The organism is Microbacterium sp. SMR1 (genome assembly GCF_003289625.1).
Lineage (GTDB): Bacteria > Actinomycetota > Actinomycetes > Actinomycetales > Microbacteriaceae > Microbacterium > Microbacterium plantarum.
Genome location: NZ_QMBN01000001.1, coordinates 849,456 through 907,126 on the forward strand (window position 1 = coordinate 849,456; position 57,671 = coordinate 907,126).

The following is a 57,671-nucleotide window of genomic DNA, read 5'->3' on the forward strand; positions in this document are numbered from 1 at the left end:
GGATGCTGTATCCGGCCGCCTCGATGCCCTTTGCGAGCCCGAGCGGCGTCTGACCGCCGAGCTGGCAGATGACGCCGAGGATCGTGCCGGACTGCGACTCGGCGTGCAGCACCTCGAGGACGTCCTCGAGCGTCAGCGGCTCGAAGTAGAGCCGGTCGCTCGTGTCGTAGTCGGTCGATACCGTTTCGGGGTTGCAGTTGACCATGATCGTCTCGTAGCCGGCGTCCGCCAGCGCGAAGCTGGCGTGGACGCACGAGTAGTCGAACTCGACGCCCTGCCCGATGCGGTTGGGGCCCGAGCCGATGATGACGACCTTCGTGCGCTCGGAGGGCGTGACCTCGGTCTCGGTGTCGTACGACGAGTAGTGGTACGGCGTGAGCGCGGGGAACTCACCGGCGCAGGTGTCGACCGTCTTGAAGACCGGCCGCAGGCCGAGGCCGTGGCGGACGCCACGCACCTCTTCTTCGGTGATGCCGCGCAGCTGCGCGATCTGCGCGTCGCTGAACCCGTGGTCCTTCGCCGTCCGAATGACGTGCTCGTCGAGCTCGCCCGCGTCGGCCACGAACGCCGCGACCTCGTTGATCAGCTCGATCTGGTCGAGGAACCACGGGTCGATCGCGGTGGCCTCGAAAGCCTGCTCGACCGTCGCGCCCTTGCGCATCGCCTGCTGCAGGACCACGATCCGGCCGTCGGTCGGGGTCTTCGCGATCTCGAGCAGCTCGTCCACCGAGCGCTCCTCGTCGCCCCAGTGGAAGCTCGATCCGCGCTTCTCGAGCGAGCGCAGCGCCTTCTGGAGAGCCGTGGCGTAGTTGCGCCCGATCGCCATCGCCTCGCCCACCGACTTCATGGTCGTCGTGAGGGTGGTGTCGGCGGCCGGGAACTTCTCGAAGTTGAAGCGCGGCACCTTGACCACGACGTAGTCGAGCGTCGGCTCGAAGCTCGCCGGGGTGACCTTCGTGATGTCGTTCGGGATCTCGTCGAGGCGGTAGCCGATCGCGAGCTTCGCGGCGATCTTCGCGATCGGGAACCCGGTCGCCTTCGACGCCAGCGCGGACGAACGCGACACGCGCGGGTTCATCTCGATGACGATGATGCGCCCCGTCTGCGGATCGACCGCGAACTGGATGTTGCAGCCACCGGTGTCGACGCCGACGGCGCGGATGATGTCGATGCCGATGTCGCGCATCTTCTGGTACTCGCGGTCGGTGAGCGTCAGTGCCGGCGCGACCGTGATGGAGTCGCCGGTGTGGACGCCGACCGGGTCGACGTTCTCGATCGAGCAGACGACCACGGTGTTGTCGGCCGAGTCGCGCATGAGCTCGAGCTCGTATTCCTTCCACCCGAGGATCGACTCCTCCAGCAGGACCTCGGTCGTGGGCGAGTCGCGCAGGCCCGCTCCGGCGATACGGCGCAGGTCCTCCTCGTTGTACGCGAAGCCCGAGCCGAGCCCGCCCATCGTGAAGGAGGGGCGCACGACGAGCGGGTAGCCGAGCTCGGCGGCGCCCGCGAGCACCTCGTCCATCGTGTGGCAGATGCGGCTGTCGGCCACATCCGCTCCCGAGTCGATGACGAGCTGCTTGAAGATCTGCCGATCCTCGCCCTTGTTGATCGCCTCGAAGTTCGCGCCGATCAGCTCGATGTCGTACTTCTCGAGGATGCCGTGCTTGTGCAGGTCGATCGCCGCGTTGAGAGCGGTCTGACCGCCCAGGGTCGGCAGGATCGCGTCGGGGCGCTCCTTGGCGATGATCGTCTCGATGACCTGCCACGTGATGGGCTCGATGTACGTGGCGTCGGCGAAGTCGGGATCGGTCATGATCGTCGCCGGGTTGGAGTTGACGAGGATGACGCGGACGCCCTCCTCGCGGAGCACGCGGCACGCCTGGGTGCCGGAGTAGTCGAATTCACAGGCCTGGCCGATGACGATCGGCCCCGACCCGATGACGAGGACGCTCTGGATATCGTCGCGCTTGGGCATCAGTTCTTGTTCTCCTGGGTCGCGACCACGAGGTCGCGGAAGCGGTCGAAGAGGTAGTTGGCGTCGTGCGGGCCGGCGGCGGCCTCGGGGTGGTACTGCACCGAGAATGCCGGCAGGTCGAGGGCCCGCAGGCCCTCCACCACGTTGTCGTTGAGGCCGACGTGGCTCACCTCGACGCGGCCGAAGCCGGCCGGGCTGTCGACGACGCCCTCGATCGGCGCGTCGACGGCGAAGCCGTGGTTGTGCGCGGTGATCTCCACGCGCCCGGTCTGCTTGTCGAGCACGGGCTGGTTGATGCCGCGGTGGCCGAAGGGCAGCTTGTAGGTGCCGAAGCCGAGGGCGCGGCCGAGGAGCTGGTTGCCGAAGCAGATCCCGAAGAACGGCAGCTTCTCGGCGAGGACGCCCCGCAGAAGCTCGACGTGGTGGTCGCTCGCGGCCGGGTCGCCCGGGCCGTTGGAGTAGAACACCGCGATCGGGTCGATCGCACGGAGCTGCTCGAACGTGACGTCCTGCGGGAGGACGTGGACGTCGAATCCGCGGGCGGCGAGGTTGTTCACCGTGGCCTGCTTCACGCCGAGGTCGAGCACCGCGAGGTTTCCGAGCCGCTCCCCCGTCGCCGGGGTCACCTCGGCGGCGGGCACCGACACCTCGGCGGACAGGTTGCGACCGGTCATCTCCGGCGCCTCGCGGACGATGCGCAGCTGCTCCTCGGGATCGATGTCGGCGGCGTCGCCGCTGAAGACGCCGCCGCGCATCGAGCCCGCCGAGCGCAGGACGCGCGTGACGGCGCGCGTGTCGATGCCGCTGATGCCGACGATGCCGTCGCGCTCGAGCGACTCGTCGAGCGAGTTCTCCGAGCGCCAGTTCGACACGACGCGCGAGGGGTCGCGCACGATGTAGCCGGCGACCCAGATGCGGCGCGACTCGACGTCCTCGCCGTTCATGCCGGTGTTTCCGATGTGGGGTGCGGTCTGCAGCACGATCTGGCCCGCGTAGGACGGGTCGGTGAGGGTCTCCTGGTAGCCGGTCATGCCGGTCGCGAAGACGACTTCTCCGAGGGTGGTGCCGCGCGCGCCGTAGGCGCGGCCGATGTGGCGGGATCCGTCCTCGAGCACGAGCACGGCGGGGTCACGGGTGAACAGTGTCACGCGTCGCCTCCTGGGGTCTGGGTGGGGGTCACGATGGTCTGGATGGCATCGGCCAGCGCACGGGCCGACGCGGTCTGGGGCCGGAAGTAGCTGTCGACGATCGTCTCGTCATCGATCAGCCAGCTCAGGCGTGTCAGGCCCTGCTTCTCGACGACACGGTCGATGGCGACGGTGGCCTGATCGACGGAGACGATGCGCTCGGCGGGGATGTACAGGCGCGGCTGACCGGTCAGGTCGATGGCCACGCCGTCACCCGCGCCTCCCGCGCCGACGATGACGTCGACGCGGGAGCGGAATCCGAGCCCGCGGATGGCGAGGCGCTCGAGCGGCTCGTCGTGGCGGGTCGTCGCGACGTAGAGTCCCGAGATCGCCGCCGTCTGCACGGCGCCCGCGGGCAACTCGCCCACCGGTGCCGTGAGGCCGCTGTCGCGCCTCGTTCGTCGTCGCCAGGCCCAGACCCCGAGTGCGAGCAGCACCAGGGCGACCGCGACCATGACGAGCAGAGCTCCTTCGCGGGTCACGCGCGGGCTCCCGGGCGTTCGAGCAGGTCGCCGTCGGCGACCGTCGGCGTGCCGCGGAAGAACGTCCAGCGCACCTCGCCCGGAAGTTCGCGATCGAGGTAGGGCGAGTTCACGCTGCGACCCCTCAGGTCGGCATCCGTGAAGGTGCGGACCGGGCGCGGGTCGTACAGCATGAACGAGGCGGGGCGGCCCGCCTCGAGCGGCGTGCCGGCATCGGCCAGGCGGCCGATCCGAGCGGGAGCCGTCGAGAGCACGCGGGCGACGTCGTCCCAATCGAGCAGTCCGGTGTCGACGACCGCTTGCTGCACGACCCGCAGCGCGGACTCGAGACCGACCATGCCGTTCGCCGCGGCGGCCCATTCGCACGTCTTCGCCTCGGCGGGGTGCGGGGCGTGGTCGGTCGCGACGATGTCGATCGTGCCGTCGGCGAGGCCCTCGCGGACTGCCCGCACGTCCTCGTCACGGCGAAGCGGCGGGTTGACCTTGAAACGCGCGTCGTAGCCGCGGACGAGTTCCTCCGACAGCAGCAGGTGGTGCGGGGTCACCTCGGCGGTCACGTTCACGCCGCGCTTCTTCGCCCACCGGATGATGTCGACCGAGCCCGCCGTCGAGAGGTGGCAGACGTGCAGTCGAGAGCCGACGTGCTCGGCGAGTAGGACGTCGCGCGCGATGATCGACTCCTCGGCGACCGCCGGCCAGCCGGTCAGTCCCAGCTCTGCCGACACGGTGCCCTCGTTCATCTGGGCGCCCTCGGTCAGCCGCGGATCCTGAGCATGCTGGGCGACGACGCCGTCGAACGACTTCACGTATTCGAGGGCGCGGCGCATGATGAGCGGATCGAAGACGCAGAAGCCGTCGTCGCTGAACACGCGGACGCGCGCCCGCGAGGCGGCCATCGCGCCCAGCTCGGCCAGGCGCTCGCCCTTCTGCCCGATCGTGACGGCGCCGATCGGCTGGACGTGCACGTACCCGGCGGCCTCGCCCAGGGCGAGCTCCTGCTCGACGACACCCGCGGTGTCGGCGACGGGCGAGGTGTTGGGCATCGCGAAAACGGTGGTGAACCCGCCCGCCGCTGCAGCGCGCGACCCGGTGAGGATCGTCTCGGACGCCTCGAACCCCGGCTCGCGCAAGTGGGTGTGCAGGTCGACGAGCCCCGGCAGGGCGATGAGCCCGTCGGCGTCGACGACGGTGGTACCTCTGGCGCTCAGGCCGGTGCCGACCTCGGCGATCGTCCCGTCGATGACCAGCATGTCCGTCGCGTCGCCGCCGGCCAGGCGCGCTCCGCGGATGAGGAAGCTCTCGCTCATCGTCCGTCCTCCTCAGCTTCGGTGCGCTCGCCCGCGAGCAGCAGGTAGAGCACGGCCATCCGCACCGAGACACCGTTCGCCACCTGCTCGAGCACGGTCGAGCGCGGCGAATCGGCGGCGGCGGCGGAGATCTCCATCCCCCGGTTCATCGGGCCGGGGTGCAGGACAATGCTATCGGCCGGGAGCGCGCCGAGCCGCGCGGCATCCAGGCCCCACGTCCGCGAATACTCCCGTTCAGTCGGGAAATAGGCGGCGTTCATGCGCTCGAGCTGGATGCGGAGCATCATGAGCGCATCCGGACCCGCGGCGATGGCCTCATCGAGGTCGTAGATCACGCGGACCGGCCAGGCCGACACATCCTGCGGCACGAGGGTCGGCGGTGCGACGAGGGTCACCTCGGCACCCAGGGTCGTCAGCAGCCAGACGTTCGACCGCGCGACGCGCGAGTGCAGGATGTCGCCGACGATCGTCACCCGGAGACCGGCGAGGTCGCGGCCCCGGCTGGCCTCGCCGAAGAATCGCTTGCGGATGGTGAATGCGTCGAGCAGGGCCTGCGTCGGATGCGCGTGCGTGCCGTCACCGGCGTTGACCACACCGGCGCTGATCCATCCGCTGCCGGCCAGGGTCTGCGGTGCGCCCGAGGCGCCATGGCGGATCACGACGGCGTCGGCCCCCATCGCCTGCAGCGTCTGTGCCGTGTCCTGGAGCGACTCGCCCTTGGAGACCGACGACCCCTTGGCCGAGAAGTTGATGACGTCGGCCGAGAGGCGCTTGGCTGCGGCCTCGAACGAGATCCGGGTGCGCGTGGAATCCTCGAAGAAGAGGTTCACGACGGTCTTGCCTCGGAGCGTGGGGAGCTTGCGGACCTCGCGCTGCTGCGTAGCCGCCATGTCCTCCGCGACGTCGAGGATGCGCAGGGCGTCGCGCCGATCCAGGTCCTTGGTGTCGAGCAGGTGCCTCATGCTCCGATCGTCACCTCCTCGACGCCGTCGACCTCGCGCAGGCGCACATTGACCCGCTCGTCGCGGGCGCTGGGCAGGTTCTTGCCGACGAAGTCGGGTCGGATGGGCAGTTCACGGTGGCCGCGGTCGACGAGAGTCGCGAGTCTGACGGCCGCGGGGCGACCGATGTCCTGCAGCGCGTCGAGGGCCGCGCGGATCGATCGTCCGGAGAACAACACGTCGTCGACGAGGACGACGACCTTGCCGTCGATGCCGCCCTCCGGAATCTCGGTCGGCTGCGGTGCCCTCGTCGGGTTGCGGTGCAGATCGTCGCGGTACATCGTCACATCGAGTGCTCCGACCGGGACGACCGTCCCGGAGATCTCCGCGAGGAGAGAGCCGATGCGTGCAGCGAGGGGAACGCCCCGCCGCGGGATGCCGAGGATGACGAGGTCGGCGGGTCCCCTGTTCGACTCGAGGATCTCGTGGGAGATCCTCGTCAGGGCCCGCGCGATGTCGGCTTCATGCAGCACGGTGCGCGTGCTCATCCGCCGCTCCCTTCTCCGCCTCACAGGACGGGGTTAAAGGTTGCTGGGTGCGGCGCCCATGATAGCGCTCGGAGGCCTCCGGAGCACATCCATGGCCACTGAGGCCTCGCCCGGGGGCGGACTGTTACGCTCGACGAAATTCCATGACTGCACCGACCGACGTCCCCATCGCACCGGACGCCCGTCTGCACGTGGCAACGCACGGCTCGGCCGCGGAGCCCGGAGCGACGGGCCGCGCCGGTGCGAAGGCTATCCTCCTCGGGGAGCACGCCGTCGTATACGGCCGCCCCGCGATCGCGATCCCCGTTCGCGCTCTCGGCGTCGAGGCGCACGCGCAGCCGACCGAAGGCCGCGGTCACCTCGCCAGCACGCTCTACCACGGCCCCATCGCCCAGGCACCGGAGCGACTGCACGTCACGCTGACGGCCATGCGCGCCGCACTCGCGGCGGCGGGCAGGCCGGGCGCCGCGCTCGACATCTCGATCGACAGCAGCATCCCCGCCGAGCGCGGGCTCGGCTCGAGCGCCGCCGTGTCCGCCGCGGTGATCGAAGCAGTGCTGGGCGCCTGCGGCTTCGCGGCCGACGACGAGACGATGCACGAGCTCATCCAGACGGCCGAGCGCGCCGCCCACGGCGCACCGAGCGGACTGGACGCGCGCACCGTGCGCGCTCGGGCGGCCGTGTGGTTCGACCAGGGCCGCATCGAGCCCGTCTCCGTCGGGGGCGATCTCGTGTTCGTCATCGCGGACACCGGAGTCCGGGGGCGCACCCGTGAAGCCGTCGCCGCCGTCGCGCAGCGGCGGGAGAGCGATCCGCGCGCGGTCGAAGCCGCCTTGGACGAGCTGGGCGCGCTGGCGACCGCCCTCCGCAGCGACGTCTCGACGGGTGACCGCGAGGCGATCGGAAGCGCGATGAGCCGCGCCCACGTCCTCTTGACGCGCCTGGGCGTCGGCGATCCGGCGCTGGACCACCTCGTGCAGGCCGCGACCGCCGGCGGCGCCCTGGGCGCCAAGCTGACCGGCGGCGGCCGGGGCGGCTGCGTCCTCGCGCTCGCTCGAGACGCGGCATCCGCCGCCGAGCTCGGCGACCGACTCACCCGCGCCGGCGCCGCCGCGGTCTGGACCACCACCGTCGAAGGAGCGGCATGAGCACCGCGACAGCCATCGCGCACCCGAACATCGCGCTCGTGAAGTACTGGGGCAAGCGCGACAGCGCACTGAACCTCCCCGCAACGGGCAGCCTGTCGATGACGCTGGACATCTTCCCCACCACGACGACCGTCAGCCTCGACGAGGGAGCGTCCGGCGACGTCCTCGTCTTCAACGGCGAGCAGCGCGTCGATGGACCCGCCGAGCGGGTCACCCGATTCCTCGACATCGTTCGCGAGATGGCGGGCAGCACGCTCTCCGCTCGCGTCGAGACGGTCAACACCGTGCCGTCGGCCGCCGGTCTCGCGTCGTCCGCTTCGGGCTTCGCCGCGCTGGCCGTCGCCGCTTCCGCGGCTTACGGGCTGGACCTCGATACCCGCTCCCTGAGCCGACTCGCCCGCCGCGGCTCGGGATCGGCGTCGCGCTCGGTCATCCCGGGATTCGCCATCTGGCACGCCGGCGACAGCGATGAGACCTCTTTCGCCGAGCCCGTGGCAGCGCCGGATCTCGCGATGGTCGTGGCGATGGTGGAGAAGCGCGAGAAGCCGGTGTCCAGCCGTGAGGCGATGCGCCGCACGGTGCTCACCTCGCCCTTCTACCCCGCATGGGTCTCATCGACGGCCGAGAGCCTCGAAGCAGCCGCGGAAGCATGCCGAGACGGCGATGTCGAGCGCCTCGGCCGCATCACGGAGGTCAACGCCCTGCGGATGCACGCCCTGATCCAGTCGTGCGACCCGCCCATCCGCTATCTGAGCCCCGTGAGCGTCGAGATCTTCGACCGCATCTCGGCCCTGCGCGAGTCCGGCGTCGAAGCCTGGGCGACCGCCGATGCCGGACCGAACGTCGTGATCCTGACGCGGCCCGCGTCCGTCGATGCGGTCACTGCCGCGCTCGACGGTCTCGCCGAGCTCGCTGTCGCCCACCCCGGACCCGCCGCAGCTCTCGTCTCGCGAGCGGGCGAATGACCACCGTCGACTCGACCCGCCCGATCGTCGCGCGTGCGCCCGGCAAGCTGTTCGTGGCCGGTGAGTATGCGGTGGTCTCACCGGGTGAGCCATCCGTGCTCATCGCCGTCGACCGCTACCTGACGGTGTCGCTGTCCGAGAGCGTCGACGCCGGCAGCATCCACTCGCCGGAGTACAGCCGGATGCCGGTGCGCTGGACCCGGGGGCAGGACGGGCTGACGCTCGATCGCGAGCACCACCCCTACGACTACGTCATCGCCGCGATCGAGGTCTCCGAGCGTCTGCGCGCCGAGCGGGGCTTGCGTCCCCGCTTCTTCGACCTCTTCATCGAGAGCGGGCTCGACGACCCCAGCGGACGCAAGTTCGGCCTCGGTTCGTCGGCTGCCGTCACCGTCGCGACGATCGCCGCGATCGACCGGTTCTACGGATTCGACCTGGGCACACGCGGCCGGTACGAGCTCGCCATGCTCGCCACGATCGCCGTCGCCCCCCATGCTTCCGGCGGTGACGTCGCCGCGAGCACCTACGGCGGTTGGATCGGTTACCGCTCCCCCGACCGCGACCGCCTGCGCGCGGCACGCGCGGAGCACGGCGTCGCCCCTGTCCTGGGTTCGGACGCGTGGCGAGGAACGGAGATCACACGTCTGGCGCCTCCCGCGGGACTCGACCTGCTCGTCGGCTGGACGGGGCACCCCGCGTCGACCGAGCGCCTGGTCAGCGGTGTCTCGCGCGGCACCGACGTCGCGGACGGCGCGCATACGGGCTTCCTGGATGCCTCTCGCGCCTGCGTGGAGGATCTGTGGCGCGCGCTCGCGGCTTCGCCGCCCGGAACGACACCGCCACGCGCTGCCTCCGACGACGCGCTCGCGCTCGACGCGATCCGGCGCAACCGTCGCCTGCTGCAGGCGCTCGGAGCACGGACGGGTGTGACGATCGAGACCGACCGCTTGAGGATCCTCTGCGACGCGGCCGAGGCGATCGGCGCGGCAGCCAAGCCGTCCGGGGCGGGCGGTGGCGACTGCGGCATCGTGCTCGCGCCCGCGGGGGCTGACGTCGCCGGCATGCTCCGGGTCTGGGAGACCAACGACATCCGACACCTCACGATCGGCGTGCACCCGCCGGAAGGAGAGCATCATGCCGGCTGAACTGGCTTCCGAGCGCAAGGACGACCACGTCCGTCTCGCCGCCGCACAGCAGAAGGAGCCGCCGCGGCCGAACGGCTGGGACGACGTCCGCTTCGTCCACCATGCCCTCGCCGGTGTCGACGCCGAGCGCGTCGATCTCGGCGTCGAGGTCGCCGGTGCCCGCTGGGCGCTGCCGTTCTACGTCAACGCCATGACCGGCGGCAGCGCTTCGACCGGTGCGATCAACCGCGACCTCGCCATCGCCGCGCGTGAGACCGGCGTCGCGATCGCATCGGGCTCGTTGAGCATCGCGCTGGACAACCCCGACCTCATGGGGACGTTCCGCGTGATCCGCGACGAGAACCCCGATGGCTTCGTCATGGCCAATGTCGGGATCGAACGGTCTCCCGAAGACGCCCGGCGCGCCGTCGACGCCCTCGAGGCGAACGCTCTCCAGGTGCACGTGAACGCCATGCAGGAGACCGTGATGCCCGAGGGCAGCCGCTCGTTCTCGAGCTGGCCGGCCTCGCTCGAGGCCATCGTCGCCGCCGTCGAGGTGCCCGTCGTGGTGAAGGAGGTGGGGTTCGGTCTGAGCGCCGCCACGCTGTCCCGTCTGGGGAACCTGGGCGTGCGCTTCGCCGATGTGTCCGGCGTCGGCGGCACCGACTTCATGCGCATCGAGAACGACCGGCGATCGGGCCGCGACTACGCGTACCTGGCCGGGTGGGGACAGTCCGCGGTGGAGTGCTTGCTCGAGGCCCCGGCCGACGCACCCGTGCTGTTGGCGTCCGGCGGCGTCCGCACGCCCCTCGACGTCGCGCGCGGCCTCGCGCTCGGCGCGCGTGCGGTCGGCGCCTCCGGATCGTTCCTCTCGGTCGTGCTCGACGGCGGCGCGGAGGCGCTGATCTCCCGTATCCGGGAATGGTCTGACCACCTCACGGCGTTGCACTCCCTGGTGGGGGCGACCCGTCCGGACGATCTCCGCCGTACCGACCTGATCATCCACGGACGCGCGGCGGAGTTCGCGCGAGCCCGCGGTATCGATATCGACAGCCTGGCGCGTCGCGCCGGCGGGAAGGACGCGCGATGAGCGCCGAGTTCACCCCGATCCCCCTGCGGTGGGTGGGACCGCTTCGGCTCACCGGAGACGTCGAGACCGAGCAGGAAGTCCCGCTCGCGACCTACGAGTCGCCGCTGTGGCCCTCGGTCGGCCGCGGCGCGCGCATCTCGCGGCTCGTCGAGGACGGCATCCGCGTGACGGTCGTCGACGAACGGATGACGCGCTCGTCACTGTTCGTCGCCCAGTCGGCGGCGGCCGCCGTCGCTGCGTCGCGCGCCATCGTCGCCCGTTTCGACGAGCTCGCTGCCGCCGTCTCGGAGCGCAGCCGCCACGCCCAGCTCATCGACCTCGACACCGAGGTCGTCGGCAACCTGCTCTACCTCCGCTTCGCGCTGACGACCGGCGACGCCTCGGGCCACAACATGGTGACCTTCGCCGCGGAGACGCTCATGGAACGCGTGCTCTCGTGGCACCCCGAGCTCTCGTACGGCTCGATCTCCGGCAACTACTGCACCGACAAGAAGGCCACCGCCGTCAACGGCATCCTCGGCCGCGGGCGCAACGTCATCGCCGAGATCGTGATCCCCGCAGACCTCGTCGAGAAGCAGCTGCGGTCGACCGCGCAGCGGATCGTCGATCTGAACGTCCAGAAGAACCTGGTCGGATCGACGATCGCCGGAGCGCTGCGCTCCGCCAACGCGCACTACGCCAACATGCTGTTGGCCTTCTACCTGGCTACGGGTCAGGACGCCGCGAACATCGTCGAGGGCTCGCAGGGCTTCACCTGGGCCGAGGTCCGCGGCGACGGCGACCTGTACTTCTCGTGCACGCTGCCTCACCTCATCGTCGGCACCGTCGGCAACGGCAAGGACCTGCCGGCCGTCGACGACGCCCTCGCGCGCCTGGGTTGCCGTGAGGAGCGTCCCTCCGGCGAGAACGCCCGACGCCTCGCCGGGCTGATCGCCGCCACCGTCCTCTGCGGCGAGCTCTCGCTGCTCGCCGCCCAGACCAATCCCGGGGAGCTCATGCAGTCGCACCTGCTCCTCGAGCGCCGGAAGGATTCCACGAAGTGACCACCATCGGCATCCACGACCTCGCTGTCGCCACGGCCTCGCACGTGGTCGAGCTCGACGACCTCGCCGCACGCGCGGACATCGACCCCGCGAAGTTCCGCATCGGGCTCGGCCAGGAGCAGATGAGCATCCCCGGCCTCGACGAGGACATCGTCACGATGGGCGCCGCGGCCGCGCAGCGCATCATCGACCGGCACGGTGTCGACGGCATCCGGACCCTGTTCTTCGCCACCGAGACCGGCATCGACCAGTCGCGCGCCGCCGGGGTGCACGTCCACGAGCTGCTCGGCCTCCCGCGCTCGGTCCGCGTCGTCGAGCTGAAGCAGGCCTGCTACTCCGCGACGGCCGCCCTTCAGGCTGCGGCCGGTCTCATCGCGCGCAACCCCGACGAGCGCGTCCTGGTCATCGCCAGTGATGTCGCCCGGTACGAGCTCGACACCGCGGCTGAGCCGACGCAGGGTGCAGGGGCGGTCGCCTTCCTCGTGTCGGCTGAGCCGGCGCTCGCCGTCCTCGAGACCGCCGCCGGCGTCTACACTGCGGAGGTCGACGACTTCTGGCGTCCCAACGACAGCGTCACCGCGGTCGTCGACGGCAAGCTCTCCGTCAGCGCTTACCTCGACGGTGTCGCAGGCGCTTGGGACGACTACCGGTCGCGCGGCGGCGTCGACATCGATCAGATCGACTGGTTCTGCCACCACCAGCCGTTCACCAAGATGGCCGTGAAGGCGCATCGCGCGCTCGGTCAGCACGTCGGCGTCGAACTCGACCCCGAGCTCGTGACCGCGACCACCGGCTACAACCGCCGGATCGGAAACTCCTACACGGCGTCGCTCTACATCGCTCTCGCAGCGCTCCTGGACGGCGAGAACGACCTCACTGGTTCGCGCATCGGGCTCTTCAGCTACGGCTCGGGGTCGGTCAGCGAGTTCTTCACCCTCGTCGTCCAGCCCGGCTACCGCGAGGCGACCCGCGGCGCGGAGACCGAGGCCATCCTCGCCGCACGGACCGCGGTCGATGTCCCCACCTACCGTGAGCTCCACGACGCGACGCACCGCGACAGCACCGTCGACGTCGAGATCGCGGCCGCGTCCCCCGGCCCGTTCCACTTCGCCGGCCTCGCAGGGCGCGCCCGCCGCTACACCCGCGACTGACGCCCCGCGCTTCGCGAGAGCGCACGAACGCACGGTCCCAGCCCCTTGGCACCGTGCGTTCGTGCATTCTCGGCGGTGAGAGGAAGCAGGAGACGACGAAGAGAGGGCCCCGACCGAGGTCGGGGCCCTCTCTTCGTTGCAGGTGGGGTCAGTTCTGGCCCTGCTCACCGAGCTCGAGCAGACGCGAGATCGCCTCCGTGAGCTTGGCATCTGCGGCACCGTACGCCGCCCAGTCGGCGTTCTGCATCGCCGTGTTGCGCTCGGCGAGAGCATCGCGCGCCTGGTCGAGCGCCGCCTGGTAGTCCGCGGCGGGAGTCGTCGGCGCCGTTCCGCCGTCGCCGGTGCCCGGAGTCGCCTCGTCGCCGGGGCTGGGCTCGGGAACGACATCCGTGTCTCCGGTGCTCGCGCCCGAGTCGCCGCCGAACAGCTTGTCGAGCGCCTCCTGCAGGGTGTCCTCGAAGGCGACCTGGTCGCCGAAGCCGACGAGCACCTTCTGGAGCGTCGGCAGCTTGGTAGCTCCGGACGACTGCACGAAGACGGGCTGGACGTAGAGCAGACCGCCACCCACGGGCAGTGTCAGCAGGTTGCCGTTGATGACCTCCGACTGACCCTGACGCAGGATGTTCGAGAACGACGACACGACGGGATCGGCGTTGAACGTGTTCTGCACCTGGCCGGGACCTGGAACCGGCGTCTCGGCATTGACCTCGAGCATCCGGAGCTTGCCGTACTCACCACTGACGACACCAGCTTCGGAACCGGCGTCGGAGTCGACGGACAGGTAGCCCATCAGGACGTTACGAGTGTCCTGACCGCCGGGGATGAACGATGAGAACATCGAGTACGACGGGGCGTCCTGGCCGGGCATCTTCATCGTCAGGTAGTACGGCGGCTGCAGCTGCGTGTCCTGCTGCGGGTCGTTCGGCGTCTTCCAGGCGTTGTCGCGCGAGTAGAACGACTGCGCTGTGTCGACGTGGTAGGTGCCGAGCATGGCGCGCTGCACCTTGAACAGGTCGGTCGGGTACCGCACGTGGCTCATCAGGTCGCCGCTCATGTCGCTGATCGGCTTGAGCGTGTTGGGGTAGACCTTCTGCCAGGCCTGCAGCAGCGGGTCGGTCTCGTCCCACGCGTACAGCGTCACCTCGCCCGAATACGCGTCGACTGTCGCCTTGACCGAGTTGCGGATGTAGTTGATGTTGTCGAGCGCGACACGGGGCTGCGGGTTCGACGAGTCGGAGATCGCGTCGCTGAGGCTGACGATCGACGAGTACGGGTAGTTCGCACTCAGCGTGTAGCCGTCGACGATCCAGACGATGCGTCCGTCGACGACGGACGGGTACGGGTCGTTGTCGAGCTCGAGGTAGGGCGCCACCTTCTGCACGCGCGTCGCCGGGTCGCGGTCGTAGAGGATCTGCGAGTCCTCGTTGATGGCGTCCGAGAACAGGATGTCGGTGGACTGGAACTTCAGCGAGTAGATCAGGCGGTGGAAGACGTCGCCGATGGACGGACCACCGTCTCCCTCGAACGTCGTCTTCGTCTGGCTCTCGCCCTCCTGCCCGCGCGGATAGTCGAGCTCGATGGGAGACGACCCCTCGGGCGCCCCGACGATCGAGTACGTGGGCGAGAACTCGCCGAAGTACACGCGCGGCTCGTACTCCTGGCCGTTCGTCAGCTCACCGGATGCCGGGATGCCTCGCTCCACGAAGACCGGGTTGCCGTCGGCCGTGCGCTCGTTGCCCTTCGCGGCGACCATGCCGTAACCGTGGGTGTAGACGAGCGTCGTGTTGTACCAGGACGCCGCGTCGCCGAGCTGGTTCACGTTGAGCTCGCGGACCGAGACCACGGTGTCCTGCGACTGCCCGTCGATCTCGTAGCGGTCGACGTCGAGCGGCTCGGCGAACTGGTAGTACGAGCGGTACTGCTCGATCTGCCGCACCGTCGGTCCGATGATCGCGGGGTCCATGATGCGGATCGAAGCGGTCGTGTCGGCATCGGCCCGCAGCTGACCCGGCTCGACGTCGGTCACGGCCTGGAAGTCGGTCTTCTCGAGGCCGGAGATGCCGTAGGCCGCCTTCGTTCCCTCGATGTTGCGCTCGTAGTACTGCGACTCGAGGGTCAGCTGGTTCGGCCGCACCTGCACGTTGTTGACGAACCACGGGTAGGCGACGCCGACGACGAGCGAGGTGACGACCAGGAGGCCGGTTCCGATGAGCGGGAAGCGCCAGCGGCCGATGATCGCAGTGACGAAGAACAGCACCGCCACGATCGCGGCGGCGATCGCGAGGATCGTCTGCCCCGGGATGACGGCGTTGACGTCCACGTACCCGGCCCCGGTGATGCGGTCATTCGGGGTGACCAGCGTGCGATAACGGTCGATCCAGATGCTCACGCCCTGCACCAGAAGGTAGATGCCGGCGATGACGGCGAGCTGGATGCGCGCCGACTTCGAGATCCGCAGCTCGCGCTGGCCGACCCGGACCGAGCCGTAGAGGTACGACACGAGGGCGGTGACCAGGAGGCACACGATGACGATCGCCGAGACGAAGCCCACGGCCGCCGAGAGGAACGGCAGCGTGAAGAGGTAGAAGCCGGTGTCGAGCCCGAACTGCGGATCGGCGGTGCCGGTGGTGCCGCCGTTGAGCCAGAGGGCCACCGTCTCCCACTGCGCCGAAGCGGCGAAGCCGGCGAAGAAGCCGAAGAAGGTCGGGATGCCCCACATGCCCAGACGACGCAGCGGCTCGACGACCTCCTGATAGCGGTCGAGCTGCGAGCTCAGGCGGGCATAGACGGGCCGCAACCGGTAGGCGAGCTGGATCGAGAGCCAGACGGGCACCGCCATCGCGACGAAGCCGACGACGAACATGATCGCGCGGGCGGTCCACTGAGTCACCAGGACACCGTCGAAGCCGAGCTGACGGAACCACAGCCAATCGGCGTAGAGGCTCGCGAAGATGAAGAAGGCCACCACCACGGCCGCGATGACGGCGAGGGTGATGCCGACGGCGCGGCGGGATCTGCTGGGTGTGGCCGGGTTCGGCGCTGAGGTCGTGGTCACCCCTCCATCCTAGGCGCCGCCCGCTGGGGGGACGCCGAGCCTCAGCCCGCGGTGCAGGTCGGAAGAGCGTCGAGATCGCCGCCCGTGCTGACGGTCTCGACCACCGAAAGGGCGTCGTCGAGGTCCGCGACGGAGAACACGCGGAGGCCATCAGGGATGTGACCCACGACCTCGTTGCAGTTGCGCTCCGGGGCGAGGAACCACTCGGCTCCGGCATCCTTGGCGCCGTACAGCTTCTGCCGGATACCGCCGATCGGGCCCACGGTGCCCGTCGCATCGATCGTGCCGGTCCCGGCGAAACGCTCCCCGCCGGTCAGCTCTCCGGGGGTGAGCGTGTCGATGATGCCGAGGGCGAACATCATGCCCGCACTCGGGCCGCCGACGTTGTCGAGCTGAAGCGTCACGTCGATCGGGAAGTCGAAATCCTGCGCGATCGTGACGCCGATGACCCACCGGGTCTCGCCGTCGACCGTCATCTGCTTCGGGGTGACCTCGACCGACAGCCGCTCTCCCGCGCGATCGACCTCGAGCGTGAGGGGGCGTCCGCCCGCGGCGTTCACGGCGTCTCGCAGAGCCGCCGTGGTCGCGACGGACTCCCCGTCGACCGAGCGGATGACGTCGTCGGGCTCGAGGAGACCGGCCGCCGGCGAGTCGTCGGCGAGCTGGAAGACACGGACGAGCGACGTGACGTCGTACCCGAGTTCGGAGAGGGCGGCGGCGGTGGCCTCCTTCTGGGAGTCCACCATCAGCGCGGCGTTCTCGTCGTTGCGCTGCTCGGTCGTCACGCCCGCGGGGAAGATTTCGTCGATGGGCACGACCGCGCGGGCCGGATCGAACCAGGCGGCCGCCAGCTCCAGCCACGACGGCGTACGCTCGCGGTTTCCCAGAACCTCGACCGTGAGCAGGTCGAGCGAGCCCGACGTCGGGAACGTCTCCGCACCCGACACGCTGATGAGAGGGCGCTGCTCGCCGTCGCCGGCGGCCACGGAACCGAGCGTGTCGTAGACCGGCCCGGGGCGCTGGATCACGAAGGACGTCGGCACGACGGTGAGGATGAGCAGCGCGATGAGGGAGAAGGACACCGCCCACAGACCCGCGAGTGAGGCGCGGCTCATGCGGCGGCGCCGGGGCGCGGGGGCGGGTGCGTTCTCGTCGAAAAGTGACACGTGCTGCTTTCTGGTCCCGGTCGTTCGCGACCGGCGAAAGCGAACGAGGTCCGTTCGCGCCGTGCGACGAGGTCGTGCGGCTAGCGTAGAACGCGAGCTGACCGCCCTGCTGAAAGGCGCCTGACATGGCTGATGACGACCGCTCTCCCGAGGACGAGTTCCAGGAGCTGCTCCGCAGCCTGCTGGGCCAGGGCGGCACGCTCGGGCCCGAGCAGCTCGAACGCCTGTCGGCAATGGGCGTCGACCCCGCGATGCTGCAGCAGATGGTGCAGCATCTCCAGGGCGCTTTCGCCGCGGGCGGCGACGGCGGCGTCGACTGGAGCGCGACGCGGACGCAGGCGCTGCACCTGGCCAATAAGGACGGTCACGGCATCAGCGCAGGCGACAAGCAGGACTTCTCCGAGGCGTTCGCGCTGGCCACGCTGTGGCTGAGCGAGGCGACCACGATCTCGGATCTGGCCACGCCGCCGCGAGCCCTCACCCGCGGGGCCTGGGTCGAAGCGACCCTCCCGGTCTGGCAGGAGCTCGCCGAGCCGGTCGCAACCTCGGTCGCCGACGCGCTGACCGCGGCCCTGGAATCGCAGGCTCCGGAAGACATGCAGGGCATGATCGCCGGCGCTGGTCGCCTGATGCGGACGGTCGGCGGCTCCCTGTTCGCCGCGCAGCTGGGCGCGGTGGTCGGAAAGCTGTCACTCGAAGTCGTCTCCGGCGGCGATGTCGGCATCCCCGTCATGCCGGACGGCGAAGCCGCGATCCTGCCCCAGAACTTCGCCGACTTCGGTCGCGACCTGGGCATCGACGACGAGCAGCTCGCTCTCTCCCTCGCCACCCGCGAGCTCGCCCACGCTCGGCTCTTCCGACACGCCCGCTGGCTGCGCCTGCACGTGATCTCGCAGGTGACGGACTTCGCACGCGGCATCCACGTCGACACCGACGCCCTCGAGGAGTTGGCCTCGCGCTTCGATCCTTCTCAGCCCGAGGAACTCCGCCAGGCGCTCGAGAGCGGCGTGCTGCTCCCCCAGCGATCCGAGGCCCAGTCCGCCGCGCTCACGCGCCTCGAGCACCTGCTCGCCACGATCGAGGGCTGGGTCGACGTCGTGTCCGCGGACGCGACGACGCGTCTTCCCGCCGCGGACCGCATCGCTGAGGCTGTGCGTCGTCGCCGTGCCGTCGGCGGGCCCGCCGAACAGGCGATGGCGTCGCTGGTCGGCCTCGAGCTGCGGCCGCGTCGCCTGCGCGAGGCGGCGGCGATGTGGCGCGCGATCACGGATGCCGTCGGGCGCGACGCCCGCGACAGCCTGTGGGACTACCCGGACCTCATGCCGGCACCCGCCGATGTCGACGATCCGTCGGCTCTCATCGCGCGTCTGCAGGCGCGGGCACGCGGCGAGGCACCCGAACGCGACGAGATGGACGACGCGCTGGACGCGCTGCTGGCCTCCGCGGCCGAGGGCGACGATTCGACGCACGAAGCCCCGGAAGAGGATCGGACGCGGCGGGACGACGACGGACCCGGCGGGCCTTCGCCCGTCTGAGCGGCCGCGTCTCCTCCCCACTGCTTCTTCGTCAGTCCGACGCGACGCTTCCTGTGGAGACCGCCCTCCGGGACCAGGGCCCGAGCCGAGAATCGAGGCATGATCCGTCTCGCGCCCTCCGCTGCGCCGCTGTGGCGCTCCCCCACCGCCGTGCAGCTCGGCCACGAGCCGGGAAGCATCGTGCTGGAGCCGGTCGAATCGTGGCACGAGCGCCTGCTGCACGCGCTGGTGGCCGGCATCCCCGACGAGCTCTTCGACACGATCGCTCGAGAAGGCGGCGCGAACCCGGCTCAGATCGAACTCCTGCGCGAGTCGCTGGGTCCCGTGCTGGTTCGGCCCCGGCCCCCCGTGTCCGTCACCGTGTCCTTCGGCGACGAGGTCGCGGCCGCAGATCGGGCCGCGGTGGACCAAGCGTTCGCGGCGGCCGGTGCACGGCTGCGGGCGTCAGCGAACCCGGACTCCACCGGTGTCGTCATCCTCGTCGCCTCCCGGCTGGTCGAGCCACGCCGGGCCGCATCCCTCGTGGCCCGCGACATCCCGCATCTCGCCCTCGAGCTCGCCGGCGACCAGGTCACCGTGGGGCCGCTCGTCGTTCCCGGTCGCACCGGATGTCTGGCGTGCCTTCACGAACACCGTCGCGCTCAGGATGCCGCGTGGCCGGTGCTTGCCGCGCAACTGCTCGCCCGGCCCTGTTCTCCGACCGAGCCCGCCGCCATCGCCGCGGCATGCGCCACGGCGATGCGTCTGATCAGCGCGCCGGTGACGGAGCGGACCCGCTCGCTGACCGTCCTGGCGTCGACCGCCGAGGCGGCGTGGAGCGACCACGAACCTCATCCAGCGTGCTGGTGCCGATCTCCCGGACGAAGCGCGACACCTGGCGTTCATACCGTCCCGACGCCCGGGCCCACGACATCGTCAGCGTGCGCGCTGCCCGCGTGACCCCCACGTAGGTCAGGCGCCGTTCCTCGTCGATCTGCTCGAAGGTCGTGGCGTAAGCGATGGGCAGCAGTCCCTCCGCGAGGCCGACGAGGTGAACGTGGTCCCACTCCAGCCCCTTTGCGGCGTGCAGCGTCGACAGCGTCACCGTGCGGGTCGGGATCTCGTGCTGGTCCTTCGCACGCACCTGGAGCTCGTCGGTGAAGGCCCGCATCGTGGTGCCCGCCGGCGCTTCTTCGGCGAGACGGAGCAGCGCCGCGCGCGCCTCCCAGGCATCACGGAGCGGCCCGCCCGCCGGCGGCGGCTCGTCTGTCAGCCCGAGCGAACGCAGGATCGAGCGGACGTCGGCGACGAGGTCGCCCGACGACGGGGCGACCGACGCACCCCGCAGCGCCATGACGGCCTGACGCACCTCGGGGATGTCGAAGAAGCGCTTCCCTCCGAGCACCGCCGCGGCGATGCCACGCCTAGCCAGGGCCGCCAGGAGTGGTGCGGATTGCGCGTTGACGCGGTACAGGACGGCGACGTCGCGCGGATCGATGCCCCGAGCGATCTGGTCGGCGACTGCTTCCGCCACGCCGTCGGCTTCCGCGCTGTCGTCGGCGAACGCACGGATCGTCGGGCGGGGATGGTCGGGTGTCGCCCGATTCGCGGTGAGCTCGAGCGCGCCGGGACGACCCCGCATGAGCGAGTTCGCCACGGCGACGACGCCGGCCTCTGATCGATAGTTCCGCTCGAGTCGCAGCACGCGCGCATCGGGATGGCGCACCCCGAAGTCCAGCAGATACGACGGGTCGGCGCCGGCGAAGGAGTAGATCGTCTGGCTCGCGTCGCCCACGACACAGAGATCGCGGCGCTCACCGAGCCAGAGCTCGAGCAGCCGGTGCTGGACGGGTGAGACGTCCTGGAACTCATCGACCGTGAAATGCCGGTACTGTTCGCGAACCTCAGCGGCGACACGCGGCTCGGCTTCGAGCATTCCCGCGCAGGCGAGGAGGACGTCTTCGAAGTCGAGCTGCCGGCGCTCGTCCTTGAGCTGCTCGTAAGCGCGCTGCAGCGCGACGACGGCGTCCAGCGAGAGAGACCCCACCGGCTCGGGACGATCGAGCGCATAGCGTTCGATAGAGCGCATCGTGATCTTCCGCCACTCGATGCGTGTCGCGACATCGCGAAGCACCGCCGGGTCCGGATCGACGCCGATGGTGTCGGCAGCCTGAGCGAGCAGCCGTACCTTGCTGCCGAGGATCGTGGGGGCCGCGTCACCGGCGAGCTGCGGCCAGAAGTAGTTCAGCTGCGCGAGGGCGGCGGCGTGGAAGGTTCGGGCGGCCACGCCTCCGACGCCGAGCGCCCGGAGGCGGCCCCGCATCTCGCCCGCGGCCTTGGCGGTGAACGTCACCGCCATCACCCGGCTCGGCGAGTACGCCCCGGTCTCGACGCCATGGGCTATCCGGTGCGTGATGACCCGGGTCTTGCCCGACCCGGCGCCCGCGAGGACGCAGACGGGGCCGCGCAACGCCGAGGCGGCCTCGCGCTGCTGTTCGTCGAGGCCGGCGAGCGAGTCGCTCACGCCGGGTCCCCGCACCAGTCCGCGATGAGCCGACGGGCGATCGAGGCGGTGCCGGGAAGATTCACCGGCCCGGCGCCGGCGAGCGAACTGCGGATCTCCTCGCGGTCGAACCATCGCACGGCGACGATCTCCTCGCCGTCCGGCCGGGCCGCCGGCGCATCTGCTGCTACGGCGTGGAACCCGAGCATCAGCGAGCGCGGATAAGGCCACGCCTGCGAGCCTCGATAGACGAGATCGTCGACGACCACGCCCGCTTCTTCGGCCACCTCGCGGCGGATGGCGGTCTCGAGTGACTCACCCGCTTCAACGAACCCTGCGAAGGTGGAGAACCGGTTGTCCACGGCCCAGGCCGCGTTCTGCCCGAGCAGCAGTCGCTCGTCGCGAACGTCGCGAACCGCGACGATCACCGCGGGATCCGTCCGTGGGAACTGTTCACGACCGCACCCGCTGCACGCGCGGGACCACCCCGCCGACCGCAGCCGTGCGGGGGAACCGCAGCGCGGGCAGAACCGGAAATCCGAGAACCAGCGTCCGAGGGCCACAGCAGTCACGAACGCACCCGCGTCCTCGTCGACCAGGTCGCCCCCCGACATCCGCAGCGACGCCCACGCGCCCGCGTCATCGCCGTCGACCGGCGACGCGACAGCCGCGACGAGCCGCGCCGAACCGTCGACGGCACGTCCGAGGAAGCCCCATTCGATGGCGTCCCCGGCCTCTTCGACGGCCGCGGGCTCGTCCCAGACGAGTCGGTTCCCCCGAACACGGGCACGGTCACCGTGTATCTGCACGACGCGGGTCGCCGGGTCGGCACGAAGACGATCGATGAGCGCCTCATCGGAGCGTTCTTCCGGTGACGGTTCGAAGACGGACCGGGCCAGCGCCGGCGGCTGCATTCGCATCTCGGGGACCTCTCTCGCGGGCGTGGCGCGTCGGCCTGCGCGGCCGCCCGACCTACCCTGATGGCATGGCTCGCTCTCCCTTCACTCTAGCCGCGTCCGTCAGTTCGGCTCTCCCCGGGGCTGCCGTCGTGAATGCCGCGGAGCTCACCGAGCGCGCCGAGGGCCGATACGACAGCGCCCTGGTGACCCTCGAGGACGGCCGGAGAGTCGTCGTGCGCGTGCCGGTCGACGTCGACGCCGACCTCGAACTCGTCGCCGACACCCGCGCGCTGCGCGCCCTGACGCCGGGTGTGCGCGGCCTGCTTCCCTTCGAAGCCCCCGCGGTTCTCGGCACAGCCCGGATGGGCGGGTTCACCGCGGTCGTGCAGGATTACGTCCCCGGCTACCGTGTCGAAGCGGGCCACATTCCGCCGGGCCGCGGCGCGGCCTGGTCGCTCGGCTCGGCCATAGCGCGCGTCCACGCCCTCCCCCACGCGGTCGCGCGCGACGCCGGCCTGCGTATCCGCACGAGCGCCGACGTGCGCCAAGACGCCGAACGTCTGCTCGACCGCGCCGAGGCCACCGGCTCGCTGCCTTTCGGTCTCCTCCGACGCTGGAGCACGGCACTCGGCGAGGACCGTCTCTGGCGCTTCGAGGCGACGGTCACGCTGGGCGGGGTCGACCCGGGCCGCTTCGTCCTGAGTGACACCGCCGCCGGCCCCACTGTCACGGGTCTTCTCGCCTGGCACGGTCTCGGCGTCGGCGACCCTGCCGAGGACCTCCGCTGGCTCGCTTCGGCTCCGGATGCCCGCGACGACGTGCTCGCCGCCTACGCCGAAGCCGCGCACCACACGCCCGACGCCGCTCTCGCCGCGCGCTCGCGTCTGTACGCGGAGCTCGAGTTCGCGCGGTGGCTCGCACACGGCCACGAGACCGGTGCCGCCCGGGTCGTGGAGGATGCCGTCGCGCTGCTGAACGCGCTCGACGAGGGCGTGCGCGACGAGCCTCTCCTGCCGGAGGACTACAGCACCGTCGACGACGCGCTCGAGCTGCTCGGCCGCACGCCGGCTGCGGTGGCTGCCGGCGACACCTCCATGCAGACCGACACCTACGACCCGGCACTTCTGGCGGCGTACCTTGCCGACCAGGACACCGCTGAGCAGGCCGACATCGAAACGGTTCCGATCGACCTGTCCGACTGGACGCCCGACGGCGCCTCGAGCGACCGGCGCGGGGACACCGGCGCCGCACCGGCCGTCACGCCGACCTCTGCGAGAGGACAGCAGGAGGACGGCGACGATCCCGACCACGCGGAAGCCGCGCGCAACGCGTTGCGGCGCTGGTCCACCGCCGACTGACGAGTCGCGCTCAGCCCCGCAGGACGAGGTCGTCGGCCACGTAGAACAGCGCGACATCGATCTCGGATTCGGGGATGCCGTGGCGGATCGAGTACGCCCGGCGATAGAGCTCGAGCTGAAGCATCCGCTCGGACCGCTCCGCCGGTGTTCGCGGCGGTCGCCCCGTCTTCCAGTCGACGATCTCGATGCGCCCATCTCGGTCGCCACGGCGGTAGACCGCGTCGAGCTTGCAGATGATGACGTGCGGGCGGCCGTCACCCAGCATCCGGTCGTCGGCGAAGTCGATCTCGGTCTCGACCTCGATCGGCTGCAGCTCGGCCCATTCGGAGCGCAGGAAGTTCTCCTGCAGACGGCTCAGATCGTCGTCCGCGCCACCGCCCGAGTCATCGGCGGGGTCATCGACCTCCCACAGCGGCGCATCGGGTTGCGGCCCCCGTGCGGTGAGACCGGACCGCTGCTCGACCCAAGCGTGGAAGCGGGTACCCAGCCGCGTCTCACGGTATGGACGCTCCGGCATCGGCCGCAGAGTCGCCTCCACGGCGGAGTCGTAATCGGCGGCGAAGTCTTTGAAGCGCGACGCGGGGATGCGGGTGGGGGCGACCCGTCGGACGCCTCCGGCCCTCTCCTCACGTTCCGCCAGCAAGAGGGCGAGGTCGCGCTCGGGCTGATCCCGCCCGCCCGCGTCGCAGGCGTCGCGCACACGCTGCGCAGCCGCTTCGACCCGCGCGCGCCGCGCGCCCAGGGGATCCAGCGGCCACTGCATCGTCTGACGACGATCGAGGTAGGGGTTCTCCCCCGGTTCGGCATCGGCGAGGTCGTGTTCGAGCGCGGTCGCGATCTCGCGCAGGAACGGGCTCGGACCGCGGGGGTTGCGAGTGCCCGACCACGGTGACCCACTGAGCAGAAGCGCGTCGCGAGCGCGGGTCACGGCGACATATGCCAGACGACGCTCCTCTTCGCGCTGACGATCGGCGTTGTCTTCGGCGAATCTCGCGAGCGCCGCCTTGAGGTCCTGCTGGCTCGGCGCCACGTGCGCCTCCCACCCGAGGTCGGGCAGCCAGCGCGCATCACCCCGGAAGGCGTACGGCAAGACCCCGAATCCGAGCCACCCTTGCTTGTCGCGCGGCCGAGCGGGGAGTTCGTCGGCGACGACCCGGCCGACGGCGACAGCATCCCACTCCAAACCCTTCGATCCGTGGATCGTGAGGATCTGCACGACGTCATCCTCAGGGGGCTCTGTGCGGGGGGCGAACTCGTCCTGCCGCTCGGCGTGGTCGAGCCAGGCGAGCAGGCTCGGCAGCGATCCCGACTCATCGGTCGCGAGGAAACCCTGCAGCTCGTCGACGAAGGCACGCAGCTGATCGGAGGCGACCCGAGCGGGGCCCCGGCTCTCGTTAGCGGCGAGTTCGACGTCGAGGCGCAGTTCCGCCTCGATCAGTCGCACGAGTTCCGGGATGGGCATCGACGACGCGCGCCGCAGCCCGGCGAACGTGGCCGCCGCCTCGCGGAGACGCTCACGGCCGGGTGCGCTGAAGTCAGCCAGCCAACCGTGATCGGGGCCGACGCGCACGAAGAAGTCGAGCGCGTCGATCAGCGACGCGTTCTCTTCCGTCGTGTGCTCAGTAGCCAGCGGCTGCAACCCGACGTCGGAACGCGCGAGTCGGCGCCCGAGCTCAGCGAGCGAACGCAGGTCGCGAAGACCGATCGACCAGCGCGGCCCGCCGAGCAGTCGGAGCAATGCCGACCCTGCCGTCGGATCGCTGATGACACGCAGGGCCGAGACGACGTCGACGACCTCGGGGGTGCTCAGCAGCCCGCCCAGTCCCAGGATGCGGTGCGGGATGCCGCGCCGCGCGAGGGCGTCGGCGAAGCGCACCATGTGCTTCTTGCTGCGCAGCAGGATCGCCGCGCTCGTGGGAAGACCGCGCCGCTGCCGGTCCGCTCTCACTTCCTCGAACCATGCCGCGACGCGCTCGGTCTCGGCGTCGAGATCGGTCTCGAAGACGATGTCGACCCCGCCTGCGGGAGCATTCGGCCGCGGCCGCAGCCGGTCGACCGGCACCGGCGATCGCTGGGCGAGGGGGGCGAGCACGGCGTTGGCGGCATCCAGGATGCGCTCGCTGTTCCGCCAGCTCGTCGCGAGCGAGTACCTGCCCGAGCCGCCGTCGGGCGCGAAGGCGGCCGCGAAGTCGCCCAGGTTCCCGGCGCTCGCGCCACGCCAGCCGTAGATCGACTGGTGCGGGTCGCCGACCGCCATCACCGACGTACCGGCGAACACGGCGCTCAACAGCTCGGTCTGGACGACGGAAGTGTCCTGATACTCGTCGAGGAGGACGACGGGATACCGCGCGCGGAGGTCTGCGGAGACCGTGGCGTGGGCGCGGACGATCGTCAGCGCCCCGGCCACCTGGTCGGAGAAGTCGATGACACCCGAGCGGAGCTTGCGACGCTGGTACTCCACCGCGAGGTCGGCGAGCAGCGGCAGGCCCGACACCTGCTCCGCCGCCCGCGCGACATCGGCGTAGACGGTCGTGCCGCTGCGGGTCGACGGGCGTTCCAGGACATCCTGGAACGCCGCCCCGAAACGCGCGAGCTCGTCGAAGTCGACGAGGTTGTCGACGCCGTCGCGCGCGATGCGGAGAGCCCCGTCGATGATGCTGCGAAGCGCGTTCTCCCGCGTCTCGAGACGCTCGTCATCCGACTCGAGCACGACGCGCCGCATCAGCAGCCACGCGGCGGATTCACTGAGCACAGCCGCCTCGGGGTCGCGCCCGATGCGCACCGCGTTCTCGCGCACGATGCCGTCGGCGAAGCTGTTGTAGGTCGACACCGTCGGGCGCTCGAGCAGCGAGTCCGTCGCGGGTCCGAGCGTGCGCGCACCGGTGTCGTCGACGAGGCGGCGCTGCGCGGCGTGACGTCGCGCGCCGCCCGGGTCGCCCGCTCGCTCGAGTTCGCCGAAGACGTCCAGTGCTCCTCGTCGGTGCAGTGCGTCGAGATGCGGCAGCAGGCCCGCGTCCTCGAACTCCGCGAGGCGATCGAGTCGCCGCCGGATGCGTTCGCTCAGCTCGCCTGCCGCCTTACGGGTGAAGGTGAGGCCGAGGATGCCGGAGCGCGGGACGTGTCCGTTCGCGACGAGCCACACGACGCGGCCCGCCATCGTCTCGGTCTTGCCGCTGCCGGCGCCGGCGACGACGAGCGCCGGCGCGAGCGGCGCGGCGATCACCGCGCTCTGCTCCGGGGTCGGTGGGAACTGACCGAGGGCGGACGCCAGGGCTGCAGGCGAGACGATCATGTCGCACTCACCGCCGCGATCGTGTGGATGCGGCAGAGCCCGAACGAATGATCGTCCCGGCAATGCTCCTCGAACGGAGCCTCGAAGCTGCTCCCGGCCATGACGCGTGCGGCGCCGCGCACGCGGCCGAGAAAGGCGACGCGCTCGTCGTCGCCGAAGGGCGGCTGGCGAGGCGCGGCGTAGTCCTTCGTCGCGGCCGTCGGTCGCAGCACGAGCAGCATCGCACCCCCGGGCGGCAGGCCCGCGGCCGCGGGGATCGCACCGTGCTCGTGTGCGAGCTGGTACGCCGCGAGCTGCGCGTGATGGGTCACGGCACGGTCGGTCTGCGGCTCGCGCTTCCCGGTCTTGAGATCGACGATGACGACGCTGCCGTCGGCACGCAGCTCCACGCGATCGACCACGCCGCTGAGGACGATGCGCCCGTCGGCGTCGTCATGGGCGAGCTCCACCTCGAAACGCGGCTCGGCCCCCAGCAGACGGCCGCCGTCGCGTTCGAAATCCCGGAGATAGCGGGCGAGCCGTCGCACGAGATCACGGGCGCGCATCCGTTCCGCGCGCTCGCGCCAGGCGGACTCGAACTCCAGCTCGCTCCACCGCGCCGACACGGCCCGCCAGAGCGACTCCTCGTCGGGAGACGCGATCTCGAGGGCGCTGTGCACGATCGTGCCGATACCGGCTGTGGCGCTCGACGCGTCACCGCCGAGGTCGGCGATCACCCAGTTCAGCTGACACTCCTCGAGGGTCTCGAGGCGTGAGGGCGAGACGCGGATCGCCTCGACCTCGCGGTCGCGCAGCGGCGCCGTCGTGGTCGGCGGACGGATGCCGAACCACTCGTCGGGATCGGCGCCCGCGACACCCGCATCGGCCAGGAGCGCGAGCTGCCCGGCCGCGCGTCGGCGGTCGTTCTCCGCGGTGCGCGGATCCGTGAGGGCACGTCGGTGCCGTGCGACGAGACCGCGCAGGGTCAGCGGGTGCGCCGCCTCCGGCGGGGCCCCTTCCGCCTCGGGCAGCAACTCGAAGAACGGACTCGGTCCCGTGTCGTCGTCATCGACGGCCGTGACCACGACGAGCTCGCGTGCTCGCGAGACCGCACGCGCGAAAAGCCGCAGCTCGTCGTGCAGGACACCGCGACGGCGATCGAGCGCGTCCGCGACCGCGGGGTCGTCGAAGGGCAGTCGCCAGGTGTCGAGCAGGCCGCCGCGCACGCGAAGGTTCGGCCAGATGCCCTCCTGAACCCCGGCCACCACGACGGTGTCGAACTCGGTGCCCAGAGCCGCGGCCGGTGTCAGCACCCGCACCGCTCCGCTCACCGGCGGCGGAACGAACCGGTCGTCGCCGACGTCTGCGTCGAGGATGCCCCGCAGGAAGACGACGGGGGTCGTGCCGTCCTCGCGCTCGCCGTGGCGTTTGGCGGCTTGGAACAGGGCGACGACCGCGTCGAGATCTCGATCCGCCTGCGCGGCCAGCGGCCCGTGGCCGCGAGCGGCTTCGCGCAGGGCTCGTTCCCGGCCTGACCCCTCCCACGACGCCCAGAGCAGCTCGTGTGCCGTCGCACCGTCGGCGATGAGGTCGGCGACGGTCCTCAGAGTGTCCGCAACACGCGCCGCCCGACGCGCCTCACGCAGATCGAGCAGTGCGAGCTCGGCGGGGTGGAGCATCGCTGAGCGCAGCAGCTCCCACGCCGACACCGGCTCGCCCTCGCGCGGCGGGAACGCCTGACGGAGCGCAGACCGGAGCCGGCGCTGGTCGACGGCGTCGAGCCCGGCGCCGGAGAGTGCGGCGATGACCTCGTCGCGCTCCCAGGTCTCACCCGGACGTGCCGCCAGATCGACGAGCCGCAGCAGGTCGCGGACGACGGGCGATTCCCCGAGCGAGGTACCGGTGCCGGAGGTCGCCGTCGGGACGTCGCGCGCAGCCAGTTCGGCCTCGAGCGCGGTGACCTGACGACTGTCGTGGGCGATGACCGCGCACTCCTCCCACGGCACTCCGTGGTGCACGTGCCGCTCGCGAAGCAGCCGCGCCACGGCGTCGAATTCCTCCGAGCGCGATCGCAGCGCCAGCGCCCGGACACCGACCATGGGAGCATCCGGTTCTGGAGCCCGTCGATGCGCCACCAGCCCGACCGCGCCGATGCGGGCGGTGATGGCGGAGACGAGCGGGGCGTGGCGGGCCTCGGCCCGGTGGACCGTGTCGAGCACGACGACGTCGCGGCCCGCGGCGAGACGGGCGAAGTTCTCGGGCGTCGCGCCTCGGAACGCACCGGAGCCCACATCGGGGTCACCGAACGCGACGACGGCGATGTCGCGAGCGCGACAAGCCTGGAGGAGGTCGACGCCGCCGGCGGTCAGCTCCTGCGCGTCGTCGACGAGCACGACCCGCAGCTGCGGGATCCCCCGATGGGAGACGATCTCGACCGCCTCACGGATGAGCCCGGCTGCGTCGCGGTGGGCGCCGCGCATGGCGTCGCGGACCGCGAAGTACTCGGACATGAAGGACGCCGCGGCCCGCCAGGCCGGTCGCCCCTCGCGAACGGCGCGGGCGGCGAGAGTGCTCGGGTCGATGCCCGAGGCCGTGCACTCCGCGATGAAAGCGCGCAGTTCGGCGCGGAAGCCGCGCGAGTCGCGCACGTGCGCGGGAAGCTCGTCCGGCCACCGCGACCGCCCGTCGCGCTCGTCCTCCGCGTCGCCGTCGAGAAGGTCGCGGATGATCGCGTCCTCGTCGCCGCCCGTCAGCAGACGCGGCGGTTCGACGCCGCGTCTGACCGCTTCGGCACGCACGATCTGGAAGGCGAAGGCCGGAACCGACCGGGCCAGGGGGCCGGCCGTCGCCACGCCGACGGCGACGCCGAGGTCGTCGCGCAGGTCCGTGGCCGCCTGGCGCGTGGCCGTCAGGACGACGAGCGCGTCGGGGTCGAGTCCGTCGATGACCAGCCGTCGCACCCGTTCGACGATGGTCCGCGTCTTACCTGTGCCCGGCGCGCCGACGACGACGGCGCTCGCCTCGGCCGGGAGCTCGAGCGCGCGCGACTGCGCGGCGTCGGGCACGACGCCGACGGAGACCTGACCCATGTCTTCCACGCTAACCGGCACCGCCGACACCGGTTCGCCGTCGGCGTTCGCCCAGGGCGTGACCCGGCCGGCATCCCGGTCCGACCGGTGTCGTAGAGTCGAAGAGCGCCCGACGCACGGGCGCGGAGGAGGATGTATCCGTGGAGATCCGTATCGGCATCGCGAACACCGGCCGCGAGCTCAGCCTCGAATCCAACGAGTCGGCGGACGCCGTTCGGGCGACCGTTTCCGAGGCTCTCACCTCCGGCGCTCCCTTCGTCGAGCTCAGCGACGCGAAGGGCAGCTCCTACATCGTGCCGACCGCGGGCATCGCATTCGTCGAGGTCGGCACCGACCAGACCCGCCGCGTGGGCTTCGTGGCCTGACCGTGCAGATCGTCCTGGCGCTGATCATGGGCGCCGCGATCGGCCTCGCCGCCGAGTTCGCGATTCGCGGGAGCGAGGCCCGTGGTGCCGCGCTCGCGCCTGTTCTCGGCGCCGTCATCGGCGGCGTCGCGTGGGCAGTGATGACCTGGGCCGGTCTCGCGGTCGACAACCCCGTCATCTGGGTCGTCGCCATCGTGACTCCGGCTGTGCTGGTGCCCGCTGTCCTCCTGCTGCTGACGCGCTCGCGGGCCCGGACGGATGCCGCTGAGCGTCGTCGCCTCCGGATCGGCTGATTGCCCGAGGCGTCAGGCCTCGAGGCCCATCGCGGCCATGCGGCGCGAATGCGCGGCCATCACGTCGGCGTAGGTGGGCTCGACCCTCTTCTCGTCCGCGGGCTGCAGCGATGTCGACCGCAGCGCCGCCCGGGCGATCAGCAGCGTGTCCCCGACGAGGCGGCGGCCCCAGAGCGACAGCAGTCCCCGCCATTGCTCGTCCGCGGCGATCGCATCGGTGATGATGCGCACCAGAGCACTGCGGTCGTCGTGCGCCCGCAGGATGACGGCGACCTGCCGTCCGGTGTCGCCGTAGCTCGCCGACAGGGCGAGGTAGAAGTCGTCGAGCATGCCGGCCGTCAGGTGCACCGAGAGCATCGTCTCGAGTGGCCGTGCGCCGTGCGTCGCGCGGCGGAAGGCATCGAGCGGCTCACGGAAGGGCAGCATCAGCTCGAGCGGATCGGCGCCGCGATCGCGGATCACGCCGACAAGCTCGCGGTGCTTGAGCAGGGCTGTGCCCGCCGCCAACGACAGCGACTCTTTCTGCGACAGCTCGGGGGTCGAGGCGATCAGGTCGCTCAGCGTCTCGAAGTAGCCGAGCTGCAGATACGCGGCCTGACCGAGGAAGGTGTCGACATCGGGAGCGAGCTCCTCGAAATCGACGCGACGGACATCCCCGTAGTCGCCTCGGGATCGCAGCCGCAGGGTGCGACCGACAGGACGCTTGCGCTTGAAGAACCAGCTCACCACGGGTCCAGCCTAGGGTCGCGGTAGGCTGGATGCGCCCCGGCATCGGACCGGGGCCCCGCGCCTGTGGCTGAGTGAAGGGCGTGGACCCACATCACCGGCGGCTTCTCACCGCCAGACAGGCACGTCACCCATGACCACATTCGCTGACCTCGGCGTCGACCAGGACATCGTCGACGCACTCGCCGACAAGGGCATCGTCGACGCCTTCCCCATCCAGGAGCAGACGATCCCGCTGGGCCTGCCCGGCCAGGACATCATCGGCCAGGCCAAGACCGGCACCGGCAAGACCTTCGGTTTCGGCATCCCCGTCGTGCAGCGCCTGGGACTCGACCCCGCGCCCGGCGTGAAGGCCCTCATCGTCGTCCCCACCCGCGAGCTCGCCGTCCAGGTGTTCGAGGACATGGACATGCTCACCCGCAACCGGTCCACGAGTGTCGTGGCCATCTACGGCGGAAAGGCCTACGAGGGCCAGATCGACCAGCTGAAGGCCGGAGCGCAGATCGTCGTCGGCACCCCGGGCCGCCTGATCGACCTCGCGGGCCAGCGTCTGCTCGACCTGTCCAACGCGACGGAGGTCGTGCTGGACGAGGCCGACAAGATGCTCGACCTCGGCTTCCTCCCCGACATCGAGAAGATCTTCCAGAAGGTCGCTCCCGTCCGTCACACGATGCTCTACTCGGCGACGATGCCGGGACCGATCGTCGCGCTGGCGCGCCGGTTCATGTCGAACCCGATCCACATCCGCGCGACCGACCCCGACGAGGGCCTGACCCAGGCGAACATCAAGCACCTCGTCTACCGCGCGCACTCGCTCGACAAGGACGAGGTCATAGCCCGCATCCTCCAGGCCGAAGGCCGCGGCAAGACCGTCATCTTCACGCGCACCAAGCGCGCGGCCCAGAAGCTCGTCGACGAGCTGAACGACCGCGGCTTCAACGCCGGCGCGGTCCACGGCGACATGAGCCAGGAAGCGCGGGAGCGCTCGATGGCCGGGTTCAAGGCCGGCAAGAAGGACGTCCTGATCGCGACCGACGTCGCCGCGCGCGGCATCGACGTCGACGACGTCACCCACGTCATCAACCACACCATCCCCGACGACGAGAAGACATATCTGCACCGCGCGGGCCGCACCGGTCGCGCCGGCCGCACCGGCATCGCGGTCACCTTCGTCGATTGGGAAGACCTGCACAAGTGGGCCCTCATCAACCGAGCGCTCGAATTCGGTCAGCCCGAGCCCGTCGAGACCTACTCGTCGAGCCCGCACCTCTTCGAGGACCTGAACATCCCCGCGGGAACCAAGGGACGCCTCCGCAAGCTGCCCACGACGCAGAGCGTCAAGACGGTCTCGACGGAATCGTCCGAGGGCGATGCGAAGCGTCCCCGTCGCCGCCGCTCGCGCGGCTCGGGCGACGGTGCGGCGGCCGCTGAGGGCTCGGCGGCCGCGTCGACGGATGCCGGGACGGGCACGCACGATGGTGGCGGATCCGAGCACCGCGATGGCAAGACCTCCCCCCGCCGGCGTCGCCGTCGTCGTGGCGGATCGGGATCCGGCGCGGCAGGCTCGACCGCTCCCGCCGCGGGCTGATACGGCCATCTCACGCGCAACGGCGCCCGACTACGCGTAGACGGGCGCCGTTCCGCTTGCCCGGGCGATGATGCGCGCGACCATGTCATCGTCGGTCGTGTTCTCACCGGGCTGATTCGGCTTGCCGAGACCGTGGTAGTCGCTCGATCCCGTCACGATGAGGTCGAGCTCTGCGGCGAGAGCACGCAGGACGCGCTTGCCGTCCGCTGTGTTCTCGCGGTGCCCGACCTCGAAGCCCGCGAGGCCGTGGGCCACGAGCTCGCGGAGCACCGCGGGCGGCATCATCCGCTCGCGTCCGCTCGGCGACGGATGCGCGAGGATCGGCACTCCCCCGGCGGCGACGACGAGCTCCACTGCGGTGACCGGGTCGGGAGCGTAGTGCGGCGTGAAATGCCCCTGACTGGGGTGCAGGATGCCGGCGAACGCCGCCGCGCGATCGACGGCGAGGCCGCGCGCGACGAGAGCGTCGGCGATGTGGGGCCGTCCCACCGTGGCGCCGGCACCGGTCTGCGCGAGCACGTCGTCCCACGTCAGGTCGTGCGAACGGGCGATGCTGCGGACGATCCGTTCGGCCCGGCCGATGCGGTCCTCGCGGATGCGCTCCATCTCTGCGCGCAACCGCGGATGGTCGGGATCGAAGAGGTACGCGAGCAGGTGCACGGTTCGCCACTCGTGGCGGGCGCTGAGTTCCATACCCGGGAGGAAGGTCATGTCGAGCGACGCCGTCGCCTCGGCCGCTTCGGCCCAGCCGGCCGTCGTGTCGTGGTCGGTGAGCGCCATCGTTCGCACACCCGCACGGTGGGCGGCTTGCACGACTCCGGCAGGAGGCTCCGTCCCGTCGGAGCGGACCGAGTGCAGGTGCAGATCGCTGGGGCCGTGGAAGCCGTGCGCGCGCTCTGCCGTACCCATCCTCCACAGCGTAGCCGTGCCCGGCGATCGTCCAGGCTCGCTCTCTTAGAGTCGAGGCGTGAAGCGCGTGTTCGGAGCCCTCGTGGTGGCCCTGTTCGCAGCGGGGGCCATCGTGGCCACCTGGCCGGAGCTTCTCCGCCTCGAACGCGAGTTCCCGTTCGCGCAGGCGGTCGCGCTGCGTCCGTTCCTGATCGGCGCCTTCGGTGCGATCGCCCTGATCTTCCTCGTCCTCTCGCTCGGCCGCCGCATCCGTGCCTTCTGCCTGTGGGTCGTGCTCGTCTCCGTGGTCGTCGCCATCGGCGGCGCGGGAATCCTGGCGGTGAGGGGGCTCGGCGCGGAGACGCTGCCGCCGAAGACGGAGGACAGCATCCGCGTCATGACCTGGAACACCGCCGGTCCCGCGACCGATGCGCAGACCATCGCCGAGACCGCCGTGGCGATGCAGGCCGACATCGTGGCGCTGCCCGAGACGACGATGGACACCGGACGCGCGGTCGCGGTGGCGATGCGCGAGCGCGGGCGCCCGATGTGGGCGCACGTCGACAGCTACGAGGGGCCGGACAGCTGGGACGCGAACTCGACGGCCCTGCTGATCTCACCCGAGCTCGGCGACTACGCGGTCATCGAGTCCGAGGCAGCCGGTACGTCCAACACCACCATCGTCCCGAGCGCCGTCGCCATGCCCGTCGACGGCGACGGCCCCGTGGTGGTGGCGGTGCACGCGGTCGCCCCGCGGCCGGAGGAGATGGCGAGCTGGCGCAGCGACCTCCAGTGGCTGGCCGACCAGTGCGCCACGGACGATGTCATCATGGCCGGCGACTTCAACGCGACGCTCGACCACATGGCGCGTCTCGGAGTCGACGACGCCGATCTGGGTCGATGCCACGACGCCGCCCGGTCCACCGGCAACGGCGGTATCGGGACCTGGCCGACCGACCTTCCGGCTCCGCTCGGAGCGCCGATCGACCACGTCATGGCAACCGCGTCCTGGAAGCCCGAAGGCTCGGTCGTCATCTCGTCGCTCGATCATTCCGGCAGCGACCATCGCCCGCTCGTCGTGCAGTACACGCGGCGCTGAACCGTCGCGGCGGCCGCCTCCGGGTGCGAGACTGGAGGCATGACCACGAGCGAGACCGAGCCGACCGCAACCGACACGACCGGAACCGCGACCGCCGAGACCCAAGCGCCCGCCGAGAACACCAACCGGCGTCAGCCGTTCCCGCAGGGCTTCCTCGACACGATCTCCGAGGGCTGGGGATCGCGGCCCGAGACGACGACGCCGCCCCGCGACGCGGCGCGCTTCGCCGCCGCTCGCCGCGAACGGCTCTCACGCGAGTTCCGCGGTCGGCGCCTCGTCATCCCCGCGGGCTCTCTCAAGCAGCGCTCGAACGATACCGACTACCCCTTCCGCGCACACTCCGCGTTCTCGCATCTGACGGGCTGGGGCAGCGACGCCGTACCCGACTCGGTGCTCGTCTTCGAGCCCACCGCCGAGGGACACGATGTCACCCTGTACCTCCGCGACCGAGCCGATCGCACCACGGCCGAGTTCTACGCCGACGCCTCGGTCGGCGAGTTCTGGATCGGACCGCGCCCGGCGCTCGCCGACGTCGCCGCCGATCTCGGTGTTGCGACCGCGCATCTCGCGGATGTCGAGCTACGCGCCGATGACCTGGTCCTCGAAGCAGATCCCGACCTGACGCGGGCCGTGTCCGAGCTGCGGCTGACGAAGGACGAGTACGAGATCGAGCAGATGCGTCTCGCTGTCGCGGCGACCGCACGTGGTTTCGACGACATCGTGGCCGACCTCCCCCGCATCATCGCCACCCCCCGGGGCGAGCGAGTCGTCGAGGGCGTGTTCCACCTGCGCGCGCGCACGGACGGCAACGGCGAGGGCTACGACACGATCGCCGCCTCCGGACCTCACGCCTGCTACCTGCACTGGACGCGCAACGACGGGCCCGTGGTGCCCGGCGACCTCATCCTCGTCGATGCCGGCGTCGAGGTCGACAGCCTCTATACCGCCGACATCACGCGCACGCTGCCCGTGTCGGGACGCTTCACCGAGATCCAGCGCCGCATCTACGAGACCGTTCGCGAGGCGGCCGACACCGCGTTCGCCGCTGCCCGGCCCGGTGTGACGTTCCGCTCGGTCCACGAGGCCGCCATGACGGTCATCGCTGCCCGCGTCGCGGAGTGGGGTCTGCTCCCCGTCACGGCGGACGAGGCGCTCGACGCCGATCGGGGCGGCCAGCACCGGCGCTATATGGTCCACGGCACGAGCCACCACCTCGGGATCGACGTGCACGACTGCGCGCAGGCGCGCCGCGAGATGTACTACGACGGCATCCTCGAGCCCGGCATGGTGTTCACGATCGAGCCCGGTCTGTACTTCCAGATCGACGATCTCACCGTGCCCGAGGAGTACCGCGGTATCGGGGTCCGGATCGAGGACGACATCCTCATGACCGAGAGCGGACCCGTCAACCTCTCTGCGGACATCCCGCGCACAGCTGACGAGCTCGAAGCCTGGATCGCACGCGCGACCTCGTGACCGATCGGTTCTCGCCGCCGCCCGCTCAGACGACGCGCCCGCTGCTGACGGGCACATTCGGGATGGCGGCGGCGACCCACTGGCTCGCCACGGCCACGGCCCAGGCTGTGCTCGAACGCGGGGGCAACGCCTTCGACGCCGCCGCGGCGGGCGGCTTCGTCCTGCAGGTCGTCGAGCCTCACCTCAACGGGCCCGGGGGCGATCTCGTCGGCCTCTTCCACGCGGCCGACGATGCGCGGCCCCGCGTGCTCATGGGCCAGGGGCCGGCGCCTCGCGGTGCGACGATCGAGCACTATCGCGCGGAGGGGCTCGAGACCGTGCCGGGCGCCGGCGCCCTCGCGGCCGCGGTGCCGGGAGCAGTCGACGCCTGGCTCGTCCTGCTGCGCGACTACGGCACGTGGGAGCTCGCCGACGTCCTCGCTTTCGCGATCGGCTACGCCCGCGACGGGCACCCTCTGCTCGCGTCCGCGTCAGCGGCCATCGCGCGCGTCGCGCAGCTCTTCCGCGACGAATGGCCGTCCTCGGCCGATCTGTGGCTGCCCGGAGGCACCGTGCCGCGGGCCGGCGATGTGTTCCGGAACCCCGCGCTCGCCGCGGTGTTCGAGGGTCTCGTGGCGGCGGGACGAGACGCCGCAGACCGGGCCGCGCGCATCGAGGCTGCTCGCACCGAGTGGCGGACGGGCACGGTCGCGCACGCGACGGCCGCGTTCGCGGCCCGACCCCATCGACACTCGACCGGAGGCCACCACGCCGGGGTGATCACGGAGGCCGATTTCGCCGACTTCTCCGCGGGGTACGAGGAGCCTCTCACGACGACCTTCCGCGGACGGACCGTGGTCAAGGCCGGCGCGTGGACGCAGGGTCCCGCACTGCTCGAGGCGCTCGCCCTGCTCGATCCGCTGCCCGATGAGCGCCTCGACCCCGCGACTGCGGAGGGCGCGCACACGATCGTCGAGGCCTTCAAGCTGGCCCTCGCGGACCGCGACGCGCACTTCGGCCACGACAGCGTGGTCAGCGAGCTCCTCGACCCCGCCTTCCTCGCCGCGCGTCGTGCGCAGCTGCTCCCGGATGCCTCGCACGAATGGCGCCCGGGTACCGTGGCGGGGCGCGCACCGCATCGTCCCCCGCTCGTGCGTCCCGACGGGACGAGCGTCGCCGGCACGGGCGAACCGACGGTCGGGCGAGCGGGCGAGACGCGCGGCGACACCTGTCACATCGACGTCGTCGACGAGTGGGGCAACATCATCTCGGTGACGCCGTCCGGCGGCTGGCTGCAGTCGTCCCCCGCGATCCCGGAACTCGGTTTCGCGCTGGGCACCCGCCTGCAGATGACCTGGCTCGACGAGACGTCGCCCGCCGCACTCCGCCCGGGCGCCCGCCCGCGCACGACCCTCTCCCCGACCCTCGTCATGACCGGCGACCGGGCCGACATCGCGATGGGGACGCCCGGAGGCGACCAGCAGGACCAGTGGCAGCTGCCGATGCTGCTGCGCATGCTGGTCGGGGGCTGGGACGCGCAATCGGCGATCGATGCGCCGACGCTTCACACGACCGCGATGATCGACTCGTTCTGGCCGCGCACCTGGACACCCGCAGGAGTGGTGATGGAAGACCGGCTCGGCGACGAGGTCGCCTCGGGCCTGCGCGCGCGGGGGCACGACGTCACCGTGGTCGGGCCGTGGAGCCTCGGACGTCTCTCGGCCGTCGGCATCGACCGCTCGCGGGGACTGCTCTGGGCGGCGTCGAACCCGCGCGGGATGCAAGGCTACGCGGCCGGTCGCTGAAGCGGAGCGCCCGCCCTCATTGCGACAACCGGCGGTGGCACCACGGCGCGACCAGCTCGGCCACGGCGCCGCCGACCTCTTCGGCATCCCGTTTGCGTCCCGCGACCTCGAAGGAGTGGCGGCCGCCCTCGACCCAGAGCAACTCCGCGTCGGCGCATCCGGCGACGACGCTCTCGAGGTCGGTCACCGGGTCGACGAACGGATCGCGGGTCCCGGACACGAACAGCTGAGGCGACGTGACCTCCGGCAGATGAGCCGCACGCGGGCGATCGGGCCGACCGGGCGCATGCAGCGGGTACCCGAGGTAGACGAGCAGTTCCGGGTCGATCGCTCCGGAAGCGGCCGCCATCGATGCCATCCGGCCGCCGTACGACTTCCCCGCCGCGACGATGGGCACCCCGGCATGCGCGTCGGCGATGGCGCGGAAGACCGCCGCCCACGACGCGATGGCGTCACCGGCGGCGCCGGGCAGTCGGCGGCCCGCCACCACATAGGGGAACGGAAAGCGCACGACATCGATCCCGGCCGCCGCGCCGGCATGCGCGAAACCGCCGAGGAACGGATGCTCGGGTCCGGCGCCCGCGCCATGAGCGAGGATCATCACGACGTCCGCACGCTCAGCGCGGTCGTACGTCAGCGGCAGGTCGACGGTCCCGGCCGCGATGTCGACCGGCACCGCGTCGATCATCGCTGCGGATCCGTCGCCGGGGGCTCGAGCGTACCCGGAGTCTGCGGGCCGGGAGCCTCGCCGCCGGGCACCGGGCCCACGGCCGGCGGCAGCGGGGCGTCGGCGGGGCCGGGGTCGGGCGATCCCGACGGCGGCGCGACCGGGTTGCCCGCGGGTGCCGCCGGACCGGGGGCGGGCCGATCGCCCGACGGAGCGGGCACGGGGTCGATGCGCTCGCCGTACCGGGGCGGCCCGTCCGGCACCGGCGTGGCCGGCGCCGCGGGCCGGGCCGGCGCGACGTTCAGCGCGCCACGGGCGCGATGGATGCTGCTCGCCTGCACGGTCACCTCGTAGTGGTCGGCGACGACCTGCGTCACCGATGCGAAGTCACGACGACGGCGCACGAGAGCGAACATGACGAGGCTCATCATCATGCCGATCGCGACGCCGACCAGCATCACACCGAGGAAGAGCTGAATGGCGGCGTCAGGAGTGCCGAAGACGAAGATCAGCGAGAAGATCAGCCCCAGGAGGATGCCGTTGATCGCCCCCGTCCGCGCCGCCGTCGCATATCCGAGCCGGCCGGTGACCGTCTCGACCGACCGCAGTCCGTAGCCGACGATGGCGATCTCACGGGCCGGGATGTCGGCCGAGATGAGAGTCGACACCGCCTTCTGCGCGGCCTCGTACGTTGCGTACTCGGCGACCTTCTCACCCGTGACCGCGGGCGTCCCGCCCATCATGCTCATTCCGTCATTGTGTCACGGCCACCTTCGCGGTCGCCGACTACGCTGGAGCGGTGAGTACGCAGAGGGTTTTCGTCGCGCGCCTGGTCGGGTGCGTCGTGTTCGATCCCGCAGGCGACCGTCTCGGCAAGGTCCGCGACGTGGTCGTGATCTTCCGTAAATCGGACCCTCCGCGAGTCATCGGCCTCGTCGTCGAGATCCCGGGCAGACGCAACGTCTTCCTCTCCATCGGCCGTGTCACCTCGATCGCGACCGGCCAGGTGATCACCACCGGTCTCATCAACGTGCGGCGCTTCCAGCAACGCGGCGGTGAGGTGCGGGTCATGGCCGAGCTCCTGGGTCGGAAGGTCTACCTGCGCGACGGGTCGGGCGGCGCGGTGATCGAGGATGTCGCGATCGAGCGCAACCGGCTCGGCGAATGGGACATCGGCCAGCTCTTCCTCCGCCGTCCCAAGACGAGTGCGTCGCCGTTCGCCAAGGGGCCGACGACCTTCGCGGCCTGGAAAGACGTGCGCGAGGACCAGTCCTCGGGCGCCGCCCAGTCCGCCGAGCAGCTGGTCGCGACCTATTCGGAGCTCAAGCCCGCAGACCTCGCCAACACGCTGCTCGACCTTCCGGAGGAGCGCCTGCTTGAAGTGGCCGAGGAACTCCCCGACGAGCGCCTCGCCGACGCGCTCGAGGAGATGCCCGAGGATGAGCAGGTCCACATCCTCGAGCGGCTCGGCGACGAGCGCGCCGCCGACATCCTCGACGCCATGGAGCCCGACGACGCGGCGGACCTGCTCGGTCAGCTCCCCGAAGGCCGCATCGAGCAGCTGCTCGACCTCATGGAGCCGGAGGAGGCCGAGGACGTCCGCGCCCTCCTCGAGTACGGTCCCGACACCGCGGGCGGCCTCATGACGAGCGACCCGATCGTGCTGTCGGCGGAGGCGACGGTGGCTGAGGCGCTCGCGCTCATCCGCCGACACGAGCTGCATCCGGCCCTCGCCGCATCCGTCTTCGTGACGCTCCCCCCGTACGAGACGCCGACGGGGCGACTTCTGGGCACCGTGCACTTCCAGCGGATGCTGCGCTACCCGCCTCACGAGCGACTCGGCGCGATCATCGACGACACCGTCGACCCGGTCGCGGCGTCATCGTCCGCGGCCGAGGTCGCACGCATGCTGGCCAGCTACAACCTGGTCTCGGTTCCCGTCGTCGACCAGGCCCGCCGGCTCGTCGGCGTCGTGAGCGTCGACGATGTGCTCGATCATCTGCTTCCGGACGACTGGCGGTCGCAAGACGTCGAGCCCCAGGATGCCGCTGCGATGCGGGGGCGCCGCTGATGGCCCGCTCGTCGAAGACCCCCTCGCTCGAGGCGCCCCGTGGACGGCGCAGCGGTGTCAGCGGTGTGCTCGGTCAGCGGACGTCGCAGCCGTCCCGCGACCGGTTCGGTCGGTTCACCGAGTGGATCGCCCGGGCGATGGGCACGCCCGGCTTCCTCGTCGCGCTCTCGCTGTTCTGTGCGGCGTGGCTCGCCTGGAACACGCTCATGCCCGTCGAGCTCCGGTTCGACTCCGCGGCCAACGGCTTCACGGCGTTGACGCTCATGCTCTCGCTGCAGGCGTCGTACGCCGCGCCCCTGATCCTGCTGGCGCAGAACCGGCAGGACGACCGCGACCGCGTGCAGATCGAGCAGGACCGTCAGCGTGCCGAGCGGAACCTGGCCGACACGGAGTACCTGGCACGCGAGGTCGTCGCCCTGCGCATGGCGATCTCCGACCTGACCGACGGACTCGTCACCAAAGAGACGCTGCGCGCCGAGCTGCGTACCGCGCTCGACCGCCTCGACTCCGACGAGCGCCCGGACACGCGATGAGCACGGACGCCGTCCGCGCGGCCGTCGCGGCGGTGCGCGATCCCGAGTTGCGCAAGCCCCTGGGCGAGCTCGACATGGTGCGCGACATCGCCGTGGATGGCGCCCACGCTCGTGTCGGCATCGCGCTGACCATCGTCGGCTGCCCTGCAGCCGATCGGATCGAGCGCGACGTCCGGGATGCCGCGCTGTCCGCCCCGGGCATCGAGACGGTCTCGGTCGAGGTCGGGGTGATGACCCCGGCGGAGCGCGCCGCACTCACCGAGCGGCTGCGCGGTGGGAAGGCCGCACGCGAGAACCCGTTCGGTCCGGACTCGCTCACACGCGTCATCGCGATCACGAGCGGCAAGGGGGGCGTCGGCAAGTCGACCCTCACCGCGAACCTCGCTGTCGCCCTCGCGCAGCGCGGCCTCGCCGTCGGGCTGATCGACGCCGATGTGCACGGTTTCTCGATTCCCGCGCTGCTCGGTCTCGTCGATGCCGACGGCCTGCCACCGCAGCCGACGCGTATCGACGGGCTCATGATCCCGCCCATCGCGCACGAGGTGCGGACGATCTCGATCGGCATGTTCCTGCCGCGCGATCAGAGGAGCCCCGGCGCAGTCGCCTGGCGTGGGCCGATGCTGCATCGCACGGTCTCGCAGTTCCTGACCGACGTGTTCTTCGGCGACATCGACGTCCTCCTGATCGACATGCCCCCCGGCACCGGCGACGTGGCCATCAGCGTGGGTCAGCTGCTCCCGCACGCCGACGTCGTGGTCGTCACGACTCCGCAGACGGCCGCCGCCGACATCGCGGTGCGCAGCGGCCTCGTCGCCCGGCAGACCGGCCAGCGCGTGATCGGGGTCATCGAGAACATGTCGGCGATGACGCTTCCCGACGGGACATCGCTCGACCTCTTCGGCAGCGGCGGCGGGATGCGGGTCGCCGAGGCCCTGTCGACCGACCAGCCGGTGCCGATGCTCGGCTCCGTGCCACTCAGCCCGGCTCTGCGCAGCGACGCCGACAGCGGAGTCCCGGTCGTCGTCGCGCATCCCGACGACGACGCCGCCGAGGCGATCGCGCGCATCGCCGACACCATCGCAGGCACCGGACGCGATCTCCGCGGCCGCCCGCTGCCTCTGCGTGTGGGCTGATCAGGTCGCTTCGTCGTCGAACGGAACGTCGGCACCGCGCTCGAATCGCTTCGCCGCCTCGCCCGCAGCATCCATCCCGACGGCGGTCGCCGTGCTGATCGCCGCACCCGCGGCGGCCGCGCGCACCGTCGGTACGGGGGCGTCCTCGAGGAGAGCGTCGCGGATGATGCGACGCGGGTCGTACTGCCGAGGGTCGAGCTTGCGCCATTCGACGTCGGAGAAGTCCTCTCCCATCTCGTCCTTGACGCGGTCCTTCGCGCCGTTGACCCAATCACGTGCCCGGACCGTGAAACGCGCGAGCATCTCGGCGAGCTGCGGAAGGCGCTCGGGTCCGAGGAGCAGGACAGCGGCGACCCCGATGAGGATGAGCTTGTCCCCGTCTAGGCCGAAGAACATGACCCCAGATTACCCGTGCGCCTCAGCGGCCGGAGCCACCCGCGCGCCTACGCTGGAACAAGGAGGAATGCATGGGTGATCAGGAAGCGATCCGCAGGTTCGCGATGGAGGCGACGGTGGAACCGGAGCACATCTCTCGCGCGCGTGCACACGCCCTCGAGATCGGAGCCGCGCCGATCAGTGCGCCGGTGGGTGCGCAATGCGCTGTGCTCGCCGCCGCGACGGGCGCACTCAACATCGTCGAGATCGGTACCGGCGGCGGCGTCTCCGCGCTCTGGCTGCTCCATGGGGCGCCACGCGCCACGCTGACCACGATCGACATCGAGCCCGAGCATCTGGCCGTCGCCCGGCAGTCCTTCACCGAAGCGAGGATCCCTCCCGCTCGTGCCCGCTTCATCACCGGCCGCGCGGCTGATGTGCTCCCCCGCATGAACGAGGCCTCGTACGACATCGTGCTGGTGGACGCCGACCCCGACGGTGTCATCGAGTACGTCGAGCACGGGCTTCGGCTCGTACGCCCGGGCGGGATGGTCCTCGTGCCCCGTGTGCTGGCAGGTGGGGCCGTCGCCGACCCCGTCCGCCGCGACGACATCACCCGCGCCTACCGCTCGCTCATCCACGAGACGCAGTCGTCGCCGGCGGTGCTCGGCGCGCTGTCGATCGTCGGAGAGGGACTGTTGCAACTCACGACGGCAGCCACCGCCTGACGGCGGCTCAGCTGCAGAGACGAAACGGCCGGCCCCAGAGGGACCGGCCGTTTCCGTGCAGCATCGTCAGGCTGCGCCGACGACTCCGCTCAGCACGCTGTGGAGTTCCTTGGCCTCTTCATCATTGACCGAGACGACCAGACGCCCTCCGCCTTCGAGGGGGACACGCACGATGATCAGGCGCCCCTCCTTCACGGCCTCCATCGGTCCGTCTCCGGTTCGCGGCTTCATGGCTGCCATCGCGGCTCCCTTTCGTCATGAGGACTACCTGAAGAGTTTATCGTGCAGCGCAGGCACAGCGCGGACACGTCCCTCAGGGAATCTGAGCGAAGGAGCTTCCGAGCGCATACATCGTGTGGATCCACCACCACTGCGCGGCTATACCGAGCACCAGCACGCTGATGCGCCACCAGAGCGCGCGGGGCAGCGCGACGGCGCCCCAGAGCGGTGACAGCGGGACGAGCAGTCGGAACGTGCTCGACTGGGGGAAGAAGACCGCCAGCAGGTAGAGGACGTACGCGGCCGACCACAGACGTATCGGAACACCGAGGCGACGCACGCGGCGATCAGCGACGAGCAGGAGCGTGGCGAGAACCACGATCGCCGCAAGCCCCGCGAGACACACCCACGCCGGAATTCCCCAGATTCCAGACCACAGCACGGCGGCCTGCATTGTGCCGTCGAAGGGCACGAACCCCCCGTGATCCCCGATCCAGGATCGTCGCCACGCGAGTTCCGTCTGCAGGTAGGCCCCGGGATCACCCGTCACGATGCCGGTGATGACGGGCCAAGCGAATCCGCAGGCGGCCGCGAGCAGCCCGCTCGCGACGACGTGGGCGATCTCCCGCGGTTGCAGGTCGTCGTGCTGACGCCGCAACCACCGCCAGATCCCGTACAGCGCGAGCATCAGCGAGAAGGCGAGGACACCGGGCCGCGTGAAAGCCATGAGCGGGATCCACAGGTACAGCCACCACCACCGGCGGCGCTCCACGGCGAGGAGCGCGAGGAGCAGCCAGAGCTGGAAAAGCGATTCTGCGTAGCCGAGCTGGAACAGGGCGGCCATCGGGCCCGCGAAGCTGAAGAAGGCGACCGCCCACATCGCTGCCGCGCGGCCGATGCGGCGGCCCAGCAGAGCGAAGAGGACGAGACACGCGAGATAGCCGGCCGTTGCCGACACCAGGGGCGCAGCGACCGGGAATCCGCCGACGACCCACCCCACGGCGCCGGTGATGACGGGGTAGACCGGCATGAACGCCCACGCGTTCTGGGCGACGTGGCCCGCCGCGTCGAGCGGCAGCTCGGCGGGATATCCGCTGAACGCGATGAGCCAGTACCACTGCGCGTCCCACCCCATCGTCAGAGTGCCCAGAGTCGCGTCGGCGCCGAAGCGGGACCGGGGTCCGCTCAGCTCGGCCGCTCCGAGCAGGAAGCCCGTCGTGACAGCGCGCGAGAGCAGGTACATCAGCGCGATCGCAACCGCGGGCGGCAGCGCGATCGCGGCGCGACGCAGCGACCTCATGCGCGCCGGGTCACCGGTTCGAGAGCCAGGTGCGCAGGCCGCGCTCGACGGCGTCGATCTGCTCGACCGGCACTCGCTCCTGGTCGTGGTGCGCGAGCGAGGGGTCGCCCGGGCCGTAGTTGACGGCGGGCACTCCCAACGCCGAGAACCGGGCGACATCCGTCCAGCCGTACTTGGGGCGAGGCTCGGCTCCCACCGCGGCGACGAACTCCTGGGCGAGCGGCGCATCCAGGCCCGGTCGTGCACCTCCGGCGAGGTCGACCACCTCCACCTCGAAGCCGTCGAAGAACTCGCGGACGATCGCGACGGCCTCTTCGGGCGAACGGCTCGGCGCGAAGCGGTAGTTGACCTCGACCTCGCAGAGGTCGGGGATGACGTTCCCGGCGATCCCGCCCGAGATACGGACGGCGTTGAGCCCCTCGCGATAGACGAGTCCTTCCACCTCGACGTCGGCGGGCGTGTGCTCCGACAGTCGCTGGAGGATCGGGGCCGCGTGGTGGATGGCGTTGTCGCCGATCCACGCGCGGGCGCTGTGGGAACGCACCCCGTGCGTCCGCACGATCGCGCGCAGATTGCCGTTGCAGCCGCCCTCGACCTGACCGTTGGAGGGCTCGCCGAGGATCGCGAAGTCGCCCGCGAACAGGTCGGGACGGTTCGCCGCGAGCCGCGTCAGACCGTTGAGCTCGGCGGCGACCTCCTCGTGGTCGTACCACATCCACGTGATGTCGACGCGTGGGTCGACGAGCTCCGCCGCGAGCTTCAGCTGCACCGCGACGCCCGCCTTCATGTCGACGGTCCCTCTCCCCCACAGGAACTCCTGGCCGTCCTCGACCATCTCTCGAACGGGCAGGTTCGCGTTGATGGGAACGGTGTCGATGTGACCGGCGATGACGACGCGCTGCGCGCGACCGAGCTGCGTGCGCGCGACGATCGTGTCGCCGTCGCGGATGACCTCGAGGTGCGCCAACGGCGATACGGCGGCGAAGATGGCGTCGGCGAGGGCCGTCTCGTCGTCCGACACGCTGGGGATGTCGCACACCGCCCGAGTCAGATCGGCGCTGGACACGGTCAGATCGAGCTCGGGCATGCGGCGATTCTATCGGCGGCGACCGCACCGATAACCTGGAGCCATGAGCGAACGGTGGGCATGGGGCGTGGGACTCGCGACCTCGAGCAGCGATGGCACGACACTCGACACCTGGTTCCCGGAGCCCGCGCTCGGGACACCGGCGGCCGCCGAGTCCGCCGCCGCGATGGTGACCTGGGCGCCGCTCGCAGCGGACGACGAGCGCCGGGGCGTGACGGTCGAGGCCGTCACCATCTCGATCGACCTCGATGCCGCGCCGGCGTCGACCCCGGATGCGTACCTCCGCCTGCACGTGCTCTCACACCGCCTCGCCGCACCGAACACCGTCAATCTCGACGGGATCTTCGGGCACCTCCCGATCGTCGCCTGGACGACCGCGGGCCCGATGCACCCGGATGACGCGACGCGCCGTCGGCCGTTGCTCCAGCGCGACGGCATCCAGGTGCACAGCCTCGACAAGTTCCCCCGTCTGCTCGACTACGTCACTCCCCCCGGAGTGCGCATCGCCGACGCCTCCCGCGTCCGCCTGGGCGCGCACCTCGCACCGGGCACCACCGTGATGCACGAGGGCTTCGTGAACTTCAACGCCGGCACGCTCGGCGCCTCCATGGTGGAGGGTCGCATCTCGCAGGGCGTCGTGGTCGGTGACGGGAGCGACATCGGGGGCGGCGCCTCGATCATGGGCACGCTGTCCGGCGGCGGCAGCCACCGGGTGTCGATCGGCCGTCGCACGCTGCTCGGCGCCAACGCCGGCATCGGCATCTCGCTCGGCAACGACTGCGTGGTCGAGGCCGGGCTCTACGTCACGGCAGGGTCGAAGATCGTCCTCGCCGACGAGCCCGCCACGGCCTCGGGTGCGCGTCCGAGCGTCAAGGGCGCAGAGCTGTCCGGGCGCGACGGCATCCTGTTCCGCCGGAATTCGCTGACCGGCGCGATCGAGGCTGTTCGCCGCGCGGGGGTCGGAGTCACGCTCAACGAGGCTCTGCACGCCTGATCGCGTCGCGTGATCCGGGCGGCGCTCAGAGCAGGAGCGCCGAGAGCAGACCGCCCCACAGGCACACCACGGCGAGCATGCCGAGGCTGTACCAGAGCGACGCCCGGAGGATCTCCGACTCGCGTCCGGCGAGTCCGACCGCGCCGGCCGCGATCGCGATCGACTGAGGCGAGATGACCTTGGCGGCTGTGCCGCCTGCCGTGTTCGCAGCGACGAGCAACCCGGGGTCGACGGAGATCTGCTCGGCGGTGGCGACCTGGAGGGGCGCGAACAGCGTGTTGTTGTTGACGACCGACCCCGTCAGGAAGACGCCGATCCAGCCGATGATCGGTGCGAGCAACGGGAAGAGCGGCCCGACCGCCGCCAGAGCCGTGCCCATCGAGGCCGAGCCGCCCGAGTAGTTCGCGACGTTGGCCAGGACGAGAATGATCGCGATGAGCAGCAACGCGCGCCAGAGGCCGCGCACCGTCTCCACCAGTGTCCACACCAGGTCGGCCGCGCGCAGGCGCGGCGTCGTCCAGAACGACACGATCACCGCCAGCAGGATCGCCGTGCCCGTCGCGTTGATGGGAGTGAAGCCCCACGTCGCCGTGACGACATCACCGCCGGGGGTCTGCACGCTGCCGGTGAGCCCGGGCATCGGAACCGCGAACACCAGCGCGGCCAAGGGCCCGCCCGCGGCGAACAGATTCTTGAACACCGGCAGGCTCCAGACCAGGATGACCGCCGTGAGGATGTAGAACGGGCTCCATGCCGCGATCACCTCACGTACATTGGCGCTGTGCGGCTCCGGCTCGGGCGCGCCGACTTCACGATGGACCCGCCGAGGCTGCCAGACCCGGCCGAGGAGGAAGAGCGCGACCATCGCAGCCAGGCCTGCACCGAGGTCGGCGAGCTCGGGGCCGAGGAACCACAGCACGCCCGCCTGCACGCCGCTGAAGACGATGGTGACCAGCAGCGTGGCCGGCCACGTCTCACGCAGCCCGCGGAAACCGTCCAGGATGACCACGAGCAAGAACGGGATGAGCAGCGTCAGGGGCTGCAGCACCAGCACCATTGCACGCGACAGCTCCTGCACCTCGAGGCCGCTGACCTGCGCACCCACGATCACGGGGATGCCGATGGCGCCGTATGCCCCCGCCGCCGCGTTGGCGACGAGCGAGATCATGGCCGCCCGCAGCGGGCGGAACCCGAGCTGCACCAGGAGCGCGGCGCAGATGGCGATGGGCACGCCGAACCCGGCGGCGCCCTCCAGAAAGGCGCCGAAGGAGAAGCTGATGAGGAGCACCTGGATCCGCTGATCTTTCGAGATGCCCCCGATCGATGAACGAATGACGTCGAAGCGACCGCTCGCGACAGCGAGCTTGTAGAGCCACACCGCCATCACGATGATGTAGGCGATCGGCCAGACCGCCGTGAGCAGGCCCAGCAGGCCCGCACCCCCGACTGCCGTGAGCGGCATCCCGAATCCGAGTGCGGCCACCAGCAGCTGCGCGACGAGCGCGATGAGACCGGCGAGGATGCCGCTGAGGCGAAGCCCGACGAGCGCGACGAGGAAGACGATGATCGGAATGGCGGCGACGAGGGCCGACAGCGCCAGCGAGCCGAGCGGATCGGTCGTCTGCATCCACATGCTTCGCTCCCCTGCTCGTGCGTGCGGCCCACCCTAGACCGGGCCGCACACCCGCGCGAGGGGGGCGTATGCTCGCGTCAGGAGGTGGCTCGATGGCCGATCGCTTGCCGAAGAAGGTGTACGAAGCCGAGTTGCGGCGGCTGCAGGCGCAGCTCGTCGACATGCAGGCCTGGGTGCAGGCCACCGGCGCCCGCATCGTGGTGATCTTCGAGGGGCGCGACGCCGCGGGCAAGGGATCCACCATCAAGCGCGTCGCCGAGTATCTCAATCCTCGGGTCGCGCGCATCGTCGCGCTTCCCGCGCCGACCGAGCGCGAACGCTCGCAGTGGTACTTCCGGCGATACGTCGCGCATCTGCCGGCCGCCGGCGAGATCGTCCTCATGGACCGGTCCTGGTACAACCGCGCCGGCGTCGAGCGGGTCATGGGCTACTGCACCAACGAGGAGTACCACCGGTTCCTGCACCAGGCGCCGATCTTCGAGCGGATGCTCGTCGAGGACGGCATCCTGCTGCTGAAGTACTGGTTCAGTGTCTCGGATGTCGAGCAGGAGAAGAGGTTCCGGTCGCGCAACGAGGATCCGATGCGGCGGTGGAAGCTCTCCCCCAACGACGTGCTCTCGATCACCAAGTGGGAGGACTACTCGCGCGCGAAGGACACGATGTTCGTGCACACCGACATCCCGGAGGCACGCTGGCACGAGGTCGACAACGAGGACAAGCGCCGAGGCCGGATCAACATGATCCACCATCTGCTCGGACAGATCCCCTACGAAGTGGTCGAGCGGCCCGAGATCGAGATCCCACCGCGCCCGCCATCCGGTGGTTACGACCGCCCGCCGCAGCAGCTCGACGGATACGTCCCCGACTACGCGGCGACACTGATCGACAAGTGACACACGGGGTGCCCCGGTCCAGCGGCACCCCGCGGACGTCGAGGTAATGTGGCGCGATCCGCGACCGCATGGCAGAGGCCGGCACATCGCTGTGATGTGCCGGCCTCTCGTGATCGTCGAGCCCTGTTCAGGAGGTGGGGTAGTCCCGCTCCGCCGAGCCGATGTACAGCTGCTGCGGACGCCCGATCTTCGTCTGCGGGTCGTTCTGCATCTCGCGCCAGTGCGCGAGCCAGCCGGGCAGCCGACCGATCGCGAACAGCGGCGTGAACATGCGCGTGGGGAAGCCCATCGCCTTGTAGATGACGCCCGTGTAGAAGTCGACGTTCGGGTACAGGCGACGCTCGCGGAAGTAGTCGTCACTCAGGGCGATCTCCTCGAGCTCCTTCGCAAGATCCAGCAACGGGTCGACGACGCCGAGCTCGTTGAGGACCTCGTCCGCGGACTCCTTGACGAGCTTCGCGCGCGGGTCGTAGTTCTTGTAGACCCGGTGCCCGAAGCCCATGAGCTTCACGCCGTCTTCCTTGTTCTTCACGCGGGCGACGAAGCGCTCGACGCTCTCGCCGGAGTCCCGGATGCGGGCCAGCATGTCGAGGACGGCCTCGTTCGCGCCGCCGTGCAACGGTCCGTAGAGCGCGTTGATACCGGCCGAGATCGAGGAGAACTGATTCGCACCGGTCGACCCGACCAGGCGCACGGTCGAGGTCGAGGCATTCTGCTCGTGGTCCTCGTGCAGGATGAGCAGACGCTCGAGCGCGCGCGAGACGACCGGGTTGACCTCGTAGTTCTCGGCGAGGACGCCGAAGTTCAGGCGCAGGAAGTTGTCGACGAAGCTCAGCGAGTTGTCGGGGTAGAGGAAGGCCTGCCCGACGCTCTTCTTGTGCGCGTACGCGGCGATCACGGGCAGCTTCGCGAGGAGCCGGATCGTGTTGAGCTCGACGTGCTCGGGGTTGTTCGGGTCGGACTGGTCCTCGTAATACGTCGACAGGGCCGCTGTGGCGGCGGACAGCACCGACATCGGGTGCGCGGTGTGCGGCAGGGACGAGAAGAAGCGCTTGAGGTCTTCGTGCAGCAGTGTGTGACGACGGATGCGGTCGTCGAAGTCCGCCAGCTCGTCAGCCGTGGGCAGGTCGCCGTAGAGCAGGAGCCAGGCCACTTCGAGGTACGTCGAGTGCTTGGCGATCTGCTCGATCGGGTAGCCGCGGTAACGCAGGATGCCCTGGTCACCGTCGATGTAGGTGATGGCGGACCGCGTGGCCGCGGTGTTGACGAAGCCGTAGTCGAGGCTCGTGTGGCCCGTCTGCTTGGTGAACGTCGAGAAATCGACGCTCGGAACTCCGTCGGTTCCGTGCAGCACCGGCAATTCGGCGGTGCGGTCACCGATGGTGACGGTGGCCTTCTGCGGGGTGCCCGTGTCGTTCACGAAGCCTCCTTGCGATCGTCCGGTGCGGTCATTACAGCCTATCGGGCGCACGGGCCTACTCCGTACGGCGCCAAAGGATCAGCGGATCGGTAGGAGAGAACCTACGAACCCGTCAGGCGTGCGGCAGCGGCGTCGATCCGCTCCTGCGACGCGGTCAGCGAGAAGCGAACGTGCTGCGGGAATTGCGTTCCGTAGAAGTGGCCGGGGCCCGCGAGGATGCCGAGTTCGGCGAGCCGGCCGAGCGTCTCCCACGCGTCCTCTTGCGCCGTCGCCCACAGATAGAGTCCCGCTTCGCTGTGATCGATACGGAAGCCCGCGCGCTCGAGCGCCGGTCGGAGCACATCGCGACGGCGGCGGTACAGGTCCTTCTGTCGGGCGACGTGATCGTCGTCGCCCAGGGCTGCGACCATCGCCTGCTGCACGGGCAGGGGCTGCATCAGTCCCAGGTGCTTCCGCGCGGTGAGAAGCCGGGCCACGATGGTCGGGTCGCCTGCCAGGAACGCCGCCCGATAACCCGCGAGGTTCGACTGCTTGCTGAGCGAGTACACCGACAGCAGACCGCTGACGTCGCCTTCGCTCACCCGCGGGTCGAGCACGCTCGGCACCGTCTCGCTCGCCCAGGGCCCGTCCCAGCCGAGCTCGGCGTAGCATTCGTCCGAGACGACGACGGCGCCGAGCTCGCGTGCGCGGGCGACGATCCGCCGCAGCTCCGCGACGTCCAGCACGCGTCCGTCGGGGTTTCCGGGCGAGTTGACCCAGACGAGTCGGGTGCCCTCCGGGTAGTCGGCCGGGTCGTCTGCGGCTGCCGGCGTCGCACCGACCAGGCGGGCGCCGACCTCGTACGTCGGGTAGGCGGCGCGGGGATGCACGACGACATCGCCGGCACCGAGGCCGAGCAGCAGCGGGAGGAGCGCGACGAGCTCCTTCGACCCGATCGTCGGCAGCACGCTGTCGGGGGCCAGACCGGTGACACCGCGGCGACGCTCGTACCACCGCACGATGGCCTCCCGAAGCGCTGGGGTGCCGACGGTCTGCGGGTACGCATGCGCGTCGGTCGCTTCGCGCAGGGCGCGGGCGACGACCTCAGGCGTCGGGTCGACCGGCGACCCGATGGACAGGTCGACGATGCCGCCCGGGTGGCGGCGGGCCTTCTCGGCGTAGGGCGCTACGGCGTCCCAGGGGTAGTCGGCGAGGTCGCGGACGCTCAATGCCCCTCCCCCTGCGGCGGCAGCGCGGCCACGAGGGGGTGGTCCTTCGCGATGACGCCGACCTTCGCGGCACCTCCGGGAGATCCCAGGTCGTCGAAGAACTCGACGTTCGCGGTGTAGTAGTCCTGCCACTCGTCCGGCAGGTCGTCTTCGTAGTAGATCGCCTCGACCGGGCACACCGGCTCGCATGCGCCGCAGTCGACGCATTCATCCGGGTGGATGTAGAGCGAGCGCTCACCCTCGTAGATGCAGTCCACGGGGCATTCGTCGATGCAGGCGCGGTCCTTCACGTCCACGCACGGGAGGGCGATCACATAAGTCACATGACGAGTCTAGTTCGTGCGATCGGACGCGGCCGCCCGGCGTGCTCCCGCGAACGAGGGCCAACCGACTACGACGGCCACCATGACCGGCACAGCGAACGTCCAGATCAGCCCGGTGCTCAGCTGCCCGTCCGGCGGGGCAGGCACGACGACCGAGCCGCCGGGCCCGCGTCCGGAGAAGACGACGGTCGAGACGAGAGCGCCCAGCCCGCAGGCCAGCGCCGTCCACCGGTCGTCGGTGAGCAGCCGCAGCCCCGCGACGAGGGCGGTCACGCCGGCGACAGCGACGATGAGCCCCACCGGCAGCACACCCCAGGAGTACGCCTGGGTGATCGTCCCCGCGACACCGTAGACGGCTCCCGCGATCGCGGCGACGAGCCACCCGGCGAAGCGGGTCCAGGTCTGATTCACCGAGCCAGTCTAAGCGGCCCATCCGCCCGCCCGAAGCACCGCCGCCATCAGCGCCGCCCCCGCCACGACCACGAGGAATGGGGCGCGCGCGGCGAGCAGGACGGCGGCCATCGCCACGGCAGGCAGGCGCGCGTCCACCACGATCGCGGCGCCCGCGCCGAGCGTCTGCACGACGACCAGCGCGGAGAGCAAAGCGATCGTCAGCTGGTCGATGATGCGCTGCGCGCGTTCCCCGTCGAACCATCGCGGCGGAAGGAGGTACCCCAGGGCCTTCAGCGCCACGCAGATGATCGAGGCGACGAGGATGCCGGTCCACGGGCTCATCGGGCCTCCCCCGTCGTCTTCGCGTCATCGCCCCGCGACGAACGCCGGCCCGGCATGGCCGCGGCGACCACGATGGCCACGACGCCGGCGATGAGGACGGGGATCCCGGGCATCGTGAGGGGCGTCGCGACACCGGCGACGACTCCGGCGGCCACTCCGACGACGACCGCGTCCAGCCGGCGGAGCCGCGGCCACAGCAGCGCGAGGAAGGCTGCCGCGGCGGCCGCGTCGAGTCCATAAGCCCGGGGGTCGCCGAGGACGTCACCGAGCAGCGCACCGAGGAGTGTGAAGAGGTTCCATCCGATATAGATGCCCACTCCGGTCACCCAGAAGCCGATGCGGCGTGCGCGGGGGCCCGACTGCGCGAGGGCGACTGCCGTCGACTCGTCGATCGTGAACGGGAAGGCGCTCAGCCGCCGCGCGATGCTCCCGCCGACCACCGGCGCCATGCGAAGACCGTATGCCACATTGCGAACGCCCAGGAGCGCTGCGGAGGCGATGGCCGCGGGCAGCGCCGCCCAGCCACCCGTCGCGACGACACCGACGAAGGCGAACTGCGAGCCGCCCGTGAACATCAGGAGACTGAGCACGCAGGTCTGCCAGACATCGAGCCCCGCGGCGACCCCGAGCGCGCCGAACGATACGCCGTAGGCGCTCGTCGCGACGGATACGCCGATCCCATCGCGCCACGCGCGCCGCGTCGCGGCATCCTGCTCCATCGCTCCGATGCTATCGACCCGTGCTCGCGACGCCGGATACGCTGACGGCATGAGTCGCGTGTTCACGATGAGCGTCGCCTCGGTCTACGTCCACTATGTGGCCAAGGCGGAGCGGAAAGGCCGGACGCGCGCCGACGTCGATGAGGTCACCCGATGGCTCACCGGTTTCAGCCAGACGGAGCTCGATGCCCATCTCGCCGCCGGGACGACGTTCGAGGACTTCTTCGCCGATGCCCGGGTGAATCCCGAGGCCACGAAGATCACCGGTGTCATCTGCGGCATTCGCGTCGAGGAGATCGACGATCCCCTGATGCAGCGCATCCGATATCTCGACAAGCTCGTCGACGAAGTCGCCCGCGGCAAGCAGATGTCGCGCATCCTCCGCCGCTGACCGCCCGACGCACCGCGAATGTCACGACCCCGGAGGCCGAGGATCGGCGCTCCGGGGTCGTGGGCAGGCGTCGGGGAGCCGGATCAGGCGTTGGCGTCCTGGCGCTTCGCGCGCGACGCGGCGCGGCCGCGCTCGGTCGCATCCAGCACGACCTTGCGGATGCGCACCTTCTCGGGGGTGACCTCGACGCATTCGTCGTCGCGCGCGAACTCGAGCGACTCCTCCAGAGTCAGCACGCGCGGGGGCGTCATCGACTCGAAGGAGTCCGAGGTCGACGAACGCATGTTCGTGAGCTTCTTCTCCTTCGTGATGTTGACGTCCATGTCGTCGGCGCGCGAATTCTCGCCGATGACCATGCCCTCGTAGACCTCTTCGGTGGGCTGGACGAAGAAGCTCATGCGCTCCTGGAGGGCGATCATCGCGAAGGGAGTGACGACGCCGGAGCGGTCGGCGACGATCGAGCCGTTCTGACGGGTCGAGATCGCGCCCGCCCACTCGTCATAGCCGTGCGAGATCGCATTCGCGATACCGGTGCCGCGCGTGATCGTGAGGAACTCGCTGCGGAACCCGATCAGACCACGCGACGGAACGACGAACTCCATGCGGACCCAGCCGGTGCCGTGGTTCGTCATCGTGTCCATCCGACCCTTGCGAGCTGCCATCAGCTGCGTGATCGCGCCGAGGTGCTCCTCGGGGGCGTCGATGGTCAGGTGCTCGAACGGCTCGGTGAGCTTGCCGTTCTCGTCGCGGCGCGTTACGACCTGCGGCTTGCCGACGGTCAGTTCGAAGCCTTCGCGGCGCATGTTCTCGACGAGGATCGCCAGCGCGAGCTCGCCTCGACCCTGCACCTCCCATGCGTCGGGGCGTCCGATGTCGACGACCTTGAGCGAGACGTTGCCGATGAGCTCGCGGTCGAGCCGATCCTTGACCATGCGCGCGGTGAGCTTGTGACCCTTGACCTTGCCCATCAGCGGCGAGGTGTTCGTGCCGATCGTCATCGAGATGGCCGGGTCGTCGACGGTGATCGCCGGGAGCGGCCGGACGTCCTCGGGATCGGCGATGGTCTCACCGATCGTGATGTCCTCGATACCCGCGATCGCGACGATGTCGCCCGGGCCGGCGGACTCGGCCGGGAAACGATCCAGGGCCTTCGTCTTGAGGAGCTCGGTGATACGCGCGTTCGAGTGAGAACCGTCGTGGCGGACCCACGCGACGGTCTGGCCCTTCTTGAGGGTGCCGTTGAAGACGCGGAGCAGGGCGAGGCGTCCGAGGAACGGGCTCGAGTCGAGGTTGGTCACCCAGGCCTGCAGCGGCGCCTCGTCGTCGTAGGACGGCGCCGGCACGTGCTCGAGGATCGCCTCGAAGAGCGGCTCGAGGTCTTCGTTGTCGGGGAGCTCGCCGTTGTCGGGACGGTTGCGCGACGCCGCGCCCGCGCGGCCCGAGGCGTACACGACGGGCACGTCGAGCAGCGCGTCGACGTCGAGGTCGGGCACGTCGTCGACGAGGTCGCCGGCGAGACCCAGCAGCAGGTCGTGGGCCTCCTCCTCGACCTCCGCGATGCGGGCGTCGGGGCGGTCGGTCTTGTTGACGAGCAGGATGACGGGGAGCTTGGCCTCGAGCGCCTTGCGCAGCACGAAGCGAGTCTGCGGCAGCGGACCCTCCGACGCGTCGACGAGCAGCACGACACCATCGACCATCGACAGGCCGCGCTCGACCTCTCCGCCGAAGTCGGCGTGACCCGGGGTGTCGATGACGTTGATCGTCACGGGCACGTCGGTGTGGACGCCGTTGTAGGTGATCGCCGTGTTCTTGGCGAGGATCGTGATGCCCTTCTCGCGCTCGAGATCGTTCGAGTCCATGGCACGTTCCTCGACGTGCGCGTGGTCGCCGAACGAGCCGGTCTGGCGGAGCATGGCATCGACGAGCGTCGTCTTGCCGTGGTCGACGTGCGCGACGATCGCGACGTTGCGGAGGTCAGGACGAAGGGCATGCGCCATGAAGGGGGTCCTCAGGATGAAGGGAAAACGCCGGGATGCCGACGGGACAGTTTAACGCAGGCGCCCTGCGAGTTCGCGGGGCGCCTGCGAGAAGGTCGGAGTCCGGCCCTCAGGACGCGTCGAGAGCGGCCCGGCGTTCCTCGCGGCGCCGGCGCTGCTCGATGGGATCCGGGACCGGCGAGGCTGCCAGCAGTTCCCGGGTGTACGACTCGCGGGGCTGCAGCAGCACCTGCGACGTCGGCCCCTGCTCGACCGTTCGCCCCGACTTGAGCACGAGGATCTGGTCCGACAGCTGGTCGACCACGGCGAGGTCGTGGCTGACGAGGATGCAGGCGAACGAGTACGTCTCCTGCAGTTCCTTCAGCATGTCGAGCACCGCGGCCTGGACCGACACGTCCAGCGCCGACGTCGGCTCGTCGGCGACGAAGAGCTTCGGCCGCAGCGTGAGAGCCCGCGCGATCGAGACGCGCTGACGCTGACCGCCGGACAGCTCGTGCGGGTAGCGCTCGAGCACGTCGCGCGGCAGCCGCACGGCGTCGAGCAGCTCGCGGGCCCGGTCGAGCCGCTCCGCCTTGGTGCCGACACGGTGGATGGCCATCGGCTCGATGATGCAGTCGCCGATCGGGAACCGCGGGTCGAGGGATGCCGCGGGGTCCTGGAAGACGACGCCGATGTCGCGCCGTACGTTCTTCGCCTTGCGCCCGCGCAGTTTCGCGAGGTCCCGTCCGCCGAGACTCAGCGTCCCGTCCGCGACCGGCATCAGCCCGAGCACGGCGCGCGCAATCGTCGACTTGCCCGAACCGGACTCGCCGACGATGCCGAGCACCTCGCCGGCGGCGAGGTCGAACGAGACGTCCTCGACGGCGCGGAACGTCTTGCCGCGCCCGGCGTACTCGAGGACGAGTCCGTTCGCCTCCAGCACCACGTCGCGCGTGGCGCCGCCTGCAGCTCGTGAGGTGAGCTCGGGGTCGAGGCGGGGAACGGCGGCGAGCAGCTTCTTCGTGTAGGGATGCTGGGGCCGGGTGAGCACGTCCTCCACGTCGCCCACCTCGACCAGGTCACCGCGGTACATCACAGCGACGCGATCGGCGATGTCGGCGACGACGCCCATGTTGTGCGTGATCAGAAGGATGCCCGCATCACGGTGGTCCTTCAGGCGCCGCAGCAGATCGAGGATCTCCGCCTGGACCGTAACGTCGAGGGCGGTGGT

At 70.5% G+C, this 57,671-nt stretch carries 50 protein-coding genes (2 of these 50 cut by a window edge); 21 read left to right on the forward strand and 29 right to left on the reverse strand.

Annotated features, from left to right (window positions below; genetic code table 11):
• The 6 genes in view from carB to pyrR are tightly spaced (each overlapping or abutting the next) and all read right to left on the reverse strand, a layout consistent with a single transcriptional unit that may run on beyond the window.
• Positions 1–1,975: the 5' portion of a carbamoyl-phosphate synthase large subunit gene (carB, locus tag DO944_RS04180; RefSeq protein WP_112614872.1), read on the reverse strand. The gene continues 1,313 nt to the left of window position 1, outside the view; only the first 1,975 of its 3,288 coding nucleotides appear in the window; the start codon lies at positions 1,973–1,975; its stop codon lies off the left edge, out of view.
• The gene (carA, locus tag DO944_RS04185) at positions 1,975–3,123 is read right to left on the reverse strand and encodes a glutamine-hydrolyzing carbamoyl-phosphate synthase small subunit (RefSeq protein WP_378718704.1); all 1,149 of its coding nucleotides are present in this window, start codon (positions 3,121–3,123) and stop codon (positions 1,975–1,977) included. The genes carB and carA overlap by 1 nt, the downstream gene beginning before the upstream one ends.
• On the reverse strand, positions 3,120–3,644 hold the full coding sequence (locus tag DO944_RS04190) for a hypothetical protein (protein ID WP_112614874.1): 525 nt from the start codon (positions 3,642–3,644) through the stop codon (positions 3,120–3,122). Before DO944_RS04190 ends, carA begins: the two co-directional genes overlap by 4 nt.
• The gene (locus DO944_RS04195; RefSeq protein WP_112614876.1) at positions 3,641–4,951 is read right to left on the reverse strand and encodes a dihydroorotase; all 1,311 of its coding nucleotides are present in this window, start codon (positions 4,949–4,951) and stop codon (positions 3,641–3,643) included. The genes DO944_RS04190 and DO944_RS04195 overlap by 4 nt, the downstream gene beginning before the upstream one ends.
• Positions 4,948–5,913 (reverse strand): aspartate carbamoyltransferase catalytic subunit, encoded by a 966-nt coding sequence (locus DO944_RS04200; RefSeq protein ID WP_112614878.1) that lies wholly within the window; start codon positions 5,911–5,913, stop codon positions 4,948–4,950. The genes DO944_RS04195 and DO944_RS04200 overlap by 4 nt, the downstream gene beginning before the upstream one ends.
• Entirely contained in the window at positions 5,910–6,440 is a 531-nt protein-coding gene (pyrR, locus tag DO944_RS04205) for a bifunctional pyr operon transcriptional regulator/uracil phosphoribosyltransferase PyrR (protein ID WP_112614880.1), read from the reverse strand. The genes DO944_RS04200 and pyrR overlap by 4 nt, the downstream gene beginning before the upstream one ends.
• Before the next feature lie 143 nt (positions 6,441–6,583).
• Here pyrR and mvk point away from each other — a divergent pair, with 143 nt between their 5' ends.
• The 6 genes from mvk to DO944_RS04235 are packed head-to-tail and all read left to right on the forward strand — an operon-like array spanning position 6,584 to position 12,961.
• Positions 6,584–7,588, forward strand: a complete 1,005-nt coding sequence (mvk, locus tag DO944_RS04210; protein WP_112614882.1) for a mevalonate kinase — start codon at positions 6,584–6,586, stop codon at positions 7,586–7,588.
• Positions 7,585–8,553: a diphosphomevalonate decarboxylase gene (mvaD, locus tag DO944_RS04215; RefSeq protein WP_112614884.1), complete on the forward strand. Its 969-nt coding sequence runs from the start codon at positions 7,585–7,587 to the stop codon at positions 8,551–8,553. The genes mvk and mvaD overlap by 4 nt, the downstream gene beginning before the upstream one ends.
• Positions 8,550–9,698, forward strand: coding sequence for a phosphomevalonate kinase (locus DO944_RS04220; RefSeq protein ID WP_112614886.1), 1,149 nt, complete (start codon positions 8,550–8,552; stop codon positions 9,696–9,698). The genes mvaD and DO944_RS04220 overlap by 4 nt, the downstream gene beginning before the upstream one ends.
• Positions 9,688–10,767 carry a type 2 isopentenyl-diphosphate Delta-isomerase gene (fni, locus tag DO944_RS04225; protein WP_112614888.1) on the forward strand — a complete coding sequence of 360 codons (1,080 nt, stop codon included), beginning with the start codon at positions 9,688–9,690 and terminating at the stop codon, positions 10,765–10,767. The genes DO944_RS04220 and fni overlap by 11 nt, the downstream gene beginning before the upstream one ends.
• Positions 10,764–11,810: a hydroxymethylglutaryl-CoA reductase gene (locus tag DO944_RS04230; protein WP_112614890.1), complete on the forward strand. Its 1,047-nt coding sequence runs from the start codon at positions 10,764–10,766 to the stop codon at positions 11,808–11,810. Before fni ends, DO944_RS04230 begins: the two co-directional genes overlap by 4 nt.
• Complete coding sequence (locus tag DO944_RS04235) at positions 11,807–12,961, forward strand: hydroxymethylglutaryl-CoA synthase (protein ID WP_112614892.1); 1,155 nt, start codon at positions 11,807–11,809, stop codon at positions 12,959–12,961. The genes DO944_RS04230 and DO944_RS04235 overlap by 4 nt, the downstream gene beginning before the upstream one ends.
• A gap of 148 nt (positions 12,962–13,109) precedes the next feature.
• On the opposite strand, the gene DO944_RS04240 is transcribed toward DO944_RS04235, so the two are convergent.
• Entirely contained in the window at positions 13,110–16,016 is a 2,907-nt protein-coding gene (locus DO944_RS04240; protein ID WP_112614894.1) for a UPF0182 family protein, read from the reverse strand.
• 41 nt (positions 16,017–16,057) lie between these two features.
• Complete coding sequence (locus DO944_RS04245) at positions 16,058–17,182, reverse strand: PDZ domain-containing protein (RefSeq protein ID WP_112614896.1); 1,125 nt, start codon at positions 17,180–17,182, stop codon at positions 16,058–16,060.
• 125 nt (positions 17,183–17,307) lie between these two features.
• On the opposite strand from DO944_RS04245, the gene DO944_RS04250 reads away from it, so the two are divergent.
• Complete coding sequence (locus DO944_RS04250; protein WP_112614898.1) at positions 17,308–18,717, forward strand: zinc-dependent metalloprotease; 1,410 nt, start codon at positions 17,308–17,310, stop codon at positions 18,715–18,717.
• A 748-nt stretch (positions 18,718–19,465) separates the two neighbouring features.
• On the opposite strand, the gene DO944_RS04255 is transcribed toward DO944_RS04250, so the two are convergent.
• Both DO944_RS04255 and nudC read right to left on the reverse strand, forming a co-directional pair.
• Entirely contained in the window at positions 19,466–21,220 is a 1,755-nt protein-coding gene (locus tag DO944_RS04255; protein WP_240309856.1) for an ATP-dependent helicase, read from the reverse strand.
• Positions 21,217–22,119 (reverse strand): NAD(+) diphosphatase, encoded by a 903-nt coding sequence (nudC, locus tag DO944_RS04260; RefSeq protein ID WP_146752004.1) that lies wholly within the window; start codon positions 22,117–22,119, stop codon positions 21,217–21,219. The genes DO944_RS04255 and nudC overlap by 4 nt, the downstream gene beginning before the upstream one ends.
• Positions 22,120–22,184: 65 nt before the next feature.
• On the opposite strand from nudC, the gene DO944_RS04265 reads away from it, so the two are divergent.
• The gene (locus DO944_RS04265) at positions 22,185–23,456 is read left to right on the forward strand and encodes an aminoglycoside phosphotransferase (RefSeq protein WP_112614902.1); all 1,272 of its coding nucleotides are present in this window, start codon (positions 22,185–22,187) and stop codon (positions 23,454–23,456) included.
• 10 nt (positions 23,457–23,466) lie between these two features.
• On the opposite strand, the gene DO944_RS04270 is transcribed toward DO944_RS04265, so the two are convergent.
• Together DO944_RS04270 and DO944_RS04275 are read right to left on the reverse strand one after the other, a co-directional pair.
• Positions 23,467–26,748, reverse strand: coding sequence for an ATP-dependent DNA helicase (locus DO944_RS04270; RefSeq protein WP_112614904.1), 3,282 nt, complete (start codon positions 26,746–26,748; stop codon positions 23,467–23,469).
• Complete coding sequence (locus tag DO944_RS04275; RefSeq protein WP_112614906.1) at positions 26,745–29,816, reverse strand: ATP-dependent DNA helicase; 3,072 nt, start codon at positions 29,814–29,816, stop codon at positions 26,745–26,747. The genes DO944_RS04270 and DO944_RS04275 overlap by 4 nt, the downstream gene beginning before the upstream one ends.
• Positions 29,817–29,956: 140 nt before the next feature.
• Here DO944_RS04275 and DO944_RS04280 point away from each other — a divergent pair, with 140 nt between their 5' ends.
• Together DO944_RS04280 and DO944_RS04285 are read left to right on the forward strand one after the other, a co-directional pair.
• On the forward strand, positions 29,957–30,181 hold the full coding sequence (locus DO944_RS04280) for a DUF3107 domain-containing protein (protein ID WP_064956528.1): 225 nt from the start codon (positions 29,957–29,959) through the stop codon (positions 30,179–30,181).
• A 2-nt stretch (positions 30,182–30,183) separates the two neighbouring features.
• On the forward strand, positions 30,184–30,474 hold the full coding sequence (locus tag DO944_RS04285; RefSeq protein ID WP_112614908.1) for a hypothetical protein: 291 nt from the start codon (positions 30,184–30,186) through the stop codon (positions 30,472–30,474).
• Between the two features lie 12 nt (positions 30,475–30,486).
• Here the strand turns inward: DO944_RS04285 and DO944_RS04290 are convergent, their stop codons facing one another.
• Positions 30,487–31,203, reverse strand: a complete 717-nt coding sequence (locus DO944_RS04290; protein ID WP_023950553.1) for a ferritin-like fold-containing protein — start codon at positions 31,201–31,203, stop codon at positions 30,487–30,489.
• 130 nt (positions 31,204–31,333) lie between these two features.
• Between DO944_RS04290 and DO944_RS04295 the strand changes: the two genes are divergently transcribed.
• Positions 31,334–32,788 (forward strand): DEAD/DEAH box helicase, encoded by a 1,455-nt coding sequence (locus DO944_RS04295; RefSeq protein ID WP_112614910.1) that lies wholly within the window; start codon positions 31,334–31,336, stop codon positions 32,786–32,788.
• Positions 32,789–32,818: 30 nt separating this feature from the next.
• Here the strand turns inward: DO944_RS04295 and DO944_RS04300 are convergent, their stop codons facing one another.
• Positions 32,819–33,697 (reverse strand): PHP domain-containing protein, encoded by an 879-nt coding sequence (locus DO944_RS04300; protein ID WP_112614912.1) that lies wholly within the window; start codon positions 33,695–33,697, stop codon positions 32,819–32,821.
• A 58-nt stretch (positions 33,698–33,755) separates the two neighbouring features.
• On the opposite strand from DO944_RS04300, the gene DO944_RS04305 reads away from it, so the two are divergent.
• The 3 genes from DO944_RS04305 to DO944_RS04315 all read left to right on the forward strand — a co-directional run bounded on the left by DO944_RS04305 (position 33,756) and on the right by DO944_RS04315 (position 38,035).
• On the forward strand, positions 33,756–34,775 hold the full coding sequence (locus tag DO944_RS04305; protein ID WP_112614914.1) for an endonuclease/exonuclease/phosphatase family protein: 1,020 nt from the start codon (positions 33,756–33,758) through the stop codon (positions 34,773–34,775).
• 39 nt (positions 34,776–34,814) lie between these two features.
• Positions 34,815–36,251, forward strand: a complete 1,437-nt coding sequence (locus DO944_RS04310) for an aminopeptidase P family protein (RefSeq protein WP_112614916.1) — start codon at positions 34,815–34,817, stop codon at positions 36,249–36,251.
• A gap of 62 nt (positions 36,252–36,313) precedes the next feature.
• Entirely contained in the window at positions 36,314–38,035 is a 1,722-nt protein-coding gene (locus DO944_RS04315) for a gamma-glutamyltransferase family protein (RefSeq protein WP_112615173.1), read from the forward strand.
• A 16-nt stretch (positions 38,036–38,051) separates the two neighbouring features.
• Here the strand turns inward: DO944_RS04315 and DO944_RS04320 are convergent, their stop codons facing one another.
• Both DO944_RS04320 and DO944_RS04325 read right to left on the reverse strand, forming a co-directional pair.
• Positions 38,052–38,723, reverse strand: coding sequence for an alpha/beta family hydrolase (locus DO944_RS04320; protein WP_112614918.1), 672 nt, complete (start codon positions 38,721–38,723; stop codon positions 38,052–38,054).
• Positions 38,720–39,451, reverse strand: a complete 732-nt coding sequence (locus tag DO944_RS04325; RefSeq protein WP_181574134.1) for a general stress protein — start codon at positions 39,449–39,451, stop codon at positions 38,720–38,722. Before DO944_RS04325 ends, DO944_RS04320 begins: the two co-directional genes overlap by 4 nt.
• A 50-nt stretch (positions 39,452–39,501) precedes the next feature.
• Here DO944_RS04325 and DO944_RS04330 point away from each other — a divergent pair, with 50 nt between their 5' ends.
• From DO944_RS04330 to DO944_RS04340, 3 genes are read left to right on the forward strand one after another with little or no spacing between them, the layout of a single operon-like run.
• Entirely contained in the window at positions 39,502–40,773 is a 1,272-nt protein-coding gene (locus tag DO944_RS04330) for a magnesium transporter MgtE N-terminal domain-containing protein (protein ID WP_112614920.1), read from the forward strand.
• Positions 40,773–41,306 (forward strand): DUF1003 domain-containing protein, encoded by a 534-nt coding sequence (locus tag DO944_RS04335; protein ID WP_112614922.1) that lies wholly within the window; start codon positions 40,773–40,775, stop codon positions 41,304–41,306. The genes DO944_RS04330 and DO944_RS04335 overlap by 1 nt, the downstream gene beginning before the upstream one ends.
• A complete protein-coding gene (locus tag DO944_RS04340) occupies positions 41,303–42,439 on the forward strand; it encodes an Mrp/NBP35 family ATP-binding protein (RefSeq protein WP_112614924.1) in 1,137 nt (378 codons plus the stop codon). The genes DO944_RS04335 and DO944_RS04340 overlap by 4 nt, the downstream gene beginning before the upstream one ends.
• Here DO944_RS04340 and DO944_RS04345 read toward each other — a convergent pair whose 3' ends face one another.
• Positions 42,440–42,835 carry a Sec-independent protein translocase TatB gene (locus tag DO944_RS04345; protein WP_240309858.1) on the reverse strand — a complete coding sequence of 132 codons (396 nt, stop codon included), beginning with the start codon at positions 42,833–42,835 and terminating at the stop codon, positions 42,440–42,442.
• Positions 42,836–42,906: 71 nt separating this feature from the next.
• Between DO944_RS04345 and DO944_RS04350 the strand changes: the two genes are divergently transcribed.
• Positions 42,907–43,542, forward strand: coding sequence for an O-methyltransferase (locus tag DO944_RS04350; RefSeq protein ID WP_112614926.1), 636 nt, complete (start codon positions 42,907–42,909; stop codon positions 43,540–43,542).
• Between the two features lie 66 nt (positions 43,543–43,608).
• Here the strand turns inward: DO944_RS04350 and DO944_RS04355 are convergent, their stop codons facing one another.
• The 3 genes from DO944_RS04355 to dapE all read right to left on the reverse strand — a co-directional run bounded on the left by DO944_RS04355 (position 43,609) and on the right by dapE (position 46,148).
• Positions 43,609–43,782, reverse strand: coding sequence for a DUF3117 domain-containing protein (locus DO944_RS04355; RefSeq protein WP_023950528.1), 174 nt, complete (start codon positions 43,780–43,782; stop codon positions 43,609–43,611).
• 73 nt (positions 43,783–43,855) lie between these two features.
• Positions 43,856–45,061: a hypothetical protein gene (locus DO944_RS04360; protein ID WP_112614928.1), complete on the reverse strand. Its 1,206-nt coding sequence runs from the start codon at positions 45,059–45,061 to the stop codon at positions 43,856–43,858.
• A 10-nt stretch (positions 45,062–45,071) separates the two neighbouring features.
• A complete protein-coding gene (gene dapE / locus DO944_RS04365; protein WP_112614930.1) occupies positions 45,072–46,148 on the reverse strand; it encodes a succinyl-diaminopimelate desuccinylase in 1,077 nt (358 codons plus the stop codon).
• A gap of 43 nt (positions 46,149–46,191) precedes the next feature.
• On the opposite strand from dapE, the gene dapD reads away from it, so the two are divergent.
• On the forward strand, positions 46,192–47,142 hold the full coding sequence (gene dapD / locus DO944_RS04370) for a 2,3,4,5-tetrahydropyridine-2,6-dicarboxylate N-succinyltransferase (protein WP_112614932.1): 951 nt from the start codon (positions 46,192–46,194) through the stop codon (positions 47,140–47,142).
• Positions 47,143–47,167: 25 nt separating this feature from the next.
• Here dapD and DO944_RS04375 read toward each other — a convergent pair whose 3' ends face one another.
• Positions 47,168–48,775, reverse strand: coding sequence for an L-lactate permease (locus DO944_RS04375; RefSeq protein ID WP_112614934.1), 1,608 nt, complete (start codon positions 48,773–48,775; stop codon positions 47,168–47,170).
• 92 nt (positions 48,776–48,867) lie between these two features.
• Between DO944_RS04375 and ppk2 the strand changes: the two genes are divergently transcribed.
• Positions 48,868–49,668, forward strand: coding sequence for a polyphosphate kinase 2 (gene ppk2 / locus DO944_RS04380; RefSeq protein ID WP_220118260.1), 801 nt, complete (start codon positions 48,868–48,870; stop codon positions 49,666–49,668).
• Positions 49,669–49,795: 127 nt separating this feature from the next.
• Here ppk2 and DO944_RS04385 read toward each other — a convergent pair whose 3' ends face one another.
• The 6 genes from DO944_RS04385 to DO944_RS04410 form a co-directional block, all read right to left on the reverse strand.
• The gene (locus tag DO944_RS04385) at positions 49,796–51,088 is read right to left on the reverse strand and encodes a citrate synthase (RefSeq protein ID WP_094261455.1); all 1,293 of its coding nucleotides are present in this window, start codon (positions 51,086–51,088) and stop codon (positions 49,796–49,798) included.
• 101 nt (positions 51,089–51,189) lie between these two features.
• Positions 51,190–52,296, reverse strand: coding sequence for a succinyldiaminopimelate transaminase (gene dapC / locus DO944_RS04390; RefSeq protein ID WP_112614936.1), 1,107 nt, complete (start codon positions 52,294–52,296; stop codon positions 51,190–51,192).
• Positions 52,293–52,619 (reverse strand): ferredoxin, encoded by a 327-nt coding sequence (gene fdxA / locus DO944_RS04395; protein ID WP_023950512.1) that lies wholly within the window; start codon positions 52,617–52,619, stop codon positions 52,293–52,295. The genes dapC and fdxA overlap by 4 nt, the downstream gene beginning before the upstream one ends.
• Positions 52,620–52,628: 9 nt before the next feature.
• Positions 52,629–53,030 (reverse strand): histidinol dehydrogenase, encoded by a 402-nt coding sequence (locus DO944_RS04400; RefSeq protein ID WP_112614938.1) that lies wholly within the window; start codon positions 53,028–53,030, stop codon positions 52,629–52,631.
• Positions 53,031–53,039: 9 nt separating this feature from the next.
• Entirely contained in the window at positions 53,040–53,354 is a 315-nt protein-coding gene (locus DO944_RS04405) for an AzlD domain-containing protein (protein ID WP_112614940.1), read from the reverse strand.
• A complete protein-coding gene (locus tag DO944_RS04410; RefSeq protein ID WP_112614942.1) occupies positions 53,351–54,073 on the reverse strand; it encodes an AzlC family ABC transporter permease in 723 nt (240 codons plus the stop codon). Before DO944_RS04410 ends, DO944_RS04405 begins: the two co-directional genes overlap by 4 nt.
• Before the next feature lie 49 nt (positions 54,074–54,122).
• Here DO944_RS04410 and DO944_RS04415 point away from each other — a divergent pair, with 49 nt between their 5' ends.
• The gene (locus tag DO944_RS04415; RefSeq protein ID WP_112614944.1) at positions 54,123–54,464 is read left to right on the forward strand and encodes a DUF2200 domain-containing protein; all 342 of its coding nucleotides are present in this window, start codon (positions 54,123–54,125) and stop codon (positions 54,462–54,464) included.
• Positions 54,465–54,547: 83 nt separating this feature from the next.
• On the opposite strand, the gene typA is transcribed toward DO944_RS04415, so the two are convergent.
• Positions 54,548–56,461, reverse strand: a complete 1,914-nt coding sequence (typA, locus tag DO944_RS04420) for a translational GTPase TypA (RefSeq protein ID WP_023950506.1) — start codon at positions 56,459–56,461, stop codon at positions 54,548–54,550.
• A gap of 109 nt (positions 56,462–56,570) precedes the next feature.
• Positions 56,571–57,671 carry the 3' portion of an ABC transporter ATP-binding protein gene (locus DO944_RS04425; RefSeq protein ID WP_112614946.1) on the reverse strand. The gene runs 555 nt beyond the window's last position, so 1,101 of the gene's 1,656 nt are visible here — the last part of the coding sequence; the start codon falls outside the window, past its right edge; its stop codon occupies positions 56,571–56,573.

Bases quoted from the DNA above. Each gene is read 5' to 3' on its own strand.
- DO944_RS04195 (WP_112614876.1), bottom strand. From the start codon at position 4,951: ATGAGCGAGAGCTTCCTCATCCGCGGAGCGCGCCTGGCCGGCGGCGAC.
- DO944_RS04200 (WP_112614878.1), bottom strand. From the start codon at position 5,913: ATGAGGCACCTGCTCGACACCAAGGACCTGGATCGGCGCGACGCCCTG.
- pyrR (WP_112614880.1), bottom strand. From the start codon at position 6,440: ATGAGCACGCGCACCGTGCTGCATGAAGCCGACATCGCGCGGGCCCTG.
- mvk (WP_112614882.1), top strand. From the start codon at position 6,584: ATGACTGCACCGACCGACGTCCCCATCGCACCGGACGCCCGTCTGCAC.
- mvaD (WP_112614884.1), top strand. From the start codon at position 7,585: ATGAGCACCGCGACAGCCATCGCGCACCCGAACATCGCGCTCGTGAAG.
- DO944_RS04220 (WP_112614886.1), top strand. From the start codon at position 8,550: ATGACCACCGTCGACTCGACCCGCCCGATCGTCGCGCGTGCGCCCGGC.
- fni (WP_112614888.1), top strand. From the start codon at position 9,688: ATGCCGGCTGAACTGGCTTCCGAGCGCAAGGACGACCACGTCCGTCTC.
- DO944_RS04230 (WP_112614890.1), top strand. From the start codon at position 10,764: ATGAGCGCCGAGTTCACCCCGATCCCCCTGCGGTGGGTGGGACCGCTT.
- DO944_RS04250 (WP_112614898.1), top strand. From the start codon at position 17,308: ATGGCTGATGACGACCGCTCTCCCGAGGACGAGTTCCAGGAGCTGCTC.
- nudC (WP_146752004.1), bottom strand. From the start codon at position 22,119: ATGCGAATGCAGCCGCCGGCGCTGGCCCGGTCCGTCTTCGAACCGTCA.
- DO944_RS04265 (WP_112614902.1), top strand. From the start codon at position 22,185: ATGGCTCGCTCTCCCTTCACTCTAGCCGCGTCCGTCAGTTCGGCTCTC.
- DO944_RS04270 (WP_112614904.1), bottom strand. From the start codon at position 26,748: ATGATCGTCTCGCCTGCAGCCCTGGCGTCCGCCCTCGGTCAGTTCCCA.
- DO944_RS04275 (WP_112614906.1), bottom strand. From the start codon at position 29,816: ATGGGTCAGGTCTCCGTCGGCGTCGTGCCCGACGCCGCGCAGTCGCGC.
- DO944_RS04295 (WP_112614910.1), top strand. From the start codon at position 31,334: ATGACCACATTCGCTGACCTCGGCGTCGACCAGGACATCGTCGACGCA.
- DO944_RS04300 (WP_112614912.1), bottom strand. From the start codon at position 33,697: ATGGGTACGGCAGAGCGCGCGCACGGCTTCCACGGCCCCAGCGATCTG.
- DO944_RS04310 (WP_112614916.1), top strand. From the start codon at position 34,815: ATGACCACGAGCGAGACCGAGCCGACCGCAACCGACACGACCGGAACC.
- DO944_RS04315 (WP_112615173.1), top strand. From the start codon at position 36,314: ATGGCGGCGGCGACCCACTGGCTCGCCACGGCCACGGCCCAGGCTGTG.
- DO944_RS04320 (WP_112614918.1), bottom strand. From the start codon at position 38,723: ATGATCGACGCGGTGCCGGTCGACATCGCGGCCGGGACCGTCGACCTG.
- DO944_RS04325 (WP_181574134.1), bottom strand. From the start codon at position 39,451: ATGAGCATGATGGGCGGGACGCCCGCGGTCACGGGTGAGAAGGTCGCC.
- DO944_RS04335 (WP_112614922.1), top strand. From the start codon at position 40,773: ATGGCCCGCTCGTCGAAGACCCCCTCGCTCGAGGCGCCCCGTGGACGG.
- DO944_RS04340 (WP_112614924.1), top strand. From the start codon at position 41,303: ATGAGCACGGACGCCGTCCGCGCGGCCGTCGCGGCGGTGCGCGATCCC.
- DO944_RS04345 (WP_240309858.1), bottom strand. From the start codon at position 42,835: ATGTTCTTCGGCCTAGACGGGGACAAGCTCATCCTCATCGGGGTCGCC.
- DO944_RS04350 (WP_112614926.1), top strand. From the start codon at position 42,907: ATGGGTGATCAGGAAGCGATCCGCAGGTTCGCGATGGAGGCGACGGTG.
- DO944_RS04355 (WP_023950528.1), bottom strand. From the start codon at position 43,782: ATGGCAGCCATGAAGCCGCGAACCGGAGACGGACCGATGGAGGCCGTG.
- DO944_RS04360 (WP_112614928.1), bottom strand. From the start codon at position 45,061: ATGAGGTCGCTGCGTCGCGCCGCGATCGCGCTGCCGCCCGCGGTTGCG.
- dapE (WP_112614930.1), bottom strand. From the start codon at position 46,148: ATGCCCGAGCTCGATCTGACCGTGTCCAGCGCCGATCTGACTCGGGCG.
- dapD (WP_112614932.1), top strand. From the start codon at position 46,192: ATGAGCGAACGGTGGGCATGGGGCGTGGGACTCGCGACCTCGAGCAGC.
- DO944_RS04375 (WP_112614934.1), bottom strand. From the start codon at position 48,775: ATGTGGATGCAGACGACCGATCCGCTCGGCTCGCTGGCGCTGTCGGCC.
- ppk2 (WP_220118260.1), top strand. From the start codon at position 48,868: ATGGCCGATCGCTTGCCGAAGAAGGTGTACGAAGCCGAGTTGCGGCGG.
- DO944_RS04405 (WP_112614940.1), bottom strand. From the start codon at position 53,354: ATGAGCCCGTGGACCGGCATCCTCGTCGCCTCGATCATCTGCGTGGCG.
- DO944_RS04410 (WP_112614942.1), bottom strand. From the start codon at position 54,073: ATGGAGCAGGATGCCGCGACGCGGCGCGCGTGGCGCGATGGGATCGGC.
- DO944_RS04415 (WP_112614944.1), top strand. From the start codon at position 54,123: ATGAGTCGCGTGTTCACGATGAGCGTCGCCTCGGTCTACGTCCACTAT.
- typA (WP_023950506.1), bottom strand. From the start codon at position 56,461: ATGGCGCATGCCCTTCGTCCTGACCTCCGCAACGTCGCGATCGTCGCG.